The 56,774-nt window shown below is 48.0% G+C and carries 64 protein-coding genes (1 of these 64 only partly in view); 55 read left to right on the top strand and 9 right to left on the bottom strand.

All coding sequences use genetic code 11. From position 1 onward, the window contains the following. From J2S00_RS02660 to J2S00_RS02640, 5 genes are all read left to right on the top strand, one after another. Positions 1-277 carry the end of an NAD(P)H-dependent glycerol-3-phosphate dehydrogenase gene (locus J2S00_RS02660; protein WP_307335088.1) on the top strand. 770 nt of this gene lie to the left of the window's left edge, so only the last 277 of its 1,047 coding nucleotides appear in the window; its start codon lies off the left edge, out of view; it ends in the stop codon at positions 275-277. 63 nt (positions 278-340) lie between these two features. Continuing rightward, the gene (locus J2S00_RS02655; RefSeq protein WP_307335086.1) at positions 341-619 is read left to right on the top strand and encodes a stage VI sporulation protein F; all 279 of its coding nucleotides are present in this window, start codon (positions 341-343) and stop codon (positions 617-619) included. Between the two features lie 295 nt (positions 620-914). Beyond that, positions 915-1,940 carry a spore photoproduct lyase gene (gene splB / locus J2S00_RS02650; RefSeq protein ID WP_307335230.1) on the top strand — a complete coding sequence of 342 codons (1,026 nt, stop codon included), beginning with the start codon at positions 915-917 and terminating at the stop codon, positions 1,938-1,940. A 94-nt stretch (positions 1,941-2,034) separates the two neighbouring features. Beyond that, positions 2,035-2,481 (top strand): transcriptional regulator MntR, encoded by a 447-nt coding sequence (gene mntR / locus J2S00_RS02645; protein WP_307335084.1) that lies wholly within the window; start codon positions 2,035-2,037, stop codon positions 2,479-2,481. Positions 2,482-2,580: 99 nt separating this feature from the next. Further along, a complete protein-coding gene (locus tag J2S00_RS02640) occupies positions 2,581-3,528 on the top strand; it encodes a patatin-like phospholipase family protein (RefSeq protein WP_307335083.1) in 948 nt (315 codons plus the stop codon). A gap of 44 nt (positions 3,529-3,572) precedes the next feature. Here J2S00_RS02640 and J2S00_RS02635 read toward each other — a convergent pair whose 3' ends face one another. From J2S00_RS02635 to J2S00_RS02625, 3 genes are all read right to left on the bottom strand, one after another. Next, positions 3,573-3,950 carry an SA1362 family protein gene (locus tag J2S00_RS02635; protein ID WP_307335082.1) on the bottom strand — a complete coding sequence of 126 codons (378 nt, stop codon included), beginning with the start codon at positions 3,948-3,950 and terminating at the stop codon, positions 3,573-3,575. Positions 3,951-4,000: 50 nt separating this feature from the next. Then, positions 4,001-4,903: a DUF1385 domain-containing protein gene (locus tag J2S00_RS02630; RefSeq protein WP_307335228.1), complete on the bottom strand. Its 903-nt coding sequence runs from the start codon at positions 4,901-4,903 to the stop codon at positions 4,001-4,003. Positions 4,904-5,020: 117 nt separating this feature from the next. Next, positions 5,021-6,091, bottom strand: a complete 1,071-nt coding sequence (locus tag J2S00_RS02625) for a S8 family peptidase (protein WP_307335081.1) — start codon at positions 6,089-6,091, stop codon at positions 5,021-5,023. A 152-nt stretch (positions 6,092-6,243) separates the two neighbouring features. Here J2S00_RS02625 and J2S00_RS02620 point away from each other — a divergent pair, with 152 nt between their 5' ends. The 5 genes from J2S00_RS02620 (at position 6,244) to J2S00_RS02600 (ending at position 9,343) form a co-directional block, all read left to right on the top strand. Continuing rightward, on the top strand, positions 6,244-6,723 hold the full coding sequence (locus J2S00_RS02620) for a YqhR family membrane protein (protein ID WP_307335079.1): 480 nt from the start codon (positions 6,244-6,246) through the stop codon (positions 6,721-6,723). A gap of 148 nt (positions 6,724-6,871) precedes the next feature. Next, positions 6,872-7,315 (top strand): type II 3-dehydroquinate dehydratase, encoded by a 444-nt coding sequence (gene aroQ / locus J2S00_RS02615; protein WP_307335076.1) that lies wholly within the window; start codon positions 6,872-6,874, stop codon positions 7,313-7,315. 4 nt (positions 7,316-7,319) lie between these two features. Continuing rightward, on the top strand, positions 7,320-8,396 hold the full coding sequence (locus J2S00_RS02610; RefSeq protein ID WP_307335074.1) for a M24 family metallopeptidase: 1,077 nt from the start codon (positions 7,320-7,322) through the stop codon (positions 8,394-8,396). Between the two features lie 16 nt (positions 8,397-8,412). Then, positions 8,413-8,970 carry an elongation factor P gene (gene efp, locus J2S00_RS02605; RefSeq protein ID WP_307335072.1) on the top strand — a complete coding sequence of 186 codons (558 nt, stop codon included), beginning with the start codon at positions 8,413-8,415 and terminating at the stop codon, positions 8,968-8,970. Between the two features lie 100 nt (positions 8,971-9,070). Then, complete coding sequence (locus J2S00_RS02600; RefSeq protein WP_307335071.1) at positions 9,071-9,343, top strand: YqhV family protein; 273 nt, start codon at positions 9,071-9,073, stop codon at positions 9,341-9,343. On the opposite strand, the gene J2S00_RS02595 is transcribed toward J2S00_RS02600, so the two are convergent. Continuing rightward, positions 9,280-10,149, bottom strand: a complete 870-nt coding sequence (locus J2S00_RS02595) for an alpha/beta fold hydrolase (protein WP_307335069.1) — start codon at positions 10,147-10,149, stop codon at positions 9,280-9,282. The genes J2S00_RS02600 and J2S00_RS02595 overlap by 64 nt on opposite strands. Before the next feature lie 91 nt (positions 10,150-10,240). Here J2S00_RS02595 and spoIIIAA point away from each other — a divergent pair, with 91 nt between their 5' ends. The 17 genes from spoIIIAA to J2S00_RS02510 all read left to right on the top strand — a co-directional run bounded on the left by spoIIIAA (position 10,241) and on the right by J2S00_RS02510 (position 23,052). Further along, on the top strand, positions 10,241-11,242 hold the full coding sequence (spoIIIAA, locus tag J2S00_RS02590; RefSeq protein WP_307335067.1) for a stage III sporulation protein AA: 1,002 nt from the start codon (positions 10,241-10,243) through the stop codon (positions 11,240-11,242). After that, complete coding sequence (spoIIIAB, locus tag J2S00_RS02585) at positions 11,235-11,753, top strand: stage III sporulation protein SpoIIIAB (protein ID WP_307335064.1); 519 nt, start codon at positions 11,235-11,237, stop codon at positions 11,751-11,753. Before spoIIIAA ends, spoIIIAB begins: the two co-directional genes overlap by 8 nt. Positions 11,754-11,770: 17 nt before the next feature. Next, a complete protein-coding gene (gene spoIIIAC / locus J2S00_RS02580; RefSeq protein ID WP_307335063.1) occupies positions 11,771-11,974 on the top strand; it encodes a stage III sporulation protein AC in 204 nt (67 codons plus the stop codon). Between the two features lie 14 nt (positions 11,975-11,988). Further along, positions 11,989-12,378, top strand: a complete 390-nt coding sequence (gene spoIIIAD, locus J2S00_RS02575; protein WP_307335061.1) for a stage III sporulation protein AD — start codon at positions 11,989-11,991, stop codon at positions 12,376-12,378. A gap of 42 nt (positions 12,379-12,420) precedes the next feature. Next, positions 12,421-13,614 (top strand): stage III sporulation protein AE, encoded by a 1,194-nt coding sequence (spoIIIAE, locus tag J2S00_RS02570; protein ID WP_307335059.1) that lies wholly within the window; start codon positions 12,421-12,423, stop codon positions 13,612-13,614. Further along, positions 13,611-14,285: a stage III sporulation protein AF gene (gene spoIIIAF / locus J2S00_RS02565; protein WP_307335057.1), complete on the top strand. Its 675-nt coding sequence runs from the start codon at positions 13,611-13,613 to the stop codon at positions 14,283-14,285. Before spoIIIAE ends, spoIIIAF begins: the two co-directional genes overlap by 4 nt. A 6-nt stretch (positions 14,286-14,291) precedes the next feature. Further along, positions 14,292-14,981: a stage III sporulation protein AG gene (gene spoIIIAG / locus J2S00_RS02560; protein ID WP_307335055.1), complete on the top strand. Its 690-nt coding sequence runs from the start codon at positions 14,292-14,294 to the stop codon at positions 14,979-14,981. A gap of 12 nt (positions 14,982-14,993) precedes the next feature. Further along, a complete protein-coding gene (locus tag J2S00_RS02555) occupies positions 14,994-15,569 on the top strand; it encodes a SpoIIIAH-like family protein (RefSeq protein ID WP_307335053.1) in 576 nt (191 codons plus the stop codon). Between the two features lie 144 nt (positions 15,570-15,713). Further along, positions 15,714-16,226 carry an acetyl-CoA carboxylase biotin carboxyl carrier protein gene (gene accB, locus J2S00_RS02550; protein WP_307335051.1) on the top strand — a complete coding sequence of 171 codons (513 nt, stop codon included), beginning with the start codon at positions 15,714-15,716 and terminating at the stop codon, positions 16,224-16,226. A 22-nt stretch (positions 16,227-16,248) separates the two neighbouring features. Continuing rightward, the gene (accC, locus tag J2S00_RS02545) at positions 16,249-17,601 is read left to right on the top strand and encodes an acetyl-CoA carboxylase biotin carboxylase subunit (RefSeq protein ID WP_307335050.1); all 1,353 of its coding nucleotides are present in this window, start codon (positions 16,249-16,251) and stop codon (positions 17,599-17,601) included. 47 nt (positions 17,602-17,648) lie between these two features. After that, a complete protein-coding gene (locus J2S00_RS02540; protein WP_307335049.1) occupies positions 17,649-18,044 on the top strand; it encodes an Asp23/Gls24 family envelope stress response protein in 396 nt (131 codons plus the stop codon). A gap of 96 nt (positions 18,045-18,140) precedes the next feature. Then, complete coding sequence (gene nusB / locus J2S00_RS02535) at positions 18,141-18,533, top strand: transcription antitermination factor NusB (RefSeq protein ID WP_307335047.1); 393 nt, start codon at positions 18,141-18,143, stop codon at positions 18,531-18,533. A 48-nt stretch (positions 18,534-18,581) separates the two neighbouring features. Then, positions 18,582-19,514, top strand: a complete 933-nt coding sequence (locus J2S00_RS02530) for a Kae1-like domain-containing protein (RefSeq protein ID WP_307335227.1) — start codon at positions 18,582-18,584, stop codon at positions 19,512-19,514. A gap of 95 nt (positions 19,515-19,609) precedes the next feature. Beyond that, positions 19,610-20,473, top strand: a complete 864-nt coding sequence (gene folD, locus J2S00_RS02525) for a bifunctional methylenetetrahydrofolate dehydrogenase/methenyltetrahydrofolate cyclohydrolase FolD (protein WP_307335045.1) — start codon at positions 19,610-19,612, stop codon at positions 20,471-20,473. Positions 20,474-20,541: 68 nt separating this feature from the next. Then, a complete protein-coding gene (xseA, locus tag J2S00_RS02520; RefSeq protein WP_307335043.1) occupies positions 20,542-21,897 on the top strand; it encodes an exodeoxyribonuclease VII large subunit in 1,356 nt (451 codons plus the stop codon). Then, positions 21,890-22,168 (top strand): exodeoxyribonuclease VII small subunit, encoded by a 279-nt coding sequence (gene xseB / locus J2S00_RS02515; RefSeq protein WP_307335041.1) that lies wholly within the window; start codon positions 21,890-21,892, stop codon positions 22,166-22,168. Before xseA ends, xseB begins: the two co-directional genes overlap by 8 nt. Next, positions 22,165-23,052, top strand: coding sequence for a polyprenyl synthetase family protein (locus J2S00_RS02510; protein WP_307335038.1), 888 nt, complete (start codon positions 22,165-22,167; stop codon positions 23,050-23,052). Before xseB ends, J2S00_RS02510 begins: the two co-directional genes overlap by 4 nt. Before the next feature lie 518 nt (positions 23,053-23,570). Here J2S00_RS02510 and J2S00_RS02505 read toward each other — a convergent pair. Further along, on the bottom strand, positions 23,571-23,702 hold the full coding sequence (locus J2S00_RS02505) for a hypothetical protein (RefSeq protein ID WP_307335037.1): 132 nt from the start codon (positions 23,700-23,702) through the stop codon (positions 23,571-23,573). Between the two features lie 107 nt (positions 23,703-23,809). On the opposite strand from J2S00_RS02505, the gene J2S00_RS02500 reads away from it, so the two are divergent. The 6 genes from J2S00_RS02500 to recN are packed head-to-tail and all read left to right on the top strand — an operon-like array spanning position 23,810 to position 30,351. Continuing rightward, positions 23,810-24,451, top strand: a complete 642-nt coding sequence (locus J2S00_RS02500; RefSeq protein WP_307335035.1) for a hypothetical protein — start codon at positions 23,810-23,812, stop codon at positions 24,449-24,451. A gap of 15 nt (positions 24,452-24,466) precedes the next feature. Further along, positions 24,467-26,356, top strand: a complete 1,890-nt coding sequence (gene dxs / locus J2S00_RS02495; RefSeq protein ID WP_307335033.1) for a 1-deoxy-D-xylulose-5-phosphate synthase — start codon at positions 24,467-24,469, stop codon at positions 26,354-26,356. A gap of 1 nt (position 26,357) precedes the next feature. Further along, the gene (locus J2S00_RS02490; RefSeq protein WP_307335030.1) at positions 26,358-27,203 is read left to right on the top strand and encodes a TlyA family RNA methyltransferase; all 846 of its coding nucleotides are present in this window, start codon (positions 26,358-26,360) and stop codon (positions 27,201-27,203) included. Further along, complete coding sequence (locus J2S00_RS02485) at positions 27,193-28,110, top strand: NAD(+)/NADH kinase (RefSeq protein ID WP_307335029.1); 918 nt, start codon at positions 27,193-27,195, stop codon at positions 28,108-28,110. Before J2S00_RS02490 ends, J2S00_RS02485 begins: the two co-directional genes overlap by 11 nt. A 20-nt stretch (positions 28,111-28,130) precedes the next feature. Next, the gene (gene ahrC, locus J2S00_RS02480; protein WP_307335026.1) at positions 28,131-28,580 is read left to right on the top strand and encodes a transcriptional regulator AhrC/ArgR; all 450 of its coding nucleotides are present in this window, start codon (positions 28,131-28,133) and stop codon (positions 28,578-28,580) included. Between the two features lie 28 nt (positions 28,581-28,608). Further along, positions 28,609-30,351 (top strand): DNA repair protein RecN, encoded by a 1,743-nt coding sequence (gene recN, locus J2S00_RS02475; RefSeq protein WP_307335024.1) that lies wholly within the window; start codon positions 28,609-28,611, stop codon positions 30,349-30,351. A gap of 30 nt (positions 30,352-30,381) precedes the next feature. Here the strand turns inward: recN and J2S00_RS02470 are convergent, their stop codons facing one another. After that, complete coding sequence (locus J2S00_RS02470) at positions 30,382-30,471, bottom strand: YjcZ family sporulation protein (RefSeq protein ID WP_307335022.1); 90 nt, start codon at positions 30,469-30,471, stop codon at positions 30,382-30,384. 320 nt (positions 30,472-30,791) lie between these two features. On the opposite strand from J2S00_RS02470, the gene spoIVB reads away from it, so the two are divergent. The 5 genes from spoIVB to J2S00_RS02445 all read left to right on the top strand — a co-directional run bounded on the left by spoIVB (position 30,792) and on the right by J2S00_RS02445 (position 35,796). Further along, on the top strand, positions 30,792-32,066 hold the full coding sequence (gene spoIVB, locus J2S00_RS02465; RefSeq protein ID WP_370875818.1) for a SpoIVB peptidase: 1,275 nt from the start codon (positions 30,792-30,794) through the stop codon (positions 32,064-32,066). 161 nt (positions 32,067-32,227) lie between these two features. Then, positions 32,228-33,028, top strand: coding sequence for a sporulation transcription factor Spo0A (spo0A, locus tag J2S00_RS02460; protein WP_307335018.1), 801 nt, complete (start codon positions 32,228-32,230; stop codon positions 33,026-33,028). Between the two features lie 117 nt (positions 33,029-33,145). After that, the gene (gene steA, locus J2S00_RS02455; protein ID WP_307335016.1) at positions 33,146-34,231 is read left to right on the top strand and encodes a putative cytokinetic ring protein SteA; all 1,086 of its coding nucleotides are present in this window, start codon (positions 33,146-33,148) and stop codon (positions 34,229-34,231) included. Positions 34,232-34,245: 14 nt separating this feature from the next. Continuing rightward, the gene (locus J2S00_RS02450) at positions 34,246-34,920 is read left to right on the top strand and encodes a glycosyltransferase family 2 protein (protein WP_307335014.1); all 675 of its coding nucleotides are present in this window, start codon (positions 34,246-34,248) and stop codon (positions 34,918-34,920) included. 39 nt (positions 34,921-34,959) lie between these two features. Then, the gene (locus J2S00_RS02445) at positions 34,960-35,796 is read left to right on the top strand and encodes a hypothetical protein (RefSeq protein WP_307335013.1); all 837 of its coding nucleotides are present in this window, start codon (positions 34,960-34,962) and stop codon (positions 35,794-35,796) included. Between the two features lie 3 nt (positions 35,797-35,799). Here J2S00_RS02445 and J2S00_RS02440 read toward each other — a convergent pair whose 3' ends face one another. Continuing rightward, positions 35,800-36,045, bottom strand: coding sequence for a DUF2627 domain-containing protein (locus J2S00_RS02440; RefSeq protein ID WP_307335011.1), 246 nt, complete (start codon positions 36,043-36,045; stop codon positions 35,800-35,802). Between the two features lie 147 nt (positions 36,046-36,192). On the opposite strand from J2S00_RS02440, the gene J2S00_RS02435 reads away from it, so the two are divergent. From J2S00_RS02435 to lipB, 10 genes are all read left to right on the top strand, one after another. Further along, positions 36,193-38,271 carry a sigma-54 interaction domain-containing protein gene (locus tag J2S00_RS02435; RefSeq protein WP_307335009.1) on the top strand — a complete coding sequence of 693 codons (2,079 nt, stop codon included), beginning with the start codon at positions 36,193-36,195 and terminating at the stop codon, positions 38,269-38,271. A gap of 338 nt (positions 38,272-38,609) precedes the next feature. Continuing rightward, positions 38,610-39,509 carry a phosphate butyryltransferase gene (gene yqiS / locus J2S00_RS02430; protein ID WP_307335007.1) on the top strand — a complete coding sequence of 300 codons (900 nt, stop codon included), beginning with the start codon at positions 38,610-38,612 and terminating at the stop codon, positions 39,507-39,509. A gap of 56 nt (positions 39,510-39,565) precedes the next feature. Beyond that, entirely contained in the window at positions 39,566-40,663 is a 1,098-nt protein-coding gene (locus J2S00_RS02425) for a Leu/Phe/Val dehydrogenase (protein WP_307335006.1), read from the top strand. Between the two features lie 31 nt (positions 40,664-40,694). Beyond that, positions 40,695-41,843 carry a butyrate kinase gene (buk, locus tag J2S00_RS02420; protein ID WP_307335002.1) on the top strand — a complete coding sequence of 383 codons (1,149 nt, stop codon included), beginning with the start codon at positions 40,695-40,697 and terminating at the stop codon, positions 41,841-41,843. Continuing rightward, positions 41,827-43,254 (top strand): dihydrolipoyl dehydrogenase, encoded by a 1,428-nt coding sequence (gene lpdA / locus J2S00_RS02415; RefSeq protein WP_307335000.1) that lies wholly within the window; start codon positions 41,827-41,829, stop codon positions 43,252-43,254. The genes buk and lpdA overlap by 17 nt, the downstream gene beginning before the upstream one ends. Before the next feature lie 53 nt (positions 43,255-43,307). Continuing rightward, on the top strand, positions 43,308-44,303 hold the full coding sequence (locus tag J2S00_RS02410; RefSeq protein WP_307334999.1) for a thiamine pyrophosphate-dependent dehydrogenase E1 component subunit alpha: 996 nt from the start codon (positions 43,308-43,310) through the stop codon (positions 44,301-44,303). A 14-nt stretch (positions 44,304-44,317) separates the two neighbouring features. Next, positions 44,318-45,301, top strand: a complete 984-nt coding sequence (locus tag J2S00_RS02405) for an alpha-ketoacid dehydrogenase subunit beta (RefSeq protein ID WP_307334997.1) — start codon at positions 44,318-44,320, stop codon at positions 45,299-45,301. Positions 45,302-45,333: 32 nt separating this feature from the next. Beyond that, positions 45,334-46,656 carry a dihydrolipoamide acetyltransferase family protein gene (locus J2S00_RS02400; RefSeq protein WP_307334995.1) on the top strand — a complete coding sequence of 441 codons (1,323 nt, stop codon included), beginning with the start codon at positions 45,334-45,336 and terminating at the stop codon, positions 46,654-46,656. A 188-nt stretch (positions 46,657-46,844) separates the two neighbouring features. Further along, the gene (locus J2S00_RS02395; protein WP_307334993.1) at positions 46,845-47,477 is read left to right on the top strand and encodes a TetR/AcrR family transcriptional regulator; all 633 of its coding nucleotides are present in this window, start codon (positions 46,845-46,847) and stop codon (positions 47,475-47,477) included. A gap of 102 nt (positions 47,478-47,579) precedes the next feature. Next, entirely contained in the window at positions 47,580-48,275 is a 696-nt protein-coding gene (gene lipB / locus J2S00_RS02390) for a lipoyl(octanoyl) transferase LipB (RefSeq protein ID WP_307334991.1), read from the top strand. A 72-nt stretch (positions 48,276-48,347) separates the two neighbouring features. Here lipB and prli42 read toward each other — a convergent pair whose 3' ends face one another. Next, positions 48,348-48,443 (bottom strand): stressosome-associated protein Prli42, encoded by a 96-nt coding sequence (gene prli42, locus J2S00_RS02385; protein ID WP_307334990.1) that lies wholly within the window; start codon positions 48,441-48,443, stop codon positions 48,348-48,350. Positions 48,444-48,585: 142 nt separating this feature from the next. Between prli42 and J2S00_RS02380 the strand changes: the two genes are divergently transcribed. The 7 genes from J2S00_RS02380 to J2S00_RS02350 all read left to right on the top strand — a co-directional run bounded on the left by J2S00_RS02380 (position 48,586) and on the right by J2S00_RS02350 (position 56,220). Further along, positions 48,586-50,238, top strand: coding sequence for an acyl-CoA mutase large subunit family protein (locus J2S00_RS02380; RefSeq protein WP_307334988.1), 1,653 nt, complete (start codon positions 48,586-48,588; stop codon positions 50,236-50,238). 39 nt (positions 50,239-50,277) lie between these two features. Continuing rightward, positions 50,278-51,111 carry a methylmalonyl-CoA epimerase gene (gene mce / locus J2S00_RS02375; RefSeq protein WP_307334986.1) on the top strand — a complete coding sequence of 278 codons (834 nt, stop codon included), beginning with the start codon at positions 50,278-50,280 and terminating at the stop codon, positions 51,109-51,111. A 43-nt stretch (positions 51,112-51,154) separates the two neighbouring features. Then, positions 51,155-52,693: an acyl-CoA carboxylase subunit beta gene (locus tag J2S00_RS02370; protein ID WP_307335225.1), complete on the top strand. Its 1,539-nt coding sequence runs from the start codon at positions 51,155-51,157 to the stop codon at positions 52,691-52,693. Positions 52,694-52,707: 14 nt separating this feature from the next. Further along, positions 52,708-52,944, top strand: a complete 237-nt coding sequence (locus J2S00_RS02365; RefSeq protein WP_307334984.1) for a hypothetical protein — start codon at positions 52,708-52,710, stop codon at positions 52,942-52,944. Then, positions 52,934-54,058, top strand: a complete 1,125-nt coding sequence (locus J2S00_RS02360; RefSeq protein ID WP_307334982.1) for a M20/M25/M40 family metallo-hydrolase — start codon at positions 52,934-52,936, stop codon at positions 54,056-54,058. Before J2S00_RS02365 ends, J2S00_RS02360 begins: the two co-directional genes overlap by 11 nt. A 324-nt stretch (positions 54,059-54,382) precedes the next feature. Continuing rightward, complete coding sequence (trpS, locus tag J2S00_RS02355; protein WP_307335223.1) at positions 54,383-55,366, top strand: tryptophan--tRNA ligase; 984 nt, start codon at positions 54,383-54,385, stop codon at positions 55,364-55,366. Beyond that, positions 55,363-56,220, top strand: coding sequence for a sulfurtransferase (locus J2S00_RS02350; RefSeq protein ID WP_307334980.1), 858 nt, complete (start codon positions 55,363-55,365; stop codon positions 56,218-56,220). The genes trpS and J2S00_RS02350 overlap by 4 nt, the downstream gene beginning before the upstream one ends. A gap of 157 nt (positions 56,221-56,377) precedes the next feature. On the opposite strand, the gene J2S00_RS02345 is transcribed toward J2S00_RS02350, so the two are convergent. Next, the gene (locus tag J2S00_RS02345; protein WP_307334977.1) at positions 56,378-56,728 is read right to left on the bottom strand and encodes a DUF3889 domain-containing protein; all 351 of its coding nucleotides are present in this window, start codon (positions 56,726-56,728) and stop codon (positions 56,378-56,380) included. Positions 56,729-56,774 lie beyond the last annotated feature (46 nt).

Raw genomic sequence — 56,774 nt, 5'->3', positions numbered from 1 at the left:
CTGGCGCTGTGGTTATGCGATTGGCCAGGGGAAACCGTTGGATGAGGTTTTAGCGTCCATGGGCATGGTGGTGGAAGGTGTTCGTACCACAAAGGCGGCCTACCAAATTTCCCAAGCCTGGCAAGTGGAGATGCCGATTACTGCAGAGCTGCACCATGTACTCTTTAAAGGAAAACCGCCCCGTCAGGCTGTGGACGATCTCATGGGACGTGGCCGGACTCATGAAATGGAATCCCGGTTTTTTGAGGATTTGAATCGTTATATTTCTGAAACATAAACCTCACCATGCCTACTCCCTTGACATAAGATATGATGAGACATTTGTGAGGGAGGGTATCTGGTGACAAAAGGAAAAGGCTCTGACAAGTTTTTTAATCAAGTGGAAAAGAAAACCAATGTATCAGAAAAAGAGTTAAAATCTTTAGCCAGCAAAGTCAGTCCGCAAGACCTTCAGGACGAGAGAAAAGTACGGGAACTGATTGCTCAAGTGGCCGCTTTAGCAGGAGTACCGGTATCAAAAGAGAAAGAAGATCAAATTGTCCATTTTCTGGTTAGAAATAACCCATCAATGGAAGAAATGCAAGCCATGATCAAAATGTTTATGGGGCCCAAAAAATAATTTCCTGGGTATCTATCGTGACAAGCATCGCCTGCCGGACATAGCATAGTACTACCTTAACTATGAAGGGCTCAAAATACAGGATAAGGTACAGTCAAACGAGAGTGCCCCCTGGGGCGAACTCTCGTTTTGCTATCATTTACCTCATCTTACGCTGATTGCAAGGTATAGCTCCTTTACTCCGTTGAACAATAAGGAAAAAAGTGAGATGAGGTTGAAATCCATGAGAACAGCACAGCGGCAGCAGGGAAATGTATCCAGGGAAGAGAGGCAATCCAGAGGAAGATCTCCCTCAATTCCCGCTTTTGAGCCCCAATTTGTATTTTTTGAGCCTCAGGCACTGGATTATCCTTTGGGACAACAGTTGTATCAACGCTTTCAAACAAAGGGAATACCTATTCAGATGACCACCTCCCACAACCAGGTCCGGGGTATACCAGGGGACACTCCTTTACAAGCTTACAAAAATGCGAAACGCACGCTTGTTGTCGGCGTACGCAAAACCTTAACCTTTGACACATCTAAACCCTCGGCTGAATATGCCATTCCTTTGGCCACAGGATGTATGGGGCACTGCCATTACTGTTATTTACAAACCACCATGGGCGCTAAACCTTATATTCGTGTCTATGTCAACGTAGATGAGATATTAAAACAAGCCGAGGCGTATATTAAGGAGCGGGAGCCTGAAATCACCCGGTTCGAAGCAGCATGCACATCTGATATTGTCGGCATTGACCATCTCACACACACTTTGTTTAAAACAATCGAGTTTATGGGCCGGCAGCGATACGGAAGGCTCAGATTTGTCACTAAATATCATCATGTGGATCATTTGTTAAAGGCGAATCATAACCAACATACCCGTTTCCGCTTCAGTATCAATGCTGACTATGTGATTAAGCATTTTGAACCGGGCACCTCTGCTTTGGCCGACCGAATTGAGGCGGCCAAAAAAGTGGCCCGGGCTGGATATCCCCTGGGATTTGTCATTGCTCCCATTATGCGCTATGAGGCGTGGCAGAACGGCTATGCTTCATTGTTACGCCGTCTATCCAGCGCTTTAGCGGATACAGACGTCCATGATCTGACCTTTGAATTGATCATGCACCGCTTTACCAAAGCAGCCAAACGGATCATTTTGGAACGATATCCCAAAACAAAACTGGACATGAAGGAAGAAGAGCGAAAATACAAATGGGGACGGTATGGCCGGGGAAAATATGTGTATCGTGATGAGCAAGCACAAGATTTGAACACCTTTATCCGGGAGCAGATTGATCAGTACTTTCCCCAGGCCAAAATTGAGTATTTTACATGATAGGGCTTGTTTTTCAACAGGATTAAGTGTATTATCAGTAATGCAACATGAGGATTAGAAGTGTTCTGTGTAAATTGTGAGGGGGGAACGAAAGGTGCCAACACCAAGCATGGAAGATTACTTGGAGCAAATCTATTCTTTAATTGAAGAGAAAGGATACGCCCGGGTTTCTGATATTGCCGAAGCTTTAAAAGTTCACCCCTCGTCAGTGACAAAAATGGTCCAGAAGTTGGATCAAAACAAATATCTCGTTTATGAAAAATACAGAGGACTCATCTTGACACCAAAAGGCAAAAAGATCGGCAAACGGCTGGTGGACCGGCACACATTGCTGGAAGAATTTTTGCAAATGATTGGTGTGCCTGAAGAAAATATTTATAAAGACGTGGAAGGCATTGAACATCATCTCAGCAGGGATTCCATCATGTGTATTGAATACCTGGTTCAATACTTTCAGGAAGATCCTAAACGCCTGGAAGACCTGTTAATGCTTAAGCAAAAGGATGAACAGGAGAATGAAGAGAAAGCATCAGATGTCTGAGACATGTGATGCTTTTTTGATGGTGGCACTAATGTCATCATGTTAGCTATAATCATCATATAATGGTAAATGGGGCGGTGAGTGATAGGAGGTGGCCACTTGCTCAAATGTGATGCAGTGTTTGAAGGTGGCGGGGTGAAAGGGATTGCCTTTATTGGAGCCATTCGGGAAACGGAAGAAAGAGGCTACCAGTTTCAACGTGTAGCCGGAACATCGGCCGGATCCATTATGGCTGCCCTGCTTGCAGCAGGTTATAATGGAAAAGAAATAGAAGCCCTGCTAGATGAGTTGTCATTTCCTGCATTTTTACAATCGGGTTGGATTGGACATCTGCCGGGGGTCGGGAAGGGCCTGAATATTTTGTTCCGCAATGGAATGTACAATACAGCCGGTCTTGAGGAATGGATGACAGACAAGTTAAACAAGAAAGGGATTTGTTGTTTTGGGGATGTACCTGAGGGAAAATTGAAAATTATTGCTTCTGACATTACCAATGGCCGGATCATGATTATTCCGGATGATCTTCCTTTATATGGTCTCGACCCTGCTGTATTTACGATTGCTAGAGCGGTTAGAATGAGCTGCTCTATTCCTTATTTTTTTCAGCCTGTGATTTTAAAACAGCATAAGAAAAAAGTCTATATTGTTGATGGAGGACTGTTAAGCAACTATCCCGTGTGGATCTTTGATTCGGAACAGGGCCCCCGCTGGCCAACATTTGGCTACCGTTTGAGAGGGATTGACACGTATCAGCCAATGGATATTTCAGGTCCGTTCAGCATGTTCAAAGCAATCGTCACGACCATGTTGGAAGCCCATGACCGCCGTCATATTGAAGAGCGGGATGCTGTGCGTACCATCTTTATTCAAGTTGAAAACATTAAAGCCACAGATTTTTACCTGATTCCGGAAGAAAAACAAAAACTCGTCCGTTTGGGACGAGAGGAAGCGCGGCGCTTTTTTGATCAGTGGAGTTTTACAACCTATATCTATCGCTACCGGCGGGGCCAGGTGTCCATTAGATGCCAAGGCAAAAAGGAGAGTTAACCCATAACAGCGAGGCAGGTTTGCCGCCGGCGGGCCAGAAAGACCTATGAGGAAAAGGGTCTTTTCTTTTTGTCTTTCTTACCTTCAATCACTTTAAATGGATAATTTTCTCGCTTTCGTTTCGCTTTTCTCTTCATGGTTCCCCCTTTGTTTGACATCAGAGTTGTTTTATGGTCTTGCTTGTTTAGGGCAAAAGGGCCAGACACGAGAGAACGGTGGTGATGTTTGGGCTTGGTTTGCCTGGAAACATAACGGTAGATGCCATAAAAAGCGAAAAGGACCAAGCCAAGGACTACAGCGCTTGAGGCCAGACCCAAGGGATCTGCAACTAGGCGGTAGATCAGTCCGAAGGCGGCCAAGCAGATTAAAAAGACGAAAAGTGGTTGTTTAAGTTGTCGAAATAGACGCCAGGTTTGACGCACCATCATCACCACCCGTTACTTATAGGTTAGTGTGTAAGAATAAGTTAAGTTTAAGACACGTGTTGTTTAACTTGTTCAGGGGACTTAGGGTTCAGGGCCTGCTCCCTGTCCAGCATCCGCTTAAAAGAGGCGATGGCCACTTCCACTTGATCATTGGTTGGATTTTTCGTTGTGAGCAACTGAACGGCTAACCCCGGATAACCCAAATATTTCAGAAACGGAATGGACCGGCATTTGTTGGTTAGTTGCAACACTTCATAAGCAACACCAATGACAACAGGGATAAGCGCCAAACGATACACAATCCGCTCCCACAGTGGTTCTGAGGGGACAAACAAATAAATAAAGACACCGATGATAACGGTAAACAGGATAAAGCTGCTTCCACAACGGTAATGAAGCCGTGAACAAGCCTGTACGTTATCAACTGTCAGAGGTTTGTTTTGTTCGAAACAGTTGATGACCTTATGTTCCGCCCCATGGTATTGAAACAGACGCTTTACCAGAGGTGTCAGGGAGATGATATAAATATAGCCCAAGAGCAGTAAGGTTTTAATGAAGCCCTCGATCAGGTTTTGCTCAATATGTCCCGGAAACCAGGTTCTGAACAGGGAGTGGGCCATAATAGCTGGTATAGCAGTGAAAATGATTTTGCTCAAAGCAAAGGAAAGCACGCCAATGAGAGCGACACCCAGAATCATGGTCAGTTTGGAGTCCTGTGCCCCAACAAGTTTGTCATCATCTTGGGGATCAACATCGTAACGCTCGCTGGAAAAGTTTAAGTGTTTGCTCCCATTGGCTGCTGCTTCAATCAAGGCTACATTTCCTCGGATAAAGGGAATTTTTTTTAAGGGTTTGATCCATTCTCTTTCAGTTCTTTCCACTTCCAAGAAATCTATACGGCCATCTTTACGGCGAATGGCGCTGACATATACTTTCCTTCCAGCAAACATGACGCCTTCTACAATCGCTTGTCCTCCGTATTGCGGTTTGTTTTTTGTGTTCACTGTGTCCATGCCACCTTTAAAATCACTGTTTAATACCATTTTACATGAAAGGAAGGGTGCTGGCTACTCCTTGACATGCTGGACCATCCGTTTGATGTTAATCAGACCATTCCCTTGCAGCAGAAAGGACGTGGGCAGGCGTTCGCATGTTGCAGAAAGGATGTGGCGAATCTCTGCTGTTGTCAGGTCCGGCTTTAAAGCCAGCATCAGGGCAATGGTGCCGGTGACATGGGCACAGGCCATTGATGTGCCTGAGAGGATGTTAAAGCGGCCATTACGCCAGGTGGAGCAGATCTCTTCCCCGGGGGCAACCACATCCAGATCTGTTCCGAATTGACTGAAATGAGATACTTGATCATCGTGGTTGATGGAACCGACGGCAATCACTTCCCGGTAGCGGGCCGGATATTTAAGACCGGGGCGCCCGCCATTGCCGCTGGCTGCTGTCATTAACATCCCCTTGTCAGCACAAGCTTGGATCGCCTCATATAGAGCGGGATGGTTCTGGTCCAAGCCGAAGCTCATATTGACCAGGCGTATATTTTCAGCGATACACCACTCCAAGGCAAGAATGATTCGCGATATTGTGGACGTACCTCCTTTGTTGAACGCCTTCACGTTAACCAGGGGCAAACGGGGAAAAACACCATGAAATCGTTTGGCATTCTTTTTGTTGCGCACCGGAGAGAAGCCGGCGATGATACCTGCCAGATGAGTGCCGTGACCGTGCCTGTCTTTTGCCCTTTTTTCATCGGAAAAGTTTACGACTTTCTTGGAAAGCCGCAAATAAGGATGAGCATCGATGCCTGTATCAATCACTGCCACTTTGGGGTGAGGATACCGTCTGGGAATACCGCTGAAGGTGGCGCCGATACGCAGTAAACCCCACAGACGGTCCGGAGTTTCTTGGTTTACCTTTGTTTCGGTGGTGTTAATCAGTGATACAGTGGCATCCTCATCGATTCGTACAATATGTTCTGCTCCCAATAACTCGAATAGATCCCCTTGTCCGGAAGCGGAGAGACAGAGGGCATTGATGTGCTTTAAAAGAAGGTAATCTTTTCCCTTATTATTCAGAACAGAGCAGCAGTGCCCTAAGCTGCCCTTTCTCAGTTTGACGATATAGCGGGGCATGGGTAAACTCCTTTCCTACTCATTCATCAGTTTCTGTCATCCTAGTGTATGAGCAGGACATAGGCAGGGTTCATCCCTTTTTGTTTTGTAAGGCAGGGGACAGCCGCATGTTACCTCCTGCTTAGTCCATACTAAGTACAGAGGTGATTGAAATGGAGAAAGAAGGCCGTCAAAAGTCGCAAGGATTTATTTATACCATCGGTTTTGCTGGAGGCGTGTTGGGGGCTTTTACAGCATATGTCAGTCACTTTTTTAACTTTATCCCATTTGGTCCAGCTGTCATCTGGCAGTTTTGGCCCTGGTACTACACTATCCCGTGGCTAAGAGGACCTTGGGGGCATATGACTGCAATCGTCCTCATCGGTCTGTTATCTATCCTGCCCGCTTGGCTGTATTATCTCTTGTTTAGCAACATGGAGACACCATGGGCAGGTATCTGGTTCGGGGTGGCGTTATGGATGATCATTTTTTTAGGCTTGCATCCTTTAATTCCAGGATTGAAATCTGTTCAGCAACTGGGCTGGCAAACCAATATCGTCTTGTTATGTATTTTTATTTTGTATGGGCTGTTTGTGGGCTACTCCATTTCCTACGAAGCAGGGCAGCACGACATGGATGATCAATCGGGGTAAGTCACTCCGACTTTAAATCGTCACGCCCCAGCCAACTATCCAAACGAAGACGATTGTGATAAAATACTGGGGGACACACCAGCCACTGGTTGCTGAAGGGACCGAGGACAATGAAGGAGAGAAGCTTGTGATGCAAAGGGGAGCAGAGATGAGTGCATTTTTGGTTTTAAATGGCCCTAATTTAAACCGCCTGGGAAAGAGAGAACCAACCATTTACGGGCGCAAAACACTTGATGATCTGGAACAGGAATTGAGAGCCTGGGGGACAGCCAACGGTGTACAGATTGATTGCTTCCAGTCTAATCATGAAGGGGAGCTGATTGACCGCATTCAGCAAGCAGATCAAACTTACCTAGGTATTGTTTTTAATCCAGGGGCTTTTACCCATTACAGTTATGCTTTACGGGATGCCATTGCCAGCATTGATTGTCCTGTAGTTGAGGTACATATTTCTAACATACATAAGCGGGAGCCTTTTAGGCATCAGTCCGTACTGGTCCCTGTTTGCTTGGGACAAATCAGCGGATTGGGTCTGGCTGGTTATCGTTTGGCACTGGAGGCTCTCCTAGAGTATGTGAAAAAGCAGGGGTGATTGGGTGCAGGAAAGAGTTCAAAAATTAAGAGCATTGTTGGCTAGAGAAGGGCTGGACGGCTTGCTGGTTACAAACTCCTTCAACAGACGGTATATCACCGGTTTTACAGGAACGGCCGGAGTGGCCCTCATTACCGGATCTGATGCGGTATTTATCACCGACTTCCGCTATGTTGACCAAGCCCGGGACCAAGCCCAAGGCTATACTATTGTTAAGCACAATGGACAACTGGAAGACACCATTGCTGCCGAAGTAAAAAAACGGAAGATCAAACGCCTGGGGTTTGAACAAGATCACTTGAGCTACAGACAGTACACGACCTTCAACAAGGTTCTAAAAGATGTTGGCTTCCAATTTATTCCTGTCTCCGGATTAGTCGAAGAGTTGCGCAGGGTTAAGGATGAACAGGAAATTGAACACATCAGGCAGGCAGTGGCTATTGTTGACCGCACCTATGCCCATATATTGAATGTGGTCCAACCGGGCATGACGGAAATTGAAGTGGCCCATGAGATTGAATTTTTTATGCGTAAACAAGGGGCCACCTCTTCTGCCTTTGACATCATTGTGGCCTCTGGTGTGCGTTCAGCCCTGCCTCATGGCGTAGCCAGCGGGAAAATAATTGAAAAGGGAGATTTTGTCACCCTTGATTTCGGGGCTTATTACCAGGGATATGTATCCGACATGACCCGCACTTTCGCCGTTGGCGAACCGGATCCCAAGCTGAAAGAGATTTACGCGATCTGTTTAGAAGCACAACTCAAAGGGGTTGAGTCGATTAAGGCGGGCATGACCGGTAAAGAAGCAGATGCTGTTTGCCGGGACTATATTTCCGCCAGAGGTTATGGTGACCATTTTGGTCATTCCACCGGACATGGCATTGGCTTGGAAGTTCATGAAGGTCCCACTCTTTCTGTGCACGGTGACCTTCCCTTGAAACCGGGTATGGTGGTCACCGTTGAACCGGGTATTTATCTGTCTGGTGTTGGCGGGGTGCGGATTGAAGATGATGTTCTGATTACGGAGCAGGGGAATGAGATTTTAACGCAGTCGCCAAAGGAATTAATCATTATCGAGTAGATGGGAGGAAAACAGCATGATTTCAACTTCAGATTTTCGCAACGGGTTAACCATTGAACTGGATGGTGAGGTATGGCAAATTATTGAATTCCAGCATGTTAAGCCAGGGAAAGGAGCTGCCTTCGTCCGTTCCAAATTAAAAAATCTGAGAAGCGGCGTGATTCAGGAGCACACCTTCCGCACAACTGAAAAAATTGCCAGAGCCCATGTGGAAACACGTAAAATGCAGTACCTGTACAACTCCGGGGATGAATTTACGTTTATGGATACGGAGACTTACGAACAAATCACACTCAGCCGCAAACAACTGGAGCATGAACTAAAGTTCCTGTTGGAAAACATGATTGTCAACGTCATCTTGTACAAAGGGGAGAGCTTGAGCGTGGAGCTGCCCAACACCGTTGAGTTAAAAGTGGTTGAAACGGAGCCGGGAATCAAAGGGGATACGGCTTCGGGCGGCACCAAGCCGGCCAAACTGGAAACCGGACTGGTTGTGCAAGTGCCTTTCTTTGTTAATGAAGGGGACACCCTGGTTATTGACACAAGGAAAGGGGAATATGTCTCTCGCGCCTAACATAGGTTTATCACTGAAAGTCAAGGAGCGTCATGCTCCTTTTTTTGATCGGCATAAAATGGACACCCCTTCTATACATATGAGAAGGAGGAGGGGTTTTATGATCTTTATTATTGATAAAGTGATCGTGGTCATGGCCAGTTTGCGTTTGGTTTCAGGCCTGATCGAAATGATAGCCGGATTTCTGATTCTAAAACTTAACTCTGTGGAAAAAGCAATGATGGTCAATGCCTTTTTGGCCATGATCGGCCCATTGTTTTTTATCACCAGCATGACCTTGGGGCTGGTCCATTTGGCCGGTAAAATGCCTTACTCCAAATTGGTGTTGATCGGAACGGGAGTGGGGTTGATTATCTTGGGCTTAAGGAAGTAGTTGTCGCGGTGTTCTAAAATAGTCTGGAAAAAGTCCAGCAAAACCTTGTTGTAGCTCTCTGTCTTTTTCGTCATTGTAGCATGATTCACTTCAGGAAAAAGGACTACCTCGGCAGCAGGGCAGAGGGTGAGGTAATCATGGCGATACTTCATCATATGCCGTTCGTTTCCTCCATACGTGACGAGTATGGGGGTTTTTATTTTTGGCAAGGCATCCCGGCAATCGAAAGCCAGAGCATCTTTGAGCAAGCCGATAGCCTCGTCCCTGTCCACCTTGCTGGCCTCTATTCTGAAGGCTGTGATTTGCGCCTCGTCTTTACCGTTGGACCGGGCCACAAGTCTGGACAATAGATGTGTGGCATTAAGAGAGGTCAAGCCTAACCCGGCTGTAAACTTGCCCCACAAATACAGATTGCTGATTTTGGGAAATGCTCCGCTGATCACCGTTCCCTTTACTCTTTCGGGATAGTGAGTAACAAATTGCTGGGCGATCAGGGTCCCGGTTGAATAGCCGACCAGGAAACATTCTTCGATTTCCAGCTTGTTTAATAATTGATACAGATCACGGGTATTCGCTTGTAAATGGTTGACAGGTGTCCTCTTCCCTTCAGAGGAATGGGTGGGGCTGCTTTTGCCATGGCCACGGGTGTCAATGGTGACTGTCTTAAATCCTCTGTGTTTAAAGAAATCAACCTGAGCACGCCAGTTCACATGGGAAAGTCCCATCCCGTGAATGAAAACCAGGGGGAAACCGTTGCCTTCCACTTCATAATACATGTGTCCGCTGTCTGTGGGCAAATATCCCATCCTTCTTCTCCTTTCAGTGGATTTTTCTATAGCATAGCCAAATTAAGGGGGCATATTCCTAGTCCAAGCCTGCATAAGATGAGATAAGAAAGTGGACAAAGACGGGGGAGTGTCCATGGACAGCCGCTTGTTAGCCTGTTTTTCCCAACGAATCAAGCATGCTGTGGTACGCATTCCCAGCGATGTACAAGCCAAAATAGAAGAAATTCGCATTCGTATCAACCAGCCTGTTGAAATATGGGTTCAAAACCAATCTTACTTCTTAACGGAAGCAGGGAGGCTGAGTCGCTCAGCGTCCCAGGGCTTGCTGGCTACACCCGAGGATGGTCAGAAGATCCTTAATTTAGTCAGCCGGCATTCCATTTATGCCATTGAAGAAGAACTGAAGAGAGGATACATCACCATTTTGGGAGGACATAGAGTGGGTATCGCCGGACGCGCTGTGGTCGATAGGGGACGTATTCAACATATGAAGCACATCCGTTTCTTTAATTTTAGGGTGGCACGGGAAGTGAAAGGGATTGCCGAAGAGATCCTGCCTTACTTGATTGACAAGCAGCAGCCGCTCAACACGCTGATTGTTTCTCCACCCCAGTGCGGTAAAACAACCCTTTTAAGGGATATTATCCGGGTATTCAGTTACGGGCATGACGTGCATAATTTTGACGGGTTTAAGGTGGGCGTCGTGGATGAGCGTTCTGAGATTGCCAGTTGCCTTGATGGCATGCCCCAGCATGATTTGGGGCCAAGGGTGGATGTGTTGGATGCTTGTCCCAAGGCAGAAGGGATGATGATGCTCATTCGGTCCATGAGTCCCCAAGTGATTGCCTGTGATGAGATTGGCAGTGAGCAGGATACCCGGGCGGTCTTGGAGGCGCTCCATGCAGGCGTGGCGATCGTGGCAACGGCACATGGGTCACGAATTGAAGACGTCAAACAGCGCCCCGGGCTTGCCCCCTTATTCCACACTTCCGTTTTTGAGCGGTTTGTGGTGTTAAGTCACCGCAAGGGTGCAGGTACCATTGAAGCCATCACCGATGCTGAGGGACGGAGATTCTACCCGCCCTCTTTAAGAGGGATGCACTATGCTTAAACTGCTGGGCTCAATCCTCATTATCTCTGCCACTACGCTAACCGGTTTTTACATGGCCTGGCGGCTTGGAGAAAGGACGAAGCAACTGCGGCAACTGCAGATGTGTCTGCAAATGTTGGAGACAGAAATTTACTATGGTTCTACCCCGCTGGCCGTTGCTTTTAGGCGCTTAGGACAGCAGGATCGAGGAGTGGTTCCGGCTTTATTTGCCCGCTGTGCCTATTATTTGGAGCACTTGGATGGGCAGACCACATGGACATGCTGGCAGCGTGCGCTGACTGAAGCAGAAGGCGAGCTGGCCTTAAGAAGCGTGGAAAAGGAGTGGCTAGAGCATTTTGGAAAAGTGGTGGGAGGATCTGACCGTGAAGATCAGCATAAGCATTTACGGTTAATGTTGGCCCAATTTGGCAAAGCGGAGAAGGAAGCCGAGGCTGAACAGGCAAAACATGAAAAAATGTACAAAACACTGGGTGTGTTATCTGGCTTAATGATTGTCATTTTAATGCTGTAGGTAAAGAGGTGGGGCAAATGGAAGCAGACATTAACACATTATTTCAAATCGCAGGCATTGGCATTATTGTGGCTATGGTTTCAACGGTGTTGGAATCGGCAGGAAAGAAGGACATTGCCCAATGGGTGAGTGTGATCGGCTTCATCGTGGTGTTGTACATGGTGGCCAGCTGGATTCATGACTTGTTTCAAACGATTAAATCGGTCTTCCTCTTTCAATGACGGAGGGATCACCAATGGAGATTATTCAGATTGTTGGTGTCGGGCTGGTGGCTTGTGTTTTGGCTCTCGTTTTAAAGGAGCAAAAGCCCGTATTTGCTTTTTTGCTGGCCACGTTTACCGGGGTGCTGATCTTTTTCTTTCTGATCGGCAAAATTTATGATGTGATTCGGGTTTTAGAGCGCCTGGCCGTTGAAGGCGGCCTCAATTTAATTTATCTCAAAACCATTTTGCAGATTATTGGCATTGCTTATATTGCCGAATTTGCCGCCCAAATCACCCGTGATGCAGGACAAGGTGCCATTGCCTCAAAGATTGAACTGGCCGGGAAAGTGCTGATCATGTTCATGGCCATTCCCATTATCACGGTGATCATTGAGACGGTGATTAACCTGATTCCCTCTTAACCACAGGCATGTTCCGGATTTTGCCAGAAAAGGAGAACTCTTATGAGACACGGATACTATCTGTTGTTCGTCATCGTGATCTCTACCATTTTCTATCCACAGGAGATTAATGCCCAAAGTTTGGTTGAACCAGTAGAACCCAATGAACAGGAACGGTTAATTGAGTATCAGCTGGAGCGGCTGGGCACAAGCGAAGTAGAGGTGTTTTGGAAGAAAGTCAGAGAGGAATATGATGGATTTTTACCGGAAAATCAGCCCCATGACTTGCGTGATTTTTTTCAGTTTGAAGGCTCTATCTTTTCCATGAGCCTGTTAAAAGGCTTTATTCAATATGTGTTCCATGAGCTGTTGCTAAACGGAAAACTACTGGTTGTGATTATTTTGCTTACCGTGTTCAGCATGATCCTGGAAAACATCCAGACTGCTTTTGAAAGTAATCAAGTGAGTAAAGTGGCCTATGCCATCACATATCTTGTCATTTTTATACTGGCCATCAACAGCTTTCATGTGGCTATGACGTATGCCCAAGAAGCGATTGCCAATATGGTTCACTTTATGATGGCCCTGATTCCGCTGCTTTTGGCCCTGATCGCCTCCATGGGCAATATCACCACCGTCTCCCTGTTTCATCCCTTAATTATATTTCTGATTAATACCAGCGGCATCTTGATTCATAACCTTGTCTTTCCGCTTCTTTTGTTTTCATCCATTCTGGGTATCGTCAGTGCCTTTTCGGAGCAGTACAAAGTGAGTCAGCTGGCTAATTTGTTGCGTAACATTAGTATTGGATTGCTCGGGGTGTTTCTCACTGTATTTTTGGGCGTCGTTTCGGTACAGGGTGCCACCTCAGCCGTGGTGGATGGGGTGACCATTAAAGCAGCCAAGTTTGTCACCAGCAATTTCGTGCCTATTGTAGGGCGGATGTTTACAGATGCGACGGATACGGTGATCGGGGCTTCACTGTTAATCAAGAACACGATTGGTTTAGCGGGTGTGATCATTTTGATCATTTTGACCGCCTTTCCAGCGTTGAAGATTCTGAGCATCGCCCTGATTTTCAATATTTCTGCCGCAGTTTTGCAACCTTTGGGCAATGCCAGTGTCATCGCCTGTCTTAACGTCATTGGCAAAAACTTAATCTTTGTTTTTGCCGCTTTGGCGACGGTCTGTCTCATGTTCTTTTTGGGCATCACCATTATTATTGCGGCCGGCAATCTGTCGGTTATGGTCAGGTGAGTGACGTGATTGCCTATTTGGGAGAATGGATTAAACATATTGTGCTGATTATTTTGATCGCCACTTTTCTGGATTTACTGTTGCCCAACAGCCAGATGCGCCGCTATATCAAACTTGTGGTGGGCCTGTTGATCATTATGACCATTTTATCTCCGGTTTTGGAACTATTAACCTATGACCCTGAGCACATGCTGCGGGAAGTGGAGCAGATGTTTGAACAGCAGCCAGGATATGAATTGGATATTGAACGTGAACGGGAAAAGATTGAACAAGTGCAGCAAGAGGCTGTTTTGCAAGAGGTGGAACGGTTGTGGGCGAAAGAGATCATCAGGGATCTGGAGGACCAGTTCTCTTTGTCCGTGCATCACCTTGATCTAGCGCTCGGCATGGAAGACGGTGAGGTAAATGTGTCCCAACTCGTTGTGGCAGTTACCACGTCAGAGGGAGAGACAGCGGAAGGAGAGAGGGGAGACATGACAGACAGCCCTGACAAGACAACTGTTCAGCCCGTGGAGCCGGTGGTAGTTGAAGTGGGCGGTGAAGCAGCCCCCTCTGGGCCAGGCGAGCGGTCAGCAGTAGAAGGTGCAATAGAAGAAAAGGTTTTAACATATTTTGATTGGAAGTGGAATATATCTGAAGACAAGATTGACTTTTCATGGTTTGGGAGGTGATCCCTATTGGAAGAGTGGTGGCGTAAGCTCTTGAGGCCCCTGTTAAGGAAAAAACAACAGGAAGATACAAGCGTGACAGGCCAAACAAGTCAGCTGGGGGAAGTGGGACAGAAAAAAGGAGAATGGAGACTAACCCATTGGATTTTAATCTTGGCGGCCTTGGGTTTGGCGGCGATGATTTTGCCTGATTACTTCTCTTTTCAAGATCAAGAAAGGGTCCCAGTTCATACTGTGTCAGTCGACTCCGGTGAAGTTAAAGAAACACTGGGTTCATCACGGGCAGATCCCGTGACCATCACCGATTATGAACAAGCGTTGGAAAACCAGTTGAAAGACATTCTGAGTAAAATCCAAGGTGTTCGTGAGGTGAGCGTGATGGTCAATCTCGACTCCACTCTAGAGCAGGTCGTTGAGAAAAATATAAAAACCCAGGAGTCACGCACCACAGAGCAAGACAGGGAAGGGGGGAATCGGCAAATTGAAGATGCGCTGAAAGAAGAGCAAATCGTCATCATCCGCCAGGGAAACAATGAAGAACCCATTGTGGTCAAAACCAAGAAACCCCGGGTTCGCGGTGTTCTGGTGGTTGCTTCAGGAGCAGAAAACATGCAGGTCAAAGCCTGGATTACAGAGGCGGTTCAGCGTGTGTTGGATGTTCCTGCCAATAAAGTCTCCGTATTACCCAAAAATGATTAAGGAGGGAATGGCATGGTTCTCAAAAAACAAACGATTTGGCTGTTAACCATGTTGACTTTAATGGTTGTTTTGTCTGCTTATTACTTGATGGGCGGCTCACCGGAATACGAGTACATGACACTGGATGACCTGGACAAAGAAACGGTCGGAGAAGAAGTGGATTTAAGTGACAGTGACTGGGTCGATACCATCACTGACATGGAGAGTGATTTCACCTTTGAGGAGGCGGGAGATTCACTGGACTTCTTCATCGCTTACCGCATCGACCGTGAGCGGCAGCGGGCCGACAAGTTTGAGGAGTATCAAAACATGATCAGCGCCCCCGAGGCCACCGCCCAGACGGCAGCCGAAGTTCAAACCAAAATTGAGGCCATGTGGGACCAGGAAGAAGCAGAATACACTTTGGAAAATTTAATTAAACAAGAAGGTTATGAAGATGCACTGGTGATTCATACCAAAAACGGCGGAATCAATGTGGTGGTACGCAGTGATGAAGAACTAGACAAAAAAGAAGTACTAAACATTATCCATCTGGTGCGCAAACATCTGGATATCCCTGGAAACATGGTGACGGTGGATTTCAGGTAAATCAACCTTTTATATCATTACAATTCTTCCGTTTTATGACCTTGCGCCTAAGACCTGATCTTAAGGCAAGGTCATTTATTTTTAATACAGATATGGTATAATGAGATGAGCTATATCCGTTCAGATGATGAGGGAGTGAATATGATGCTAAAAATGCATGAGATCCGTGAGCTGATCAAGCTGGTTGATCAATCTAAAATTACGAAGTTTGAGTATGAATTTGAAGGTTTGAAAGTTTCCATTATAAAAGATGAGCAACAACGGGGTGGGCAAGTTGTCAGTGTCACACCGCCAGAGGAGCAACATAAGCCAGCTGAGCCTGTGCAGGTGAAGGAGGAAACTGTCAGTGCTGCCCCTGCTCAGACCGAGCCAGCCCCGCCGGCAACAGCAGAGAAGGAGGAAAAGGATACGACTGGTTTACATAAGATTGTCTCACCCATGGTGGGGACCTTCTATCGCGCCCCGGCACCTGATGCCGATCCCTATGTCAAAGAAGGGGACAAGGTCACGGAAACAACCGTAGTTTGTATCGTGGAAGCGATGAAATTAATGAATGAAATTGAAGCTGAAGTCAGAGGAGAAATTGTTGAAGTTCTTGTAGAAAACGGCCAACTGGTTGAATACGGACAGCCCTTATTCCTGGTTAAGCCTGAGTAACCAGATCAAAGGAGAAGTGGTTATGTTTCAGAAAGTGCTGATTGCCAACCGCGGTGAAATCGCTGTACGGGTTATCCGAGCCTGTCGGGAGCTAGGCATTCATACCGTTGCTGTTTATTCCGAAGCAGACCGGGACAGCTTGCATGTTAAGTTAGCGGACGAAGCCTATTGTATCGGGCCCACCCCTTCCAAAGACAGCTATCTCAACTTGACCAATTTGATGAGTGTGGCCACACTGACAGAAGTAGATGCGATACATCCAGGATACGGCTTTTTGGCTGAAAACGCCGATTTTGCCGAATTATGTGCTGAATGTAACATCACCTTTATTGGTCCCCGCCCGGACGCCATACAGAAGATGGGAGCAAAGGATGTGGCCCGGCGGACCATGGCCGCTGCAGGGGTTCCCATTGTGCCGGGATCTGAAGGGTTGATTGAAGATGCGGAGGAAGCTGTACACATTGCCGAAGAAATTGGTTATCCTGTTATTATCAAAGCGACGGCGGGAGGCGGGGGCAAAGGCATCAGAGTTGCCCGTAACCGGGAAGAACTCTTGAAAGGCATCCGCATTACCCAGCAGGAAGCGGCCACCGCTTTTGGCAATCCCGGATTGTATATTGAAAAATATATTGATGACTTTCGCCATGTTGAAATTCAGGTCATGGCAGATAAATATGGCCATGTCGTTCATCTGGGAGAGCGTGACTGCACCATCCAGCGCCGCTTGCAAAAGCTGATAGAAGAAGCGCCATCCCCGGCATTGACACCAGAAAAACGCCAAGAGATGGGAGAAGCGGCCGTCAAGGCAGCCAAAGCGGTCAATTACACCGGCGCAGGAACCATTGAATTTATTTATGATAAAGACGGAAATTATTATTTTATGGAAATGAATACCCGCATTCAGGTCGAACATCCTGTTACTGAATTAATTACCGGGGTTGATCTGATCAAAGAGCAAATCATGGTGGCTGCAGGTGAGCCATTGTCTTTCACACAGGAAGACGTCACTTTTAACGGCTGGGCCATTGAGTGCCGGATCAACGCTGAAAACCCGGAGCGCAACTTTATGCCGTCTCCCGGGCAAATTAACATGTACCTGCCCCCGGGCGGGCTGGGCGTGCGCGTGGACAGTGCCGCTTATCCAGGCTACTTTATCCCGCCCCACTATGATTCCATGATTGCCAAGCTGATCGTATGGGGAAAAACGAGAGATGAAGCCATTGCCCGCATGAGACGAGCCCTGGATGAATTTGTGATCGAAGGCATTGACACCACTATTCCCTTTCATCAACGGGTACTCCGCCATGAGGCGTTTATGAGTGGCCACTTTAACACCAAGTTCCTCGAGACGTACGATTTAACGAAGAAAGACTAAACAACATCAGGCTGTGCCGGGAAGGCCAAAGAAGGAGGTGTTAGATGATGGAAACTTCGTTATCCCATCTTGAACAGTCTTATGATATGGGACGGGTGGAGATTGCGCCCGAAGTGATTCAGGTGATCGCCGGCATTGCGGCTAGTGAAGTGGATGGTGTGGCCTATATGAACGGCGGTTTTGTGGGTGAATTGGTGGAAAAACTGGGACGTAAAAATTTAAGCAAAGGCGTTAAAGTCCACCTTGGAGAACATCACACTGTGGTTGATGTCTCCATTGTTGTCCAGTATGGGGAGCATATTCCCGATGTGGCCAGACAGGTACAGCACCGTGTAAAAAACGGGATTGAGGATATGACCGGGCTTGAGGTTGTAGAAGTAAACGTACATGTTGTCGGTGTCCAAGTCTCCCAGCCAGTGAAGTTAAACAGGGAAGAAAAATAGGGAAAACTGAAAGGGTCAGACTGTATTAAGAGACCACCTTTCTCTGGTGGCTCTTTTTCCATTTTGATTAACCGAGAAGAAGGAGAAAGTAAACCCATGAAACGCAGAGAAACAAGAAAAATGGCTGTGCAAACATTATACCAAGTGGATATAGCCAAACATGACTGGCGCCAAGCTTTAGGCAATGTTGTGGGTAGCAGGGAACCGGATCCCTTCCTGGAGCGTCTGGTCTCCGGCGTTGTGGAGCATGTGAACGAGATTGACCGCTTGATCGAACAGGCTTTAACTCACTGGAGCTTGGAGCGGCTTTCCCGCGTTGATCATGCCATTTTGCGCCTGGCCGTGTATGAGCTGAATTATCTTCAAGAAACCCCGCCGGCAGTGGTGATCAATGAAGCCGTCGAATTGGGCAAAGCGTTTGGAACAGAAAAAAACGGTAAATTTATCAATGGTGTACTGGCCAAAATCGTCCAGCAAGGAGCAGAATAAGTGGCAGTTTTGGGTATTGATACAAGCAATTACCGCACCTCTGTGTGTATGGTTGACGACGGCTACCGGATTGTGGCTGAACAAAACCCATTACTGCCGGTAAAAAAAGGGGAGCTTGGACTTAAGCAATCCCAGGCGGTCTTCGAACATCTTAAACAATGGCCCTCTCTGTTGAAAAATTTAGGTCTCGGCCCGGAAGAGAAGAGGAAGATCAGAGCTGTCGGGGTCAGCACAGCCCCAAGACCGGTGGAAGGCTCATATATGCCTGTTTTCAAGCCGGGGGAAGTGCTGGCCGAAACAATCGCTTACTTCCTGTCTGTCCCCCTGTTTAAAACCACCCACCAGGAAGGACATATTGCCGCCGGGGAATTTTCCCTTGGAGTGCGGATTCCGTCCCCCTTTTTGGCTGTACATTTTTCAGGAGGCACCAGCGAAATTTTGTATTGTGAACGGACAACAAACGGCTACCATATTAAACGTGCCGGGGCAACATTAGACTTGCATGCCGGTCAGTTTGTGGACCGGGTCGGTGTGAAACTGGGCTTGCCTTTCCCCAGCGGTCCCCATCTGGAAAAATTAGCCCAGGAGTGGGAACAGTCAGGAGAGAATGACCGTGATTTTCCCACGATCCCTTCATATGTCAAAGAGGGGATGTTCAGCTTTTCCGGACCGGCCACAAAAGCACTGAGATTAATCGAAGAGAACCGTTACCAGCCGGGCCAAATTGCCCGGGCTGTGGAACACACTCTGGTCAAAACCTTAGAAAAAGCCTTGCGCTACGCGATGCAAACGTTTGAGTGCAGACACATTCTGATTGTGGGTGGTGTGGCAGCCAATCGTTATCTGCGTAAGAGACTGAAGGATAAACTGGAGCACCGGGCCGTGGGTGGCCAGCTCTATTTTGCCCCGCCTAAGTATTCAACCGATAATGCCTTTGGGGTGGCATGTTTGGCGCTGCAGAATTTACATAGCAAAAAGTGAACATTTGGAAAACATATAGACTTAATGTTCGGTATTTACTTCTCCCTCCTTTCACGGTACACTGTTGTTAACAGCGCACAGAGGGGGAAACAGTAATGACTGCAACCATTATCGATGGCAGGGCATTGGCCCAAACCTTACGCCAAGAATTAAAGAGGGAAATCAACGGGCTGAAAGAGAAGGGAGTGACACCGGGGCTGGCGGTCATTATCGTCGGTCAAAACCCCGCCTCGGTTTCCTATGTCAAAGCCAAAGCCAAAGCATGCCAGGAGATCGGCATTTACTCCGATATCCTGTGGCTTCCGGAAGAGACGACGGAAAAGGAGCTGCTTAGACATATTGAAGATTTAAATCAACAAGAGGAGATACACGGCATTTTAGTTCAGCTTCCCTTGCCGCCTCATATCTCTGAAAAAGCGGTGATTAATACCATCGCTCCTGAAAAAGATGTAGATGGTTTTCACCCGGTTAACGTGGGCAACTTGATGATTGGAGATAAGGGGTTTATTCCTTGTACCCCGCATGGCATTATCAAGATGATTGAATCTACCGGTGAAACGCTGGCAGGCAAACACGTGGTTGTCATCGGGCGCAGCAACATTGTCGGTAAACCGATGGCGATGTTATGCTTAAGGGAACATGCCACAGTGACGATCTGTCACTCTAGAACCAGGGACTTGTCCCGCATTACCAATCAGGCTGATATTTTGGTGGTGGCCTGCGGCTCTCCGCAATTAATTGGCCGGGAACATGTGGCTGAAGGGGCGATTGTCATCGATGTGGGGGTCAACCGGACAGAAGCAGGTAAATTGGTCGGTGATGTCCGTTTTGAGGAAGTAAAGGATATAGCCCGTTATCTCACTCCCGTTCCTGGAGGTGTAGGTCCGATGACCATTACCATGCTTTTATTTAATACCGTTGAAGCGGCCAAGCTGGCAGCCCGGCTACAAATGAACTGATACGGCCTTTCATTGCCCCGACAGTGACAGTGAATCAAAAAATGAATTAATTATTGGAGGAAGGCATTTTGGCTGTACAATCGATTATCACAGTCAAAGAACTGACACGGGATATTAAGCGCTGTTTTGAGCAGAACGAATCATGGCGCAATATCTGGGTCAGGGGAGAAATCTCTAACTTTACCCACCACAGCCGCGGCCACATGTACTTTACACTGAAGGATGAAGCGGCTAAGATCCGTGCAGTAATGTTTCAGAGCCATAACCGCTGGTTAAAGTTTAAACCGATGAATGGCCTAAAAGTATTGGTCCGGGGAGAAGTCAATATCTATGAACGGGACGGACAATATCAATTATATGTCAAAGAGATGCAACCGGATGGTATTGGCGCCCTTTATCAGGCCTATGAAGAGCTAAAAGAGCGTCTGCGCTTAAAAGGCTGGTTTGACCCGAACAAGAAAAGAGCGATTCCCAAGGTGCCCCAAACAATTGGGGTGATTACCTCCCCGACCGGCGCTGCCATCCGGGATATTCTAACCACCATCAGGCGCCGCTTTCCCATCGCCCATGTCTTGCTGATTCCAGTCCAGGTACAGGGAGAACAAGCGGCAACCAGTGTGGCCCGGGCCATCCGCCTGGCCCACCGCTATCCTTTGGATGTGCTCATTGTGGGGAGGGGCGGGGGATCAATCGAGGAATTATGGGCCTTTAACGAGGAGGTGGTCGCTCGTGCGATCTATGAGGCGACCATTCCCATTATTTCCGCTGTGGGTCACGAAACGGATTTTACCATCGCTGATTTTGTAGCCGATTTACGTGCCCCGACACCTACTGCTGCGGCTGAACTGGCAGCGCCTAAGTTAGCGGAGTTGGAAGAAAATATCCGGCAGTTGAAAAGACGGTTGGTCAATCAGATTGGCAGACAGCTAAATGATGAACAGAAGCGGCTTAGCAGGCTGCGCCAAAGTTATGCCTTTAAATATCCCAAGACTCTGCTCAGGCAAAAGGAGCAAGAACTGGACCAGACCATTGACCGTTTACACAAATATATGCACCGCTATATTGAGGACAAGCGGCAAGACCTGACTGCTCTACACCACCGTCTGCGCCAGGCCCATCCCAAAGGGGTCATCCTTCAATACACCAAAGAGAACCGGCGCTTAACCGAAGCTTTGACCAAAGTGATGAAGCATTATGTGTCAGTCAGGAGGGCCCGGTTGGATCTCTCCATCTCCAAATTAGATGCTTTAAGTCCACTCAAAATCATGACCAAAGGCTACTCCCTTGTCTATGGACATGAAGGGACCAAACTGTATAAATCAGTGAAAGATGTTCAGCCTGGGGAAGTGATTCGTGTCCGCATGCAGGATGGGCAGCTGGACTGTCATGTGTGGGGAATAAAGGAGGAAGAACGTCATGAGTGATACACAGCAACATGATAAACTGCAAGAGAAAACAGAAGAAGAAACCTTATCTTTTGAGGAAGCAATCGGGCAGCTGGAGACCATTGTAGAGCAGCTGGAATCAGGTGATGTCCCTTTGGAGCAAGCCATCCAACTGTTTCAAAAAGGGATGCGCTTGTCCAACGTCTGTCATGACAAATTGAAAAAAGTGGAGCAGCAGGTCAACATCTTGCTGGAGGAAGAAGGACAGCTGGTGGAAAAAGCGTTTCAAATTGAGGAGGAAAGTGAGTGAATCAACACTTAGAGCACTTCCTAAATACGCATAAACAGCAGGTAGAGGACGCCTTGCGCCACTATATTGAGCAGGTGGAGGCACCGGCCCAATTGAAAGAAGCAATGGCCTATTCTTTGCTGGCAGGGGGGAAACGGATTCGCCCCCTCTTTTTGCTGGCCACCATTGATGCCCTCGGCGGAAAAGTTGAACAGGGCCTGCCGGCAGCCTGCGCTCTGGAAATGATACATACTTATTCTCTTATTCATGATGATTTGCCGGCCATGGATGATGATGATTATCGCCGCGGCAAATTGACGAATCACAAGGTATTCGGTGAAGCACTGGCCATTTTGGCTGGTGATGCCCTTTTAACCCATGCCTTTTTTGTCCTGGCTGATGCCGCTCAAAGCTTTAAGCCCGAACAACAGTTAATGATGATAAAAGAGCTGGCTCTAAGGGCAGGTCCGGCAGGCATGGTCGGGGGGCAAACGGCCGATGTGCTGGGGGAGGGCGCCCGTCTCTCCTTTGATCAGCTGGCTTATATCCACGCTCACAAAACAGGGGATTTGCTTGTTTGTGCCGTCCGTCTGGGCTGTTATGTGGCCGGAGCCAGTGAGGATCAGCTGGTTCATCTGACACGTTATGCCCGGGAAGTCGGTCTTGCTTTTCAAATTCAGGACGACATATTGGATGAGATAGGGGATGAACAAAAATTAGGAAAGCAGGTGGGCAGTGACCGCGGCAATCAGAAAAGCACCTATATTTCCTTGCTGGGGCTGGAAGGCGCTAAACAAGCTCTCAGTGAACACGTGGCTCTTGCTAAACAGGCGGTGCAGGCAGCCGGAGTGAAACCAGATCTGCTCTTGGCTTTGGCAGATTTTATGGTGAGCAGGGAATATTAAGCTTTCCTTACATTCACATTGAGCCCAGCAGCATAATGTGTTATAATCACTATACGCTAGAAGAGGGTGGTGCAGTATTCTAGTCAATCCTCTTTTTCTGAAGACGGGCCTAAAAATCCGTCAAAGGGCACATCGATGAAGTTCCTTGTGTCGGCTTTCGACGCCCAGTCGGGGGTCGATGCTGGGAGTTAAGGTGGTAGGGCGATCCACAAAGGCATGTGGGCGTTGACCCTGCCTCCGCGGAGACCTAAGTCCATGCTTTATTGCGCAAACGAGTATGGCTTAGGGAAAACCTGCCTATCAGGCCGTTGAGGACGGTTATGATGGCAGCGTAGCCTGCCTTGAGTGGTGTAAGGGGATAATAGCTTTAAAGGGTTTTAACCTATATGGCCAATAGGTTAAAACCCCAGCTATTTGAAACTTGCACTGCAAAAGAGGCTAGGAAAAAGTTAAGGATTGTTGAGGAAATCTCCTAGACTGTTCGCTCCGGCGACGCATGATGGGGATTAGAGTACGGACTAAGTGGTAATCCAGTCCAACGTCTGGTGACAGCGTTGAAGCGGACTTAAAGGGAAACCGCCGCACTGGCGACAGGGCGGTGTCTGCTTGGGAAAACCTACTGGACCTAAGCCGTAATGTTTACCTATCATGCGACCACCCTCCGGTTTTTTACATAACTTTGTTTTTTTTGGTTTGACAGAGATTATGATTTACTATAATTAGGACGGACTTAATATTTTAAGACAAGAGGGAAGCGATGAAATTTTCATGGAAGCATGCCCTGAACTGGAGTACAGCCATTGCCGTTATCACCCTGGTGTTAGCGGCAATTTTCTCAATTGTGTCCTCTTTGATCCTAAGCGGTGCTCCTTTGGCCATCGGTATGCTGGTGGTCATCGTCATCGTTTTGATCGGGATTGTTTTTGATGCCATTGGCATTGCTGCAACCGCTGCCAGCGAAGTGCCGTTTCAGTCCATGGCCTCCAATAAAGTTAAAGGGGCTAAAGAAGCGCTCTATATTTGCCGCAATGCGGATCGTTTTTCCAGTTTTTGCAACGATGTCATCGGTGATATCAGTGGTATTGTCAGCGGAACAGCCAGTGCCATTGTCATTTTACAGCTGGTCTATGAACTGGGATATGCCGAAGATTCTTACTTCCATATGCTGGTCGGCGTGGTCTTTACCAGTTTGGTTGCGGCTTTAACCGTTGGCGGAAAGGCTTTGGGAAAGTCATTCGCCATCCATTTTTCTACCCCAATTCTATTGGCTGTAGGCAAAGTGTTTTACTATATGAATAAAAAATTTCATATTTCCTTATTTAATGGAAAAACTAAGAAGAAAAAGCGCCGCCGCAATGGTTACTTAAATGGAAGCGGTGGAAACGGAAATGCGCGATGAAAGTGAGGCGTTATGATGCACCTCAAGGATATTCACAGTCCACAGCAATTGAAAAGTTGTTCCCCGGACCAGCTCAACAAGCTGGCTGCCGAAATCCGGCAATTCCTGATTGAAAAATTGTCCAAAACAGGTGGCCATTTGGCCCCTAACTTGGGTGTCGTGGAGCTGACTTTGGTGCTGCATAAATTGTTTGATTCACCCAAGGACAAAATTATCTGGGACGTGGGGCATCAAGCCTACATACATAAAATATTAACCGGCAGAATGGACAAGTTTGATACTCTGCGTCAGTACAAAGGTTTGTGCGGTTTTCCAAAACGGAGTGAAAGCGAGCATGATATCTGGGAGACGGGGCACAGCAGTACATCCCTGTCTGCAGCTATGGGTATGGCCATCGCCCGCGATGTACGGGGGCTCGATCACCACATTGTGGCGGTTATTGGGGACGGTGCTTTAACAGGGGGTATGGCTCTGGAAGCACTTAACCATATTGGTCATGAGCAAAAGGATATTATCGTGGTTTTGAATGACAACGAGATGTCTATCTCACCTAATGTGGGTGCTTTGCACAATCATTTGGGTAAACTGCGCACGGCCAAACATTACAAATGGGCCAAAGAGGAAATTGAATATTTGATCAAGAAAATCCCCGCTATTGGTGGCACCCTGGCCCGGACAGCCGAACGGGTCAAAGACAGCCTGAAGTATTTGCTCGTTTCTGGCATCTTTTTTGAGGAACTGGGCTACACCTATTTGGGTCCTATTGACGGGCATAACGTTTCTGAGTTAGAGACCTGTTTCCGGCAAGCGAAGCGTACCAAAGGGCCTGTACTCATGCATGTGGTCACCAAAAAAGGGAAAGGTTTTGCACCGGCCGAAGCCGATTCAGATACCTGGCATGGTGCTGGCCCATACAAAATTGAATCAGGTGAGTTAATCAAATCGGTAGGAGGCCCACCCAATTATAAAAATGTCTTTGGACAAGCCATGATTGAACTGGCTGAGCGGGACGAACGCATTGTGGCCATCACCCCGGCCATGTCGTCCGGGTCGGGGCTTAATTCATTTGCCGAACGGTTCCCTGATCGTTTTTATGATGTGGGTATCGCTGAACAGCATGCCGTGACCATGAGTGGTGGACTGGCCGTCGAAGGCATGAAACCGGTGTGTGCCATTTACTCCACCTTCCTGCAGCGGGGCTATGATCAGGTGGTGCATGATATTGTCCGCCAGAACCTTGATGTCTGTCTGGCTATTGACCGGGCCGGATTTGTGGGCGGTGACGGTGAAACCCATCAAGGTGTGTATGATATCGGTTATTTGCGCCTGTTGCCCAACATTAAGATTATGATGGGTAAGGATGAAAATGAGTTTCGCAATCTGTTGTACACCGCCTTACATCTGAAAGGTCCTACTGCTGTGCGTTTCCCGCGTGGAAACGGCGTTGGTGTTCCCATCGGTGAGTTTAAGCTGATTGAGCTGGGCACATGGGAAATTTTAGAAAACGGTCATCATGTAGCCATTTTAGCTGTAGGCCCAATGGTCCAGCTTGCTCTAAAAGCAGCGGACCAACTGGCTAAAGAAGGACTTAAACCTTATGTGGTCAATGCCCGTTTCATAAAACCCATGGATGAAAAGATGTTGAAAGAGTTGGCAGATCAAGGCTTAAAATTCCTCACCGTTGAAGAACATGCCGTGACAAGTGGATTTGGCAGTGCTGTACTTGAATTTTTCAATGAACAGGGCTATGATCATGTCACGGTCAGACGCCTGGGCGTTCCAGAAGTATTTGTCGAGCACGGCAGCGTGGCTGATCAGCGGCAAGAGGTGGGTTTGACGGTTGACAATATTGTTCACCATGTGAAACAACTTCATGTGACAGAAAGGAAAGTGCAAAGGGCATAAGATGGAACCGAAACAAAACACTCCAAAGGAACGTGTCGATACATTGCTTGTCCAAAAAGGATATTTTGACAGCCGTGAAAAAGCCAAACGTGCCATTATGGCGGGTTTGGTTTTTTCTCAGTCGGAAAAAATTGACAAACCAGGAATTAAAATTCCTGTGGATACGCTGCTCACAGTTAAAGGCTCTCCCGTTCCTTATGTGAGCCGTGGCGGACTTAAACTGGAAAAAGCGATTCAGTCCTTTCAGCTCAACCTGCAGGATAAAATTGTGCTGGATATTGGTGCCTCCACAGGGGGGTTTACAGATTGCGCCCTCAAACACGGGGCCAAACTGGTTTATGCTGTGGATGTGGGCTATGGTCAGTTAGATTGGTCCTTACGTAACAATGATCGGGTCATCGTCATGGAACGAACAAACTTTCGCTACTCGAAACCGGAAGATTTTCCATATGGGCAGCCCGACTTGGCTACTATTGATGTTTCCTTTATTTCTTTGGGATTAATTTTACCTGTGTTGTATGATATCCTTAAACCACATGGTATGGCCGTGGTGCTAATCAAGCCCCAATTTGAAGCGGGAAAAGAAAAAGTGGGTAAAAAAGGTCTGGTCAAAGATCCCCTTGTGCATGAGGAAGTGCTGAACAAGGTTTTGCACCAAGCCCTTGACCTGGGGTTTTTAATCAAGGGACTTGACTATTCACCTATCACGGGAGGGGAAGGCAATATCGAATTCTTGGCCGCTCTAATCAGAACTGAGGGGGAAAAAGTGGAAAAGACAGATCAGGAGATGGCTGTGTGGCGGCCGGTCATCAGCCAGGTTGTAAAGCAGGCCCACCATGCCTTATAGAGTGAAGACCGGAGAACAAAAAGAGGAGAAAGTGGAGGACATGATGGAAACAATAAGCATTGGTTTAGCCATTAACCGTGGTAAACCGAAAGCGCTGATTGTCGCCAGAGAACTGATACCCCATTTGGAGAAGAGGGGAATCAGGGTCTGTCTGGAACAGAGGGTGGCTGCCTATTTGGATCGTCAAGATCTTTCCGTTCCGTACCATGACTTTGACAAGCATGCCGACATTTTGTTCGTCTTTGGCGGAGATGGCACCATTCTGGGCATCGCCAGGGACTTTGCCCCTTATGATCTTCCTATTTTAGGCATTAATCTGGGTAACTTGGGTTTTTTATCCGAAGCTGAACCGGATGATTTACCTGAAGTGGTTGATGCCCTGTTGGAAGGCCGGTATGAGACTGAAGACCGGATGATGCTGCAGGCAGATCTTATTCGAAATGGCGAAAAAATCGAAACATGGCATGCCCTGAACGATATAGGGATTGCCAAAGGATCGTACAGCCGCATGATCACTTGTAAAATTTTTATGCAAAATAAAGTGATGAATACGTTGTTTGGAGATGGATTGATCATCTCCAGCCCCACTGGATCAACGGCCTATTCCATGTCGGCGGGAGGGCCGATCTTGGCGCCTAATATGAAAGCACTATTGATTACACCTGTTTGCCCGCACAGCTTAACCGCCAGGCCCATCATTTTGTCTGCCGATGAAGAAATTACGATCGAAGTAAGTGCCACCCATCAGGAAATCGGGTTGTCTGTGGACGGTCAAATCGGCTATCAGTTGGAAGTGTTTGACCAGATTAGGATCCGCCGTTCCCCCTACTCAACCACCTTGATCAAATGGAAAGACCGGGCATTTTTTGATGTAATCCGTGCCAAATTTCACCAGGGGATGGATTAATATAAGGAGGGCCAAAATAGGTGAACAAACGACAACGTCACTTACGCATTCGTGAAATCATCGGCAAATATGATATTGAAACACAGGATGAGCTGGTTGAGCGACTGCGGGAAGAAGGTTTTCAAGTTACACAGGCCACTGTTTCCAGGGATATTAAGGAGTTAAGCTTGATCAAAGTGCCTATGGCTGATGGACGTTACAAGTACTCCCTGCCAGCGGATCAGCGCTACAATCCCTTGCAGAAACTGAAGCGGGTTTTGGTGGATTGTTTTGTCAGCATTGATCATACGGAAAACCTGATTGTCCTCAAAACATTGCCTGGAAATGCCAACACAATCGGTGTACTAATCGATCATCTCGATTGGCCGGAAGTGCTGGGCAATATTAGCGGCGATGATACGATCTTAATTATTTGCAGACAGAAGGAAGAGGCACCGCAAGTGGTCGAGCGAATAGTAGACATGTTGTAGAAACCCAAAACGTAAATGGGGGAGAAACATGTTAGTGGAGTTGTCGATGCGCAATTTTGCCCTGATTCCTTCCTTAACCGTCACCCTTGAACCAGGTTTCAATGTGCTTACAGGGGAGACAGGTGCTGGAAAATCAATGATCGTTGATGCCATTTCTTTGTTGGTGGGAGGCAGGGCCTCTGTTGATTATGTCCGCCATGGACATCAAAAGGCTGAAATAGAAGGATTGTTCAGTATTCCCGACAACCATCCTGCCCGCTCACTCCTCTCTGAGCTGGGCATTGAACTTGAAGATGACATGCTGATTTTACGCCGCGACATCAGTACCAAGGGAAAGAACATCTGCCGCATCAACGGCAAACTGGTTACCCTGGCTGTGCTCCGGGAAGTGGGACAGCTGTTAGTGGATATTCAAGGTCAACATGAACACCAGCATTTACTGGTTGAAGACCGGTATTTACCTCTTCTAGACGAATATGGCAAAGGAAAGATCAGTCCCCATAAACAGGAATATGTGACTTTGTTTCATGAATTAAAGAAATTAAATCGCGCCATTAAACAGCTGAATGAAAATGAACAGCAATTGGCCCAGCGGCTTGACTTGTTTCGCTATCAATATCAGGAGATTGCCGCGGCCCAACTGGAGCCGGGAGAAGATGAAGAGCTGGAAAAAGAAAAGCGAATTAAAGGACACGCCCAAAAGCTGTACCAGGGGATGGAACAAACCATCGCTGCCCTATATGGGGATGGACGGGCCCTGGATTCCCTTGCTGTGGCTATGAACGAACTGCAGGAATGTGCGGCAATCGATGAGAGTTTAGAGCCCTACAGTGAAAAACTGGAGTCCTTATATTATCAAGTGGAAGATATCCTTCACGAATGCCGCAAGTACGCCGAGAACATTGAGTTTGACCCTGAACGGCTGAACCATATTGAGTCCAGGCTGGTGCAAATTGAACAGTTAAAACGAAAATATGGCCAGACGGTGGAAGAGATCCTGGCGTATGCGGCCAAAATTGAAGAAGAGCTTGACACTTTGGAACACAGGGAAGAGCGGACGAGAGAGCTAATGGAGCAAAAACAGAATATATTGCTTGATCTGGCCGTTGAAGCGGAACATTTAACCCGGATTCGCAAAGAAGTGGCCCAGGATTTAATCCAAGCCATTAAACAAGAGTTAGCCGGGCTGTATATGGATCAGACAGAAATAGAAATGCGTTTTTCTCCATTGAGCGCGGGAAGTGATCAAGTGGAACACCGGGGAGGGAAGCGCTGGATCAGCCAGGAAGGATGGGATCAAATTGACTGGCTGATCGCTCCCAATCCGGGCGAACCGCCCAAGCCGCTGGCTAAAATTGCTTCCGGAGGGGAGTTGTCCCGCCTGCTTTTGGCTCTAAAAACAGTTTTTGCTAAACTAGAGCCGGTCACCTCATTGATTTTTGACGAAATTGATACAGGTGTTAGCGGGCGTGTGGTACAGGCCATGGCTGAAAAGCTGTACACCATCTCCCTGAACCGCCAAGTGATATGTATTACCCACCAGCCTCAGATGGCAGCTATGGCCGATCATCATTTATATATCCACAAACAAACAAACGAGGGGGGCACAGAGACTACAGTGGTTCCTTTGGACCGTGAGGAGCGCCAGATGGAAATAGCCCGCATGATCAGCGGCCATCACTTAACGGAGGCGACTAAGGAACATGTTCAGGAACTGGTCCAACAAGCCGAAAACATTAAAGCTGACCTGAAGGAGAAGCTATCCAAATGAGGATAGCTTCTTATAGTCAGCGGAGCATCTTTAACAATGCTTTGTCGGTAAGAAACAGAAGCATCCAATAATGATCAACAGAATGAACAGCACAACAATCAAAGCAAAATTATCGAACATTGGGGTACCTCCTTTTAGAAAATTTCTGTAGTCCTAGCCCTACACTTTAAATTATGTTTTAAGAATTGGAAGCGCATGGATACGTGTCTTGCTTTTCTAAAAATCGGGCAAGAAAATTTCTAGACCATGGAATTAATTTCTTGGGGAATAAAGAACATTTATTCGTTTTTGAAGGTTGATCACATTTGTTCAAGTGCCCTGCATTATCCAAATGAGGATAGCTTTTTTACGGCGGCCAAGTTATATTTGAAAAGGCCAAAGGCAACATTATAGATAAGTCATGTGGAGGTGTAGGTAGGGAAGCAGGAGAGTGATCAGTGTTGTTCCAGAAAAAGATAAAAATAATTGGGCTTTGTTTAGTGGCCTTAACGCTTTTCGTCGTCACATCAACACCGTTTCAAGACTTTGCATCCATTCCCGATGAAATTCGTCTTTTTGAAGGCAAACATTTCAGCTTCCCCTCTGCCCTGCCTGTCAGCGGAGAGGTCGAAAGTAGTAACCCGGAAGTTGCTGACATTGAAGAAAATGTTATACAGGCGATTGGATCTGGGACGACAGAGCTGCAAGTGAAAGTGGGAAACTTCCCCATTAAAAAGGTAAAAGTAAATGTTCTTCCTGACTTGAAAGTATATCCCGGCGGGCAATCCATCGGCGTCCAATTACAATCGGTGGGACCACTTATTGTCGGACATCATTTTATCGAGACAGATGAAGGGAAAGTATCCCCGGCTGAGGAAGCCAATATGCGCATAGGGGATATGATTGTCAAAATTAATGGCCAATCCATTAAAACTCTGGATGAAATTGGTAAATTTGTAAACAGAGCAGGTGAAAATGGTGAGGCGCTAGAGGTTGAACTGGTACGGGGAAAAGAAACACTGAATGTGAATGTTAAACCTGTATTTGATAAAAGAGAGAAAACATACCGTTTAGGTGCCTATATTCGTAATTCGGCTGCTGGTGTGGGCACATTAACGTTTATACACCCTGAAAGTGGTGCCTACGGGGCATTGGGTCACGTGATTACCGACGTGGATACCCAAAAACCTATTGTGGTCGGAGAAGGGGCCATTTTGGAATCTAATGTGAATGCCATTGAAAAAGGTGTTCGCGGAGGTCCAGGTGAAAAGCTGAGCCAGATACACAATAACAAAGTGCTTGGTGATGTCAAGAAGAATACGCCCTTTGGCATTTTCGGCCATATGAAGGGACCGATTAAAAATGGTGTGATTGATGAGCCTATTCCCGTCGCCTTAAGTGAAGAAGTAAAAAAGGGTCCGGCCCAAATTTTGACAGTGGTCGAAGGCCAAAAAGTGGAGCTGTTCGATATTGAGATTGTGGAAATCATGGAACAGAAATTTCCAGCAACCAAAGGATTGATTATCAAAGTGACGGATCCTGATTTATTGGAAAAAACCGGGGGAATTGTGCAAGGCATGAGCGGTAGTCCCATTATCCAAGATGGAAAACTGGTTGGCGCCGTCACCCATGTGTTTGTTAATGATCCCACCAGTGGATATGGTTTGTTTATTGAATGGATGCTGAATGATGCAGGAATCGTGGACCAGTCTGAACAGAAACCAAAGGCAAGCTAAGCCTTGGTTTCTTTTTTGGTGTCGAATGGAAAGGAATCTAATCGAAATAACAGGGAAATTATTTTTTTTTTGAAAACCTGCAGGAGATGGCAGGAAGTGAACGTTTCATGTCGAAACAGGAATAAGGTTAAATTATTGCATCGTTGGAGGAGGAGTTATGTGTGGAGCGTATTAAAATTGTCCTGGCAGATGACAATCACGAATTTGTTCAGCTAATGAATGATTATTTTTCCCAGCAAAATGATATGGAAGTGGTGGGACTTGGGTATAACGGTGTTGAGATCTTAGACATCCTGGAGAAGAAAGAACCTGATGTCATCATATTAGATATCATTATGCCTCACTTGGATGGTTTGGCTGTATTGGAAAAATTGCGCAGTGAAAATCTTCATCCACAAGCAAAAGTGATCATGTTAACGGCTTTTGGCCAGGAGGATATTACTAAAAGGGCGGTGGAATTGGGAGCTTCTTATTATATCTTAAAACCGTTTGAAATGGATATCCTGGCTCAGCGAATCCGGCAGCTGATGTTGAGCAAGACACCGGGAACGACCTCTGCGTCTTCCTATAAAAGCCAGACTGTAACTACCAGACCTTCCTATGGCCAGAAAAGTCTGGATGAACGGATTACAGGCATTATCCACGAAATTGGCGTCCCGGCCCATATTAAGGGTTATCTTTACCTGCGTGAAGCGATCACCATGGTATACCACAATCTTGAGTTGTTGGGTTCTATTACCAAAATTTTGTATCCGGACATTGCCAAAAAATACAACACAACGCCAAGCCGCGTGGAGCGAGCCATTCGCCATGCCATTGAGGTGGCCTGGAACCGGGGCAATATTGATTCGATCAATAAAATGTTTAGCAATACGGTTAACAGCAATAAAGCCAAACCTACCAATTCAGAATTTATTGCCATGGTCGCTGATAAATTACGCCTGGAATATAAAGCCGGTTGAAAGGAACAGGAAGAAAGAGACAGGAGGGAGTTGTAACAACTCTCTTCTTTTTTTTGTGTGTTCTGCTTAAGATTTGACCATACTAAAGAAGAAAAGACAACTCAAGGAGCGACCAACATGGATAACAATGTGGCAAGTCAAGGTTATGGACCTGTTTACTTTCACAACCGAACCAAACAGCTTGTGCGATGGATACCTGAAGGAGCTTATGCCTTAATTGAACACAAAGATATTGATGAGATGGCCGCTCTGGCCCTGATTGATAAAAATGTGAAAGGTGTTTTAAACTATGCCCCTTCCATGTCAGGGGACTATCCTAGCCTGGGAACGATCCGCCTGATTGAACATGGGGTGCCGGTATATGATATTGATGATCCTCAAAGAGTGAAGCAGGTGCTGCGCCAGGGGCATACCATCCACATCGACGGCCGGCAATTGTGGCTGAAAGAACCGCAAGGACCCTCTTTTTTAAGTTCATTAACCCGCTATACTGACCGGGATATTTTGCTTAAGTTGAAGCTGGCCCAAGCCAATTTGAAAGACCGTTTGCAAAAATTTGTTGAGAACACGCTAACCTATGCTCTACAAGAACTGCCTGAGATTTTGCAACCGGTTCCCATTCCCAAGTTAAAATTGAACATGCGTGACCGGCATGTGGTCGTGGTGACCAGAGGGAGTGGTTATATGGAGGATTTAATGGCCATCAAGGACTATATTGCCGAAGTTCAGCCTGTCTTAATTGGCGTGGATGGAGGGGCAGACGCCATTCTGGAATGCGGGTTGAAACCTCATCTCATCTTTGGAGACATGGACAGTATTTCCCACACTGCCCTCTGTTCAGGAGCTGAAATTGTGGTTCACGCCTATAAAACCGGGCAAGCACCTGGCTTGAATGTCGTGCACAGATTAGGGATCTCCGCTCATATTTTCCCCTGCTTTGGCACAAGTGAAGATGCCGCCCATCTGCTTGCCGATGAGGCAGGGGCGCGGCTAATTGTATCTGTGGGCAGCCACACCCATATGCTTGATTTTTTGGAAAAGGGGCGGCAGGGCATGGCCTCCACCCTTCTAGTGCGTATGAAATTAGGGGGTAAGCTGGTTGATGCCAAGGGTATTCATCATTTGTGTCTCCGAAAACCTCATTCCAGGATCTCCTCACCCCTTTCCGTTTCGGATGCCTGTCTCGAACACCATACACATTAAAGGGGGTTTGACAAGTGGATCAAGTCAGTATCATTATTCCGGCCTATAACGAAGAACAGTATATTGGGCAAACCCTCTCAACCCTGGTGGGCAGCGGGGACTGGTTTAAAGAACTTATTGTTATTGATGACGGAAGTGACGACAATACCTTTCATCAAGCACGGGTCTATACCCCTCATGTCATTCGTCTGTCGGGTAATAAAGGAAAGTCTGCGGCAATGATGACTGGTGTGTATCAATCTAGAGGCTCGATCTTAGTTTTTCTTGATGCTGATTTGGGTAACAGTGCCCACCTTGCTAAATTGTTGCTCCAGCCTGTTCAAAATCAAGCTGCTGATATGACCATTGCTGTTTTACCCCGAACCAAACAGGGGGGACTTGGTCTTGTCAAACGGTTTGCCAGCTGGGGGATTTACAGGCAAACCGGAGTGTGGTTGGAGGCTCCCTTATCAGGGCAGCGGGCTGTCCGCAAAAAACATTTTTTAAGCAGTTATAGGGGTGACCAAGGCTTTGGCTTTGAAGTGGGGCTAACCATTGACTACTTACAAGCTGGTTACGTCATCCAGGAAGTGGAGGTTCCTTTTACGCATCGTGAAAGGGGTAAAACAGTGGACGGCTTCTGGCACCGTTTTAAACAAGGCCTGGCTGTCAAGCAGGCTTTGAAATTGAGAAAAGATGGGATTGTTTAAAGGGGGAATGGAGCGATTAGCGGATGGTTGATTAGCTTCATGATTTATCTGTTTTTGATCTGGTTCATCACTGACGCTTTTTACCTGCTGTTTCGTAAGCAAGGCTGGACAGCCATTAATTACAAACAGGAAGTGATTGTTCAAGGATTTGGTCTCAATCTTTTTATTCATTATCTCCTCTTTCTTGGTATGATGTTCACTGTTTACACTCTTGGCTTAGCACCTACGGCAGCAGTAAATATCACCCTGCCAGCTACCCTTGTTTTGTTCAGTATGATGTTGTTCTGTTTGACCTTGCTGGGCTGGATTGATGACCGCTGGGGAGACCAGAAGGTGAAAGGATTCAGAGGACATTTTGGACGGCTGATTAGGGACAGGCATGTGACCACTGGACTGGCCAAGGCCGTGTTTGGGCTTGTTGTTGCCCTTATGGTCAGTTGGCAGCTCAGTTCATCTTGGGCAGAATTTATCTTGTTTTCCATGGCGATGGCGCTTAGTATGCATATTTTCAATTTGCTTGATGTGCGGCCAGGACGGGCGCTGAAAAGTTACTGGGTTTTCTCAGCAGCCGTGGTTCCTTTTCTGTCAATTGGCACAGCTTTATTTTTAGTCATTCCTGTTTTCTTTTCCACTTTAATGCTTTTCCGTTATGACCGTCGGCAATTGGCTATGCTGGGTGATACTGGGTCCATGGCTTTGGGGGGAACTTTTGGCTTTCAGCTGATTGCCCATGCCCCTTTGTTTATGGTGGCCGTGTTGGTTTTCTTTTTCTTAGGGCTAACCATTGCCGCAGAACGCATCAGTTTAACTACCTGGATTGAACAACACGGCTGGCTGGCCAAATGGGACCGTTGGGGTCTGGTGGACAAATCATAGAGGCTATTCGTCCAGATCATCCTTGAACCGCCGGCCATAGCGTCTCTTTTTATCCCGGTAAAAAATGAATCCCCCCACAAAAGCTACCCCGAAGATAAATAAGACAAGCCCCATCATAAACATCCCCCAGTGGAAACCTTCCGGTGTAAAGTTCGTGAAAAACGCTTCCCGCATCAATGTCCAGCCATAGACCCCTATTGCCCCTGGAATCACCAGAATCAGGACAGAAATCAAGCGTTGGATCTTCATGCTTTTCTTCCTTTCCGCTCTCTTTTCTTTAATACTGTAACCAAAATCGCAGGGATTGTCTAACACTTTCGTTGCAAACGGTCTGGAAAACCGATACAATGGGAGTATCTGCAAAATTTTTCAGAGAGGGATAGCGGGGGATCCGAAATGAGAAAAATTTTTCTGGTTGGTGCAGGCAGTGGCGGTACAGCCCTGCTTAAAACTTTTCAGAATATGGAATCCCTTAAAGTCATTGGGGTATCGGACCGCAATGTGAATGCGCCGGGCATGAAGGAGGCCCGCAAGTACGGTATCCCAACTGGAACGGATTATACCCGGATGATCAGCCATGATGTAGAAGTGATTATTGAGGCTACTGGAGATGAGGGTGTTTTTCACCATTTACGCCAGATCAAACCCCAACATGCAACCGTTATTCCAGGCAGTATTGCCCGAATCATAATGAGTTTGATTGAGGAAAAAGAAAACTTGATTCAGCGGTTGCGCCATCACCAGCATGAATTGGACATCATTTTAAACTCTACCCATGACGGCATGCTGGCCGTCAACAAAGAGGGAATTATTACCCTCTTTAACCGTGCGGCTGAAAGAATCATCGGCTTAAGAGCGGAGGATGTCCTGGGAGAGCCAGCGACAAAGTGGATTCCCAACAGCCGGCTTAATATCGTGCTGCAAACAGGACAGCCTGAATTGCATCAGGAACAGTGGCTGAATAATGACAGACGAATCATCACCAACCGCGTGCCCGTCATCTCGGAAGAAGGGGAAGTGATTGGTGCTGTTGCCGTTTTCCGGGATATCACCGATGTGACCACTCTGGCAGAAGAGGTGCTTGATTTAAAAGAGACACGCAGCCTGCTGGAGGCGATTATCAATTCTTCGGAAGATGCTATTTCAGTGGTGGACCAGAACGGTATTGGCTTAATGATCAATCCAGCCTATACCCGCCTGACAGGATTAAATGTGGAGGATGTGATCGGCAAGCCGGCGGATGTGGATATTTCCGAGGGGGAAAGCATGCACATGCAGGTGCTAAAAACCAAGAAACCAGTTCGGGGCGTGCCCATGAAAGTGGGCAAATACCGCAAAGATGTGGTCGTCAACGTGGCACCGATAATCGTGGATGGTGAACTGAAGGGCAGTGTGGGTATCATTCATGATATCTCTGAAATAAAAAAACTGACAAGAGAATTGGACCGGGCCAGACGCATCATTCGCACCCTGGAAGCAAAGTATACGTTTGAAGATATTGTCGGAGAGAGTGAACCGGTCAAAACGGCTATTGAACAGGCCAAAACAGCCGCTTACACGCCGGCGACCGTTTTGCTGAGGGGTGAATCCGGCACGGGTAAAGAGCTGTTTGCCCATGCCATTCACAATGAGAGCGAACGGAAATTTAACCAGTTTGTGCGGGTTAATTGTGCCGCCTTGTCTGAACAATTATTGGAAAGTGAATTATTTGGCTATGAAGAAGGGGCATTTACTGGTGCCAAACAGGGTGGCAAAAAAGGGTTGTTTGAGGAAGCCAATGGGGGAACCATCTTTTTGGATGAAATCGGAGAAATTTCCCTGAGTACCCAGGCCAAGCTGCTCCGTGTATTGCAGGAGAAAGAAATTGTCCGTGTCGGAGGAACAAAAGCGATCCCTGTCGATGTGCGGGTCATTGCCGCGACCAATATCAATTTGGAGGAAGCCATTTGGCAAGGAAAGTTCCGTGAAGACCTGTATTACCGTCTCAATGTACTGCCTATCATTATTCCGCCGCTACGTTACAGGGATGACGATATCCGCCTGTTAGCGGAGCATTTTATTGCTAAGTTAAATATGGAATATGGGCGGCATATTGCTTCTGTTGCCGATGAGGTGATTGAGTACTTGAAAGCTTACCATTGGCCGGGAAATGTGCGGGAGCTGGAAAATGTGATCAGCCGGGCTATCATCCATATGCGCTTTAATGAGGAGCGGCTGGAGCTTCATCATTTGCCTCCCTTGCAGTTAAAGCGGTATGACAGTGGAAAGCAGGAGCAGAGCGAGTGGGCCAGGGCTCACCATCCGATCTTTGACGGAAAAATCCTGCCCCTGGACGAGGTCGTGGGCAGATGGGAGAAAACATATATACAGCAGGTGTTGTCACAATGTAATGGTAACAAAACTAAAGCAGCCCAAAAATTAAAGATTTCCGTGCGCAACCTGTACTATAAATTACAGAAATATGGCTTGCATTAATTTTTCAGGTGTAATATGAATCTTCATGTGGCTGGCAGGCTGCCCAGGGCACCTTAGAGAGATATGCAAGTTTTATCAAGCAAAATTATGCACGATCTGCAATTGAATGCAGGTCTTTGCAGATAGCATTTTCCTTCACTGCTTAGCTTTCCCCTGATAAAAAATTTTTAAATCGTTAAGGATAAAACGCTTACATTTCCAGCTGATTGTCCTTTCTGATTTTATTGAGTAAATGGCATGAAATTTGCATGTGATATGATGGATGTGCTGCTAATTTTGCAGCAGTAAGCCATACTAAGAAAACACATTACTAACTTTGGCAGGATGGAAGTGACAAAATGAAACTGGAAGATCTTGTAGACAAAGCAACCCAGTATGGGAAACAAACCATTGCTGTAGCTCAGGCGGGTGATGAAGAGGTATTAAGAGCCGTGCGTGAGGGACTTAGGCGGCATTTGGCCCACTTTTATCTCATCGGTGATGAGCAAGAGATCAAAGCAAAAGCCGAGTGGGTTGAATTGGAAGTGGACCATCTGCAGGTGGTGCATGAGTCCTCCTCTGGGCAAGCCGCCCGCCGGGCCGTGCAGCTGGTTAAGGAGGGGAAGGCCAACGCACTCATGAAAGGGCTTGTACCTACGGCCGATCTGTTAAAAGCTGTGCTGGATAAGGAAAGCGGGCTAAAACGAAGTCGTTTATTAAGCCATGTGGCTGCTTTTGAAGTGCCGGGCTATGAGCGGCTGATCTTTGTCACCGACCCGGCTATGAACATTGCCCCTGATCTCAAACAAAAAGGGGAGATTATTCAGAATGCCGTGCAGGTGGCTCGTGCAGCCGGCGTTGAACGTCCCAAAGTGGCTGTTTTGGCACCGGTGGAGGTGGTTAATCCGGCTATGCAGAGCACCCTGGATGCCGCCAGTTTAACCGTGATGGCGAGCAGGGGGCAAATCACAGATTGTGAGGTAGAAGGTCCTTTAGCATTGGACAATGCGGTATCCGTAGAAGCTGCCCAGCACAAAGGGATTAAGTCTCCTGTGGCCGGAAAAGCGGACATTTTGCTTGTCCCCAATATTGAAACTGGCAACGTGCTGTATAAGTCCTTGGTTTACTTTGCCCGGGCCAAGGTAGGAGCCGTCGTGGTGGGGGCTGAAGTTCCAGTCATCCTCACTTCTAGGGCGGATAGCATGGAGGACAAATTATATTCCATTGCCTTGGCCGCCTGTGTGACCCACATGAATTAAACCAGTTTGGTTTAGACAACTCCCAATCAGTTTTTCTTTCTCAGGAGGGATTTAATATGAAACTGTTTGAGTATATGGAAAAATATGATTACGAAGAGCTGTTGTTATGTCAGGACAAAGCATCCGGTTTAAAGGCGATTATTTGCATCCATGACACGACACTTGGACCCGCATTGGGCGGATGCAGGATGTGGACTTATGATTCGGAAGAAGAGGCTATTGAAGATGCGCTGCGCTTGGCCCGGGGGATGACTTACAAGGCAGCGGCCGCCGGTTTAAACTTAGGGGGAGGAAAATCGGTCATTATCGGCGATCCACGCAAGGATAAAAGTGAAGCTCTGTTCCGTGCCTTCGGCCGTTTTGTGCAAGGGCTTAATGGCCGTTACATCACCGCAGAAGACGTAGGCACTACCGTGGAAGATATGGATCTCATTCATGAAGAGACCGACTATGTGACAGGTATTTCTCCGGCGTTTGGCTCCAGTGGCAATCCTTCCCCTGTGACCGCTTATGGTGTTTATAAGGGTATGAAAGCAACAGTCAGACAAGCATGGGGAGATGACTCTCTGGAAGGGAAAACCATTGCTGTGCAAGGTGTAGGCAATGTGGCCTACAATCTGTGCCGTTACCTTCATGAAGAGGGGGCCCGGCTGATTGTGACCGACATTAACCAGGAGGCGGTCAGACGGGCTGTGGAAGCGTTTGGGGCTCGTGCTGTGGATCCCAATGAGATCTATAGTGTGGAGTGTGATATTTTTGCCCCTTGTGCGCTGGGTGGTGTGATCAATGATGAAACAATTCCCCAGCTCAAAGCGCGCGTCATTGCCGGGGCGGCCAACAACGTGCTGCGTGAAGAGCGCCACGGAGACCAAATTCATGAGCTGGGCTTCTACTATGCCCCTGATTACGTGATTAATGCCGGCGGTCTGATCAATGTGGCCGATGAGCTGTTAGGCTATAACCGGGACAGGGCGATGAGGAAGGTGGAGACCATCTATGACAATATTGAAAAAGTGTTTGAGATTTCCCGCCGCGACAATATTCCAACTTACCGGGCGGCTGACCGGATGGCGGAGGAACGCATTCAAGCCATGAAGAATGCCAGAAGCACCTTCTTGCAAAATCCGAAAAGCATCTTGAATATGAAAGAATAGAGCGGAAAGACAGGAACAGGAGTGGAGGTTTATGGAGCAAAAAACATACCGCTTATTGGTCATTAACCCAGGCTCTACATCCACCAAGATTGCCATCTATGACAATGAACGGCCCATCTTTGAAGAAACACTGCGCCATGATACCACAGAACTCAATAAATACCGCAGTGTGATGGATCAATATCAGTTCCGTAAAGAAATCATACTGGAGACCCTGAATAAAGAGGGAATCAACCTGCAGAAACTGGCGGCTGTTGTGGGGCGGGGTGGTGTCCTCAGGCCGATTCCCGGCGGGACCTACCTTGTTAACGAAGACATGTTGCAAGATTTGAGAAGCGGCCGCTTCGGGGAACACGCTTCCAATTTAGGGGCTATTATTGCCAATGAAATTGCCCAACAGTTAAACATTCCCGCTTTCATTGTCGATCCGGTTGTGGTGGATGAACTTGATCCTGTGGCCCGGATCTCGGGGGTCCCCGAAATCCCCCGCCGCAGCATCTTTCATGCCTTGAACCAAAAAGCAGTGGCCCGTCGTTATGCCAAAAAGCAGGGGAAAGCGTACGAAAAGATGCGCTTGATCGTCAGCCACATGGGGGGCGGTATCACTGTGGGAGCCCATCGCTATGGCCGGGTTGTTGATGTGAACAACGGCTTGCATGGAGATGGTCCCTTTTCGCCTGAACGGGCAGGAACTGTTCCTGCGGGCGACTTGGTTGGGCTCAGTTTTTCGGGACAATACTTCTCTGGCGAAATCTTTAAAAAACTGGTCGGCCGGGGCGGTCTGGTCGCTTATTTGGGCACCAATGATGCCCGCAAGGTGGAAGAGATGATCGCGGCAGGAGATGAAAAAGCCAAATTGGTCTATGAGGCGATGGCTTACCAGGTCTCCAAAGAGATCGGCTCCTGCGCTGCTGTGCTGGAAGGGGATGTGGATGCCATCATCTTAACCGGCGGCTTGGCCTATGGCGACCAGTTTGTGGACATGATCAAGAAGCGGGTGGAATGGATTGCACCGGTGAAAGTGATCGCCGGGGAAAACGAACTGCAAGCGCTGGCTGAAGGCGGCTTGCGTGTCTTGCGCGGTGAAGAAGAAGCCAAGACCTATCCTAATGATCAAACAGGAGCAAAAGAAGTGGAACAAATTTTAAAGGGGGAAAAGACCAATGGCCAAAGAGTATGATCTGGTCATTCTGGGCGGTGGGCCCGGAGGTTATGTGGCTGCGATCCGGGCTGCCCAGCTGGGGCTCTCCACCGCTCTTGTCGAAGCTCAGAAGCTAGGCGGCACGTGTCTGCATAAAGGCTGTATTCCTTCCAAGGCTTTGCTGAAGAGTGCCGAGGTGTATGCCACCTTGAAAGAGGATGGGGAAAGCTTTGGAATTACAGCTCAGGGCGTAGGCTTTGACTTCCAAAAAGTGAATCAACGCAAGCAAAAAATTGTGGATCAATTACATCAGGGCATCCGGTATTTAATGAAAAAGAACAAAATAGATGTCTACCATGGCTATGGCCGCATTCTGGGCCCTTCCATCTTTTCGCCCACGGCAGGAACGGTTTCTGTGGAAAAGGCGGGCGGTGAAGAGAATGAGATGCTGGTGCCCAAAAATCTGATTATTGCCACAGGATCCAAGCCAAGAACCTTGCCTGGGCTGGAGATTGACGGCACCCATGTCCTGACCAGCGACGAAGCTTTGGAACTTGAGTCGCTGCCGGAATCAATGATCATTGTTGGCGGCGGTGTGATTGGCATAGAATGGGCGTCTTTATTGAGTGATTTTGGCGTCCAAGTGACGGTGCTTGAGTATGCCGAGCGGATTTTGCCCCAGGAGGATGAAGCAATCAGCAAAGAGATGGCGCGGTTATTAAAGCGGCGCAAGGTCAAGGTGGTTACCAGTGCTGAAGTCTTGCCGGAAACCTTGTCCGTTGACAAGGGCCAAGTTGCTATCACAGCAAAGCGGGGTGACAAAGAGGAGACCTATACCGCTGACAAGATGCTGGTCTCAGTGGGACGGGTGCCCAATACTGAAGACATCGGCCTGGAAAATACAGATATTAAACTGGAAAAAGGATTTATCCAAGTCAATGCATACGGACAAACAGCCGAATCTCACATCTATGCCATCGGTGATGTAACCGGCGGTTTGCAGCTGGCCCATGTGGCTTCCCATGAAGGTATTGTCGCCGTGGAGCACATCGCCGGGCATGATCCGGCCCCTGTTGATCCCAACCATGTGCCCCGCTGCACCTACAGCCGTCCTGAAGTGGCCAGTATTGGTCTGACTGAAGAGGAAGCCAAGGCGCAAGGCTATCAGGTGAAGACAGGTAAGTTTTCCTTCAAAGGGGTGGGTAAGGCGCTGATCCAGGGGGATGCATCTGGTTTTGTCAAAGTGGTGATGGATGCCAACACCCAGGATTTGCTCGGCGTACACATGATCGGCCCCCATGTGACCGACCTGATTTCCGAGGCCGGCCTGGCCAAAGTGCTTGATGCCACGCCGTGGGAACTCTCTCAAATCATCCATCCTCATCCCACCTTATCTGAAGCCATTGGTGAAGCGGCTCTGGCTGTGGAAGGGCTGGAAATTCATTCCTAACCGGTTTTAATTATCCTAGGAAGTCATCACTATCCTGGCGAGGAGGTTATAGAATGACTGAGAAACGTCATGAAGCGCTGGGCTTAACGGCGCAAGATATGCAGGAGATGTATTATACCATGCTCTTGGCTCGCAAAATTGACGAGAGAATGTGGCTATTGAACCGGGCAGGCAAAATTCCGTTTGTGATTTCTTGTCAAGGGCAAGAAGCCGCCCAGGTAGGGGCCACCTTTGCCTTGGACCGTTCCAAGGATTACGTGCTGCCCTATTACAGGGATATGGGAGTCGTCATTGCCTTTGGCATGACCGCCCGGGACCTGATGCTGTCCGCATTCGCCAAAGCGGAAGATCCCAACAGCGGGGGGCGGCAGATGCCCGGACATTTCGGTTCTAAAAAGTACCGGATTGTCACCGGCTCTTCACCTGTTACCACCCAGGTGCCCCATGCCGTAGGGATTGCTCTGGCCAGCAAAATGGAAGGCAAGGATATTGTCGCCTTTACCTCCTTTGGGGAAGGTTCCAGTAACCAAGGCGATTTTCATGAAGGTTTAAACTTTGCCGGGGTGCACAAACTGCCTGTGATTTTCTTCTGTGAAAATAATAAATACGCCATTTCTGTGCCCGTCTCCAAACAGATCGCTTGTGAAAGCGTGGCTGACCGGGCTGGTGGATACGGGATGCCCGGTGTGCAGGTAGATGGCGAAGACCCGCTGGAGGTCTACAAAGTGGTCAAAGAAGCGGCTGACCGTGCCCGCCGCGGAGAAGGGCCCTCCCTGATTGAAGCGACCACTTACCGCTTCACGGCCCACTCCAGTGATGACGATGACCGGACTTATCGTGATCCAGAAGAGGTGGAAGAAGCCAGAAAACGGGATCCGATCGGAAAGTTCAGAACTTATCTGCTAGAGTCGGGAACGTTAACGGAAGAAAAAGTGGAAGCCATCGAAGCCCGGGTGAGACAAGAAGTGGATGAAGCCACTGAATATGCTGAAAATGCCCCTTATGCCGATCCTGAATATGCCTTGAAGTACGTTTATGCCGAGGAATAGGGAGGAATCAAAGTATGGCGGTCATTTCGTATATCAATGCTGTGACACAAGCCTTAAAAGAAGAGATGGAACGGGATCCCAAAGTATTTGTGCTTGGGGAAGACGTGGGCAAGCGCGGGGGTGTGTTCCGCGCGACAGAAGGACTATATGAGCAGTTTGGGGAAGAGCGGGTCATCGATGCGCCCCTGGCCGAATCGGCCATTGTTGGTGTGGCCATTGGTGCTGCGGCTTATGGCATGCGACCCGTTGCTGAGATACAGTTTGCTGACTTTATTATGACTGCGGTGAACCAAATCGTGAACGAAGCGGCCAAGTTCCGTTACCGGTCCAACAATGACTGGACCTGCCCTCTTGTAGTGCGGGCCCCGTATGGGGGAGGGGTACACGGTGCCTTGTATCATTCCCAAAGCGTGGAAGCTATGTTTAACAGCACGCCTGGACTGAAGATTGTGGCACCGTCCACGCCTTACGATGTGAAAGGATTGTTGAAGGCGGCGATCCGCTCCGATGATCCCATCCTCTTTTTTGAGCATAAACGCTGCTACCGCTTAATCAAGGGGGAGGTGCCTGAAGAAGATTACACCCTGCCCATCGGCCAAGCGGATGTGAAGCGGGAAGGGGAGGATGTGACCGTAATTGCTTACGGATTGATGCTGAACTATGCCTTGCAAGCTGCTGAACGGCTGGAAAAGGAAGGCATCAGCACCCATGTCCTGGATTTGAGAACCCTGTATCCCTTGGACCAAGAGTCTATTGTGCAAGCTGCGGTTAAAACGGGCAAAGTGTTGCTCATTACGGAAGATAACAAAGAGGGCAGTGTGATGAGCGAAGTGGCAGCGATCATCGCCGAAAAAGCCCTGTTTGACCTGGATGCTCCCATTCAGCGCCTGGCAGGCCCTGATGTGCCGGCCATGCCCTATGCCCCCACTTTGGAAAAATTCTTTATGCCCAATGTGGATAAAATTGAACGCGCCATTCGTGATTTGGCTGAATTTTAGGCAGTGACAGGATCAGAAGAAGGAGGGATACCATGGCAACGAAAGTGACGATGCCCCAATTGGGTGAAAGTGTGACTGAAGGAACGATAGGCAAGTGGCTGGTCAAGGAAGGGGACCATGTCAATAAATATGATCCCTTGTGTGAAGTGATCACGGATAAAGTGAATGCGGAAGTGCCCTCTTCCTACAACGGCACTGTTTCCAAGATTGTGGCCCAGGAAGGGGAAACAGTGGAAGTGGGCGGCCTGATTTGCTACATAGAAGAAGATGGAAATGCTGGTGCAGATCAGGAAGCTGCTGAAGAAGCAGAGAGTAAAGCAGATCAACAAGCAAAGACCGGCGAGGAGAAAGACAGCGGAGATGAGGCAAGCATGAAGCGCCGCTACTCCCCTGCTGTCTTGAAGCTGGCCCAGGAGCATAACATTGACCTGGAGCAGGTGGAAGGAACCGGACGCGGGGGACGCATTACCCGTAAAGATCTGCTGAAGCTGATCGAAAGCGGCAACATTCCCACCAAAGATGGCCGCCCGGCCACAGAAGCAAAGGCAGCACCTGCAGAACAGGCGGAACGAGCAGAACAGCCCGCCGTTCAACCGGCAGCTGCTGCTTACCAGCCTGAGCAACGGGCTGCCCAGCCGGCCAAGATCCAAACCAGACCTGGGGACCAGGAGATTCCGGTCAGTGCAGTGCGCCGGGCCATTGCTAACAAGATGGTGCAAAGCAAACATGAAGCGCCTCACGCCTGGACCATGGTGGAAGTGGATGTGACAGAGTTGGTCAAATACCGGCAAAAAGTGAAGCAGGAGTTTAAGCAAAAAGAAGGTGTTAACCTCACCTTCCTGCCATTCTTTATTAAAGCCACAGTGGAGGCACTGAAAGAATTCCCCATGATCAATTCCCAGTGGGCGGGGGATAAGATTATTCAGAAGCAGGAGATCAATATTTCCATTGCCGTGGCCACTGAAGACGCCCTGTTTGTGCCAGTGATCAAACATGCCGATGAAAAAAGCATTCTGGGCCTGGCCCGGGCCATCGATGATTTGGCCCGCCGCACCCGGGAAGGCAAGTTGACGCAGGAGGACATGCAAGGTGGCACCTTTACCGTGAACAACACCGGTTCCTTTGGCTCCGTTCTGTCTCAGCCTATTATCAATTACCCGCAAGCCGCCATTCTGAGTGTGGAAGCCATCGTCAAACGCCCTGTGGTCAAAAACGACATGATTGCCGTGCGTGACATGGTCAACCTGTGCCTCTCTTTAGACCACCGCCTTCTGGACGGCCTCATTTGCGGCCGCTTCCTGCAAAGCATCAAACACAAACTAGAAGCCATGGGCGAGGGAATGAGTTTGTACTAAACGGGCCAACGAGCCCGTTTTTCTTTTTGAAGCCCAAACTTGACAAATCTTATTATTATTTATAAAATTTGAGCATAGTACTGACTAGTCGGTCCGTTCGATTTTTTCCAGTGGCCTGGCGTATCTGCGGGATCAAGCTAATATCATGCCATTTTTACAGAGCGCAAATAAAGTGGAGGAGTATAGAGATGCCACAGAGATCAACAAAGGAGCGGATTATGGCAACCGCTTTGCAGCTCTTTGAAGCACATGGTTATCACAGGGTAACCGTGGATCAAATCGTTCAGGAGAGTGGAACGTCTAAAGGGGGATTTTACCACAACTTTAAGTCAAAAGATGAGTTATTATATATGATTCATGATTCATTTATTACCTACGTGCTGGACAAAGCACAGCAGGCTTACGAAGAATGGCACACACCCACGGAACGATTGTCTGCCATCGTCAGATCATTTGTGATGATGTTTGAGCACTACCGGGCCCATGTCACGGTTTTTTATCAAGAAAATTTGTATTTGGCCCCTGACTACTTTGACAAAATCAAACAGAAGCGGGACCGGTATAAACAGATGATGTTTAAGGTGATTCAGGATGGGATTGAGCAAGGGGAGTTTCGTCCTGAGGTGCCTGTGCCGATCACATCGATGGCCATTTTTGGCATGATCAACTGGACGTATAAATGGTATAGGGAAAATGGTCCGTACACCATCAGGCAAATTGCTGATATGTTTGCCGATCTTGTGCTTCATTCCATCCTGACCGAGGAAGCCCGGCGGAAGGAGGAGTATGCCCGTTTGTTCTTGAAGGTCAAAAAATCATAAGAAATGTTTTGCGGATAAGTAGACGGACTAGTCGGTTTAGTTGTCACAAGGTATAATGAAGATAACGTTGCTGATGACTGGTCTGTGAGGAGAGAATACAGGATGAATTGGAACGAACAGAGGCTGGAAATACACATATTTAAACAAAGACAGCCCTATTTTCCTATGTGGGACAGACAGAAGGAATGGGTCGCTCAAATTGACCGGCATGAACGGCTGCCGTCTCTGCTACTCTTGGAACATAACCATGTTTACACCTTTGGGCGCAGCGGTCAACAGGAGCATCTGTTAATCTCCGCAGAGATGTGCAAGCAACGGGGGATTGAGTTGGCCTATATTGACCGCGGGGGGGATATTACTTATCACGGCCCCGGGCAGCTGGTCGGTTATCCTCTGATCCTGCTTAATCGCTGGAAAAATGATGCCCATCTTTATTTGCGCATGGTGGAAGAAACCATCATTAAAACACTGTCCCACTATGGCATTGAAGCGGGACGCAAACCGCCCTATACGGGGGTGTGGGTGCAGGATGAAAAAGTAGCGGCGATTGGTGTTAAATTTAATCGTGGCCGCCAGTCCAAAAGCTTTATTACTAGTCATGGTTTTGCTCTCAACGTCAACACCGATTTGTCGATGTTTGAATCCATTATCCCTTGTGGCATCCGCGACTACGGGGTAACCTCCATGTCCAAACTGTTGGGGCGTTCGGTAGACCTGGAGGAAGTCATCAATCTCTACCAAAACATATTTGTGGAGGAGTTTCAGTTTGAGCTGCATGATATAAAAAAGATAACCTAGATCGGCTGATCTGGTTATCTCCTCCTCTATGTTGAAAGCGTTTCATAATGCTTCGTGCTATGATGATCTTTGTTAGATAAACAGCCCAACGCCCATCAGCAGCGTGGAGAGTATGAGTGCCACAATCACAATGTAGACAACGGTTTTAACCAGTTTTTTAGGCAGCATGAGGATACCTCCTTCAATCATCATAGTCTAGTCGTTTGTCACTCTTTTATATATGATAACGGAAAACCTTAGCCCTTTTCAATAATCTCATCAAGTGAAATAAAGGAAGATGTATAAGCAAAAGTTAAAGGAGTGAATTGAAATGTCTAAAGAAGAAGAGTTTCAGAAATTATACGAAGAATGGCGACGGAAAACAGAAGAACTGATTGCCAAGTTTCCTGAAAGAAAAGAAGAATTTCTGACTTCCTCCGGCATTCCGGTCGAGCTGCTGTACCTGCCGGACCAATTGGACCAGGACTATGTGGAACGCCTCGGGTTTCCAGGCCAGTACCCATTTACCAGAGGCATTCATCCTACCATGTACAGGGCCAGACAGTGGACCATGCGCCAATATGCCGGTTTTGGTTCAGCGGAAGAGACCAATAAACGTTTCCACTATTTACTGCAACAAGGTCAGACAGGTCTCAGTGTCGCCTTCGATTTGCCCACCCAGATCGGCTATGATTCGGATGATCCCATGGCCAGGGGAGAAGTGGGCAAAGTAGGTGTGGCCATTGATTCTTTGGAAGATATGGAAACCCTCTTAGCTGGCATTCCTTTGGACAAAGTAAGCACATCCATGACCATCAATGCCCCGGCCAGCATTTTGTTAGCCATGTATATCGCCGTGGCAGAAAAGCAGGGAGTGCCCTCACAGAAACTGTCCGGCACCATCCAAAATGATATTTTAAAAGAATATATTGCCCGGGGAACATATATTTTTCCACCCCAGCCCTCCATGCGTCTGATCACGGACATTTTTGCCTATTGTGCCGAGCATGTACCCAAATGGAATACGATCAGTATTAGCGGTTATCATATCCGTGAAGCAGGTGCAACAGCCGTGCAAGAGCTGGCCTTTATGATGGCCAATGCCATCAGCTATGTAGAGGCGGCTCTAGAAGCGGGTTTGGACATTGACCAGTTTGCCCCGCGGCTGGCCTTTTTCTTCAATGCTCATAATCATTTCTTTGAAGAAATTGCCAAGTTCCGCGCTGGGCGGCGCATTTGGGCCAAACTGATGAAAGAACGTTTCGGGGCCAAAAAGGAGAAGTCTTGGCAGCTGCGTTTCCACACGCAAACCGGTGGTTCCACCTTGACAGCCCAGCAGCCGGACAATAATATTGTTCGCGTCACCATTCAAGCATTGAGCGCTGTGTTAGGCGGAACACAAAGCTTGCATACTAATTCCAGGGATGAAGCTTTGGCCCTGCCAACGGAAGAATCAGCCCGCATTGCTTTAAGAACCCAACAAATTATCGCTTATGAAAGCGGTGTGGGGGACACGGTTGATCCTCTTGGCGGCTCCTATTACGTGGAAGCCCTCACCGATAAAATAGAGGAAGAAGTATACCGCTATTTGGAGAAAATTGAACAATTGGGCGGCGCAGTTAAAGCGATTGAACAGGGTTATGTGCAACGGGAAATTCACAAAGCCGCTTATGAGGCACAGCAAAGAGTAGAGTCAGGAGAAGACATTATTGTCGGATTGAACAAGTTCCAAATCGATGATGAACCTCAACCTGAGATTTTGCGGGTAGACCCCAAACTGGGCGAAAAACAAAAAGAAAAGTTAAACCGCTTGAGAGCTAATCGTAATGCCGCCAAAGTAGAACAGACACTGACCCGGCTCAGAGAAGGAGCACGGGGCACCGAGAACTTGATGCCGCTCATATTGGATGCAGTCCGGGCCTATGCCACCATCGGGGAGATTTGCAATGTACTGCGCCAGGAATTTGGTGAATACCAGGGATAAAAACTGTTAAGCGCCAACCTTAACGTAAGGGGGATCAAGATGGAAACAATTCGTGTCTTAATCGCCAAACCAGGATTAGACGGCCATGACCGCGGGGCACTGGTCATTGCCCAGGCCCTGAGGGATCAAGGGATGGAAGTCATTTATACCGGGCTGAGGCAATCGCCGGAACAAATTGTCGCCAGCGCCATCCAGGAGGATGTGGACTGCATCGGCTTATCCTGTTTATCAGGAGCCCACAATGAGCTGTTCCCTGAGGTGGTTCGTCTGTTGCAAGAACAAGGGGCTGATGACATGCTGGTCATCGGGGGCGGGGTGATCCCGGCAGAAGATATTCCCTACTTGGAGAGCCAGGGGATAGCCAGAGTGTTTACCCCGGGCACACCCACCAAAGACATTGCTGATTTTATCCGTTTTGCCCTCAAGGAGCGAAAAGGGGAACAGCAGGTCGCTCCACCCAAAAAAATTGCCCATATCGGTATCGCTGTCAAGTCAATTGAAGAAGCCCTTCCCTTTTATCAGCAGCAGCTTGGCTTGCCGTTGGAAGGCATTGAAACGGTGGAGTCGGAGCAGGTCAGAGTGGCTTTCCTTAAGGCAGGTGAAACACGCCTTGAACTCTTGGAATCACTTTCTCCCGACGGGCCGATTGCCAAATATATCGCCAACAAAGGAGAAGGGATTCACCACCTCGCTTTGGAAGTGGAGGATATTGAGGACCGCCTGAAGCAACTAAAAGAAAACGGCGTACAGTTGATTCATGAGCAGCCCAAAGAAGGGGCGCATGCTGCTCAAATTGCTTTTTTGCACCCCAAAGCGACAGGGGGCGTATTACTGGAACTGTGCCAATATGCTCAGGAAACAGAGGGGGATTAACATGAGCAACCGTCATACTCACACGTACACCCAATTGGCACCAATGGATGCAAAAATAGAGGAGATGTATGAGCGGAAACGTAAAATTGAGTTGGGCGGTGGGGAAAAGCGGATCCAAGCTCAGCATGATAAAGGCAAACTGACCGCTCGGGAACGGATCCATTTATTATTGGATGATGACACCTTTGTGGAACTGAATGCGTTTGTGGAGCACCGCGCTCATCATTTGGGACTGGATGCGGAAGCGCCAGGAGAAGGCGTGGTCACCGGTTACGGTAAAATTCACGGCCGGCTGGTCTATGTTTTCGCCCAGGATTTTACGGTGTTTGGCGGAGCCCTGGGAGAAATGCACGCCCAAAAAATTGTTAAAGTGATGGACTTGGCTGCCAAAAACGGAGCACCGATAATTGGCCTCAATGACTCGGGCGGGGCCCGGATCCAGGAAGGGGTGGTTTCCTTGGACGGCTACGGGCATATCTTTTACCGCAACTCCATTTACTCTGGTGTCATTCCCCAGATTTCGGTCATCATGGGCCCTTGCGCCGGGGGAGCGGTTTATTCTCCGGCCATTACGGACTTTGTCTTTATGGTGGAAAAAACAAGCCAAATGTTTATTACAGGCCCCAAGGTGATCGAATCGGTCACTGGTGAGAAAATCAGTGCCGAAGAGCTGGGCGGGGCCCGGGTGCATGCCTCCAAAAGCGGCAATGCCCACTTTATTGCATCCAGTGAGCCGGAAGTGCTGGATCAGGTCCGGCGTCTGATCAGCTACCTGCCGCAAAATAACGAAGAAGACCCGCCTCGCATCTACAGCAAGGATGACCGGGGCTGGATTGAGGAATTGAAAGAGATTGTGCCCTTTGAAGGGACCAAGGTTTACGATGTGCGCCAGCTGATTGAGTTAATTGTGGATGATCAAGATTTTATGGAAGTCCAGCCTGATTTTGCAAAAAATATTGTGATAGGTTTCGGCCGTATTCAGGGGCAGTCCGTGGGCATCATTGCCAACCAGCCCAAAGTGATGGCCGGGGGATTGGACATTAATTCATCCGATAAATTGTCCCGCTTTATCCGCTTCTGCGACTGTTTTAACATCCCTTTGATCACGTTTGAAGATGTGACCGGCTTCTTCCCAGGGGTCAACCAGGAACACGGGGGCATTATCCGCCACGGGGCCAAGATTTTGTACGCCTATTCAGAAGCAACCGTACCTAAAATTACGGTCATCCTGCGCAAAGCCTACGGCGGTGCTTATGTGGCCCTGAACAGCAAAGCGATCGGTGCCGATATTGTCTATGCCTGGCCCAATGCGGAAATTGCGGTGATGGGACCGGAGGGGGCGGCCAATATTATCTATGCCAAGGAGATTCAAAACAGCGACAATCCGGCGGAAACACGGGCCAAGAAAATAGCCGAATACCGGGAGCGCTATGCCAACCCATACATTGCTGCCGCTTACGGTATGGTGGACGACGTGATTGATCCCCGGGAGACCCGCCTCAAACTGATCGAAAGTCTGGAAATGTTGAAAAACAAACGGGAATCCCGCCCCGCCAAGAAACATGGCAATATTCCTTTATAAGCAGGTGATTGGAGTTGCCCAAAAAACCACTCATGGTCTACTATATTGGGAGGGAACGCTCACAAGTTCCGCTCCCTAAATTGTTGAATAAATATCAGGTTAGTTTTCTTGTTAATCCCAATGAACAAACGTCGTGGCGCCACACGGGGCGAAAAACTTTGCTGGGTTGCAGCAAACAGCACCTGGAGCGCCGCCGGAAGCGCAGCAAGGAAGCACGGCAAGAGAAGGAGGCGCAGCAGGATGATCAATGAAACCCGTTTGTTAAATGAGTTTTTGGAACTGGTGCAAACCGACAGTGAGACCAAGCACGAACGCCAGATTTGTGATGTGCTCAAAAAGAAGTTGGCTGCTCTGGGTTTGGATGTAGTGGAAGATAACAGCCAACAAGTAACGGGACATGGCGCTGGAAACTTAGTGGCCACACTGAAAGGAACCGCGGCTGGCCCGCTGCCCACCATCTACTTTACAGCACATATGGATACGGTGGCACCAGGCAAAGGTGTGAAGCCTTCCGTAAAAGATGGCTATGTGGTCAGTGACGGAACAACGATTTTGGGCAGTGACGACAAAGCAGGCCTGGCTGTTTTACTGGAAGGAATAAAAGTGTTAAAAGAAAACAACATTCCCCATGGCGAGATCCAATTCGTTTTGACAGTGGGCGAAGAATCGGGCTTGGTCGGTTCCAAGGCCCTGGACACCAGTTTGCTCCGCGCTGACTTTGGTTTTGCCCTGGACAGTAACGGTCCAGTAGGTAACATCATTGTCGCGGCACCCACTCAGGCCAAGCTGCATGTCACCGTGTATGGTAAATCGGCTCATGCCGGGGTTAATCCCGAGGATGGTATCAGTGCCATCCAAGTGGCCAGCCAGGCGATTGCCAAGATGCCTCTGGGGCGGATTGACCATGAAACCACAGCTAATATCGGCCGCTTTGAAGGCGGTCAAGCCACTAATGTGGTCTGTGATCTGGTGCATATTTTAGCGGAAGCCCGCAGCCGGCAGCCGGAAAAACTGGACAAACAGGTGCAAATCATGAAACGTTGTTTTGAAGAAGCAGCACAAGCCAATGGCACCACTGCAGATGTGGACATTGACATTATGTATCCTGCTTTCCGTTTTAGTGAGGCAGATCCTGTGGTTCAAGTGGCAAAAAAAGCAGTGCAAACAATAGGCCGGACACCCAAGTTGATCGAGAGCGGGGGAGGATCTGATGCCAATGTGATTTCCGGTTACGGCATTCCCACTGTCAACCTGGCTGTTGGGTACCAAAACATACATACGAAACAGGAACGGATGCCCATTGAGGAATTAAATAAAGCTGCTGAGCTGTTCGTGGCCATTGTGCAGGAATTATCGGATACTTGATTTTTTTCAACGCCTTTAGTAGAATATGTAAAAAATCATACGGGCAAGCAATGACGAAGCGCAGTAGGTAACATAGCTTGGCACTCAAGAGAGCTGGTGGGTGGTGCGAACCAGCGGGGCATGTTACTGAAATGGACTTCTGAGCTGTGCATGAAAAAAGTGAGTTCGGCACTTGATTGTTTATGATACATGGTTTTTATTTTATCTTAGCCTTTAAGCCGGACTAATAAAGGTGGCACCGCGGGGTTCCTCGTCCTTTACCAGGATGATGACCCCTTTTTTGTATGGATATTGATGAAAGAGGAGGATCAAACGATGAGTGAAGTGAAGACCATATTGTCTGGCATTCAACCCAGCGGACTGTTAACCATCGGCAACTACTTGGGTGCGATGCAGCACTTTGTCCGTTTGCAAGATGAGGCCGACTGCTATTTCTGCATTGTGGACTATCATGCCATTACCGTGCCGCAGGATCCGCAGGAACTTAAAGACAATATCCGCCGCTTGGCCGCTTTATACTTGGCCGTGGGACTGGATCCCCAAAAGGTGACCCTGTTTACCCAATCGGACGTTCCCCAGCACACGGAGCTGGGCTGGATTATGATCTGCCAGTCCCACATGGGTGAGCTGGAGCGCATGACCCAGTACAAGGACAAGTCCAAAAAAATGAAAAGTATTCCTGTGGGATTGTTTACTTATCCTTCCCTGCAAGCCGCCGATATCCTGCTGTATCAGGCCACCCATGTGCCCGTGGGAGAAGATCAGAAACAGCATATTGAACTGACCCGGGACCTTGCGGAACGCTTCAACCACCGCTATGGAGAAGTGTTTGTTATCCCTGAACCGATGATTGCCTCATTTGGTGCCCGGATTATGTCTCTGGATGATCCCACTAGCAAGATGAGCAAAAGCAATCCCAATGAAAACAGCTACATCTCCCTGCTGGACGAACCCAAAGTGATTGAAAAGAAAATCAAGCGGGCCGTAACTGATTCAGGTCATGAGATTCGCTTTGATCCGGAGGAAAAAGCGGCCATCAGCAATCTGATGACCATCTATGCACAGTTTACCGGCCAAACCATGGCAGAGGTGGAGCAGCACTTTAAAGGCAGCGGCTATGGCCAATTCAAAAAAGAATTGGCAGAAGTGGTCATTGACGGCTTGCGCCCCATTCAAGAGAGGTTCCATGACATTTATCCCTCTTCCGAACTGGACCGGGTGCTGGAGGAAGGCGCCCAAAAAGCCCGTGAGACAGCTCAACAGACCTTAACTAAAGTAAAACAAGCGTTGGGGGTGGGCTTAAAATGAGCAGCAAGACCACTGTCTCTTTTGAATGGTTAAAGTTCCGTCTGGATGATCCCCAGGTGATCATAGCCGATTGCCGCTTTGTTTTGGGTCAGCCAGAAGCAGGGGCTGAAAGCTACCAGCATGATCATATTCCCCGTGCTGTTTATTTTGATTTGGAAAAAGACTTGTCTGGTCCAGTTAAAGAACATGGCGGCCGCCACCCTTTACCCGATTTGGACACTTTTGCGGACAAACTTGGGCGAGCGGGGATCGACGAGACCAAAACGGTTGTCGCTTATGACGATCAAGGCGGTGCCATGGCCGCCCGCTTGTGGTGGATGTTAAAATACGTGGGCCATGATTGTGCATACTTGCTGGAGAAGCCTTATTCTGCTTGGAAAAACGAGGGTTACCCCGTGACGGATGAAGTGATCCAGCCAACGCCCGCTCAGTTTACAGCAAAGCCTAATCAGGACATGATTGCTGCCATGGAGGAGGTCAAACAAAAGTTGCACGATCCTGACGTCATCTTCATTGATGCCCGGGCCAAGGAACGTTATACAGGTGAACAGGAGCCTATCGATCGTGTGGGCGGCCACATTCCTGGTGCGGTTAATGAGTTTTGGATGGAAGGATTGGCGAAAGACGGGTCTTGGAAAACACCGGAAGCACAGCGGCAGCGCTTGTCCCGCTACCTTGACCAAAAAGATAAGGAACTCATCGTCTATTGTGGTTCAGGAGTGACGGCCTGTGCCAATATTGTGGCTTTCCATGAAGTTGGTTTGCATCCTAAACTGTATGTGGGCAGCTGGAGCGATTGGATCACCTATGAGGATAATGAGATAGAAACGGGGGATAATGGCGAACGAAAATAGAGAGGAATGCAAATAAAGGGTGCCAGGCCATAATTTTTCATGTAAACGTTCACTGCTGGAAGAATGACTGCCGAAGAATGTTAGACAAAAAATGCCTGGGATCCATGATCCGCAGGCATTTTTATAGTCCTTTCGGTTTGATTGGTGCTTATTGGTGTTATTGAGCTTGCTCAAAGGTGATGGAAGTCACTCGTTCGGTCTCTTTTTCATACTGAATTTTGACTGTAATGGGGAATTCCCTTCCGTTTTGTCTAAGCACCAGTTTAAATGATTGTTGTTCAATGGTGGGAGAGATATCTTCCCGCCCGATGTATTGGTAGTCCACAAGTTCAGCCTGGGGGTAAGCATCCTTGATAACTTCAACAGCCAAACGTCCCCATTTTTCATAATCTTGCTCCTGCTGAGCTTGATGTTGATCCTTTTCCGCATGGGCCACAGTTAGGTTACATGTGATCAGGACAAAGCCAAACAAGAGAGTTGCCAATAAACAACACAGACGTCTGCTCATACTTATCATCCTTTCATACGTATTTTCCCCCTAGTTTTGTCAGGCA

This window comes from Caldalkalibacillus uzonensis (genome assembly GCF_030814135.1).
GTDB lineage: Bacteria > Bacillota > Bacilli > Caldalkalibacillales > Caldalkalibacillaceae > Caldalkalibacillus > Caldalkalibacillus uzonensis.
Note: the sequence above shows the minus strand (reverse complement) of the source record. Positions and strands in the feature narration are given on the sequence as shown.

Bases quoted from the DNA above. Each gene is read 5' to 3' on its own strand.
- J2S00_RS02630 (WP_307335228.1), bottom strand. From the start codon at position 4,903: ATGTTTGCTGGAAGGAAAGTATATGTCAGCGCCATTCGCCGTAAAGAT.
- J2S00_RS02625 (WP_307335081.1), bottom strand. From the start codon at position 6,091: ATGCCCCGCTATATCGTCAAACTGAGAAAGGGCAGCTTAGGGCACTGC.
- J2S00_RS02620 (WP_307335079.1), top strand. From the start codon at position 6,244: ATGGAGAAAGAAGGCCGTCAAAAGTCGCAAGGATTTATTTATACCATC.
- aroQ (WP_307335076.1), top strand. From the start codon at position 6,872: ATGAGTGCATTTTTGGTTTTAAATGGCCCTAATTTAAACCGCCTGGGA.
- efp (WP_307335072.1), top strand. From the start codon at position 8,413: ATGATTTCAACTTCAGATTTTCGCAACGGGTTAACCATTGAACTGGAT.
- J2S00_RS02600 (WP_307335071.1), top strand. From the start codon at position 9,071: ATGATCTTTATTATTGATAAAGTGATCGTGGTCATGGCCAGTTTGCGT.
- J2S00_RS02595 (WP_307335069.1), bottom strand. From the start codon at position 10,149: ATGGGATATTTGCCCACAGACAGCGGACACATGTATTATGAAGTGGAA.
- spoIIIAB (WP_307335064.1), top strand. From the start codon at position 11,235: ATGCTTAAACTGCTGGGCTCAATCCTCATTATCTCTGCCACTACGCTA.
- spoIIIAC (WP_307335063.1), top strand. From the start codon at position 11,771: ATGGAAGCAGACATTAACACATTATTTCAAATCGCAGGCATTGGCATT.
- spoIIIAD (WP_307335061.1), top strand. From the start codon at position 11,989: ATGGAGATTATTCAGATTGTTGGTGTCGGGCTGGTGGCTTGTGTTTTG.
- spoIIIAE (WP_307335059.1), top strand. From the start codon at position 12,421: ATGAGACACGGATACTATCTGTTGTTCGTCATCGTGATCTCTACCATT.
- J2S00_RS02555 (WP_307335053.1), top strand. From the start codon at position 14,994: ATGGTTCTCAAAAAACAAACGATTTGGCTGTTAACCATGTTGACTTTA.
- accB (WP_307335051.1), top strand. From the start codon at position 15,714: ATGCTAAAAATGCATGAGATCCGTGAGCTGATCAAGCTGGTTGATCAA.
- accC (WP_307335050.1), top strand. From the start codon at position 16,249: ATGTTTCAGAAAGTGCTGATTGCCAACCGCGGTGAAATCGCTGTACGG.
- J2S00_RS02540 (WP_307335049.1), top strand. From the start codon at position 17,649: ATGGAAACTTCGTTATCCCATCTTGAACAGTCTTATGATATGGGACGG.
- nusB (WP_307335047.1), top strand. From the start codon at position 18,141: ATGAAACGCAGAGAAACAAGAAAAATGGCTGTGCAAACATTATACCAA.
- J2S00_RS02530 (WP_307335227.1), top strand. From the start codon at position 18,582: ATGGTTGACGACGGCTACCGGATTGTGGCTGAACAAAACCCATTACTG.
- folD (WP_307335045.1), top strand. From the start codon at position 19,610: ATGACTGCAACCATTATCGATGGCAGGGCATTGGCCCAAACCTTACGC.
- xseB (WP_307335041.1), top strand. From the start codon at position 21,890: ATGAGTGATACACAGCAACATGATAAACTGCAAGAGAAAACAGAAGAA.
- J2S00_RS02505 (WP_307335037.1), bottom strand. From the start codon at position 23,702: ATGATAGGTAAACATTACGGCTTAGGTCCAGTAGGTTTTCCCAAGCAG.
- J2S00_RS02500 (WP_307335035.1), top strand. From the start codon at position 23,810: ATGAAATTTTCATGGAAGCATGCCCTGAACTGGAGTACAGCCATTGCC.
- dxs (WP_307335033.1), top strand. From the start codon at position 24,467: ATGCACCTCAAGGATATTCACAGTCCACAGCAATTGAAAAGTTGTTCC.
- J2S00_RS02490 (WP_307335030.1), top strand. From the start codon at position 26,358: ATGGAACCGAAACAAAACACTCCAAAGGAACGTGTCGATACATTGCTT.
- J2S00_RS02485 (WP_307335029.1), top strand. From the start codon at position 27,193: ATGCCTTATAGAGTGAAGACCGGAGAACAAAAAGAGGAGAAAGTGGAG.
- recN (WP_307335024.1), top strand. From the start codon at position 28,609: ATGTTAGTGGAGTTGTCGATGCGCAATTTTGCCCTGATTCCTTCCTTA.
- J2S00_RS02470 (WP_307335022.1), bottom strand. From the start codon at position 30,471: ATGTTCGATAATTTTGCTTTGATTGTTGTGCTGTTCATTCTGTTGATC.
- steA (WP_307335016.1), top strand. From the start codon at position 33,146: ATGGATAACAATGTGGCAAGTCAAGGTTATGGACCTGTTTACTTTCAC.
- J2S00_RS02445 (WP_307335013.1), top strand. From the start codon at position 34,960: ATGATTTATCTGTTTTTGATCTGGTTCATCACTGACGCTTTTTACCTG.
- J2S00_RS02440 (WP_307335011.1), bottom strand. From the start codon at position 36,045: ATGAAGATCCAACGCTTGATTTCTGTCCTGATTCTGGTGATTCCAGGG.
- J2S00_RS02435 (WP_307335009.1), top strand. From the start codon at position 36,193: ATGAGAAAAATTTTTCTGGTTGGTGCAGGCAGTGGCGGTACAGCCCTG.
- yqiS (WP_307335007.1), top strand. From the start codon at position 38,610: ATGAAACTGGAAGATCTTGTAGACAAAGCAACCCAGTATGGGAAACAA.
- J2S00_RS02425 (WP_307335006.1), top strand. From the start codon at position 39,566: ATGAAACTGTTTGAGTATATGGAAAAATATGATTACGAAGAGCTGTTG.
- buk (WP_307335002.1), top strand. From the start codon at position 40,695: ATGGAGCAAAAAACATACCGCTTATTGGTCATTAACCCAGGCTCTACA.
- lpdA (WP_307335000.1), top strand. From the start codon at position 41,827: ATGGCCAAAGAGTATGATCTGGTCATTCTGGGCGGTGGGCCCGGAGGT.
- J2S00_RS02410 (WP_307334999.1), top strand. From the start codon at position 43,308: ATGACTGAGAAACGTCATGAAGCGCTGGGCTTAACGGCGCAAGATATG.
- J2S00_RS02405 (WP_307334997.1), top strand. From the start codon at position 44,318: ATGGCGGTCATTTCGTATATCAATGCTGTGACACAAGCCTTAAAAGAA.
- J2S00_RS02400 (WP_307334995.1), top strand. From the start codon at position 45,334: ATGGCAACGAAAGTGACGATGCCCCAATTGGGTGAAAGTGTGACTGAA.
- J2S00_RS02395 (WP_307334993.1), top strand. From the start codon at position 46,845: ATGCCACAGAGATCAACAAAGGAGCGGATTATGGCAACCGCTTTGCAG.
- lipB (WP_307334991.1), top strand. From the start codon at position 47,580: ATGAATTGGAACGAACAGAGGCTGGAAATACACATATTTAAACAAAGA.
- prli42 (WP_307334990.1), bottom strand. From the start codon at position 48,443: ATGCTGCCTAAAAAACTGGTTAAAACCGTTGTCTACATTGTGATTGTG.
- J2S00_RS02380 (WP_307334988.1), top strand. From the start codon at position 48,586: ATGTCTAAAGAAGAAGAGTTTCAGAAATTATACGAAGAATGGCGACGG.
- mce (WP_307334986.1), top strand. From the start codon at position 50,278: ATGGAAACAATTCGTGTCTTAATCGCCAAACCAGGATTAGACGGCCAT.
- J2S00_RS02370 (WP_307335225.1), top strand. From the start codon at position 51,155: ATGGATGCAAAAATAGAGGAGATGTATGAGCGGAAACGTAAAATTGAG.
- J2S00_RS02360 (WP_307334982.1), top strand. From the start codon at position 52,934: ATGATCAATGAAACCCGTTTGTTAAATGAGTTTTTGGAACTGGTGCAA.
- J2S00_RS02350 (WP_307334980.1), top strand. From the start codon at position 55,363: ATGAGCAGCAAGACCACTGTCTCTTTTGAATGGTTAAAGTTCCGTCTG.
- J2S00_RS02345 (WP_307334977.1), bottom strand. From the start codon at position 56,728: ATGAGCAGACGTCTGTGTTGTTTATTGGCAACTCTCTTGTTTGGCTTT.